The sequence below is a fragment of the Thermus islandicus DSM 21543 genome, from assembly GCF_000421625.1.
GTDB classification, from domain to species: Bacteria; Deinococcota; Deinococci; order Deinococcales; family Thermaceae; genus Thermus; species Thermus islandicus.
Map to the genome: position 1 here is coordinate 53,301 of NZ_ATXJ01000001.1, position 56,668 is coordinate 109,968.

The 56,668-nt window shown below is 68.9% G+C and carries 47 protein-coding genes, 1 tRNA gene and 1 pseudogene (2 of these 49 only partly in view); 30 read left to right on the top strand and 19 right to left on the bottom strand.

Translation table 11 applies throughout. The features are described 5' to 3' along the window. The 6 genes in view from H531_RS0100300 to H531_RS0100325 are tightly spaced (at most 50 nt apart) and all read left to right on the top strand, a layout consistent with a single transcriptional unit that may run on beyond the window. Positions 1 to 45, top strand: partial view of a cation:proton antiporter regulatory subunit gene (locus tag H531_RS0100300; protein WP_022797372.1) — the 3' end only. Its footprint begins 429 nt before the window's first position; only the last 45 of its 474 coding nucleotides appear in the window; its start codon lies beyond the left edge, outside the window; its stop codon occupies positions 43 to 45. Further along, entirely contained in the window at positions 45 to 1,184 is a 1,140-nt protein-coding gene (locus tag H531_RS0100305) for a cation:proton antiporter (RefSeq protein WP_022797373.1), read from the top strand. Before H531_RS0100300 ends, H531_RS0100305 begins: the two co-directional genes overlap by 1 nt. A 50-nt stretch (positions 1,185 to 1,234) precedes the next feature. After that, complete coding sequence (locus tag H531_RS0100310) at positions 1,235 to 2,065, top strand: SDH family Clp fold serine proteinase (RefSeq protein WP_022797374.1); 831 nt, start codon at positions 1,235 to 1,237, stop codon at positions 2,063 to 2,065. After that, entirely contained in the window at positions 2,066 to 2,698 is a 633-nt protein-coding gene (locus H531_RS0100315; protein WP_022797375.1) for a rhomboid family intramembrane serine protease, read from the top strand. A 10-nt stretch (positions 2,699 to 2,708) separates the two neighbouring features. Next, complete coding sequence (locus H531_RS0100320) at positions 2,709 to 3,158, top strand: CBS domain-containing protein (protein WP_022797376.1); 450 nt, start codon at positions 2,709 to 2,711, stop codon at positions 3,156 to 3,158. Beyond that, on the top strand, positions 3,158 to 4,321 hold the full coding sequence (locus tag H531_RS0100325; protein ID WP_022797377.1) for a cation:proton antiporter: 1,164 nt from the start codon (positions 3,158 to 3,160) through the stop codon (positions 4,319 to 4,321). Before H531_RS0100320 ends, H531_RS0100325 begins: the two co-directional genes overlap by 1 nt. Here the strand turns inward: H531_RS0100325 and H531_RS0100330 are convergent. After that, on the bottom strand, positions 4,302 to 5,921 hold the full coding sequence (locus H531_RS0100330; RefSeq protein ID WP_022797378.1) for a transglycosylase SLT domain-containing protein: 1,620 nt from the start codon (positions 5,919 to 5,921) through the stop codon (positions 4,302 to 4,304). The two genes, H531_RS0100325 and H531_RS0100330, sit on opposite strands and share 20 nt — an antisense overlap. A 101-nt stretch (positions 5,922 to 6,022) precedes the next feature. On the opposite strand from H531_RS0100330, the gene dnaB reads away from it, so the two are divergent. After that, positions 6,023 to 7,357, top strand: coding sequence for a replicative DNA helicase (dnaB, locus tag H531_RS0100335; protein ID WP_022797379.1), 1,335 nt, complete (start codon positions 6,023 to 6,025; stop codon positions 7,355 to 7,357). Here the strand turns inward: dnaB and H531_RS0100340 are convergent. The 3 genes from H531_RS0100340 to H531_RS0100350 form a co-directional block, all read right to left on the bottom strand. Continuing rightward, on the bottom strand, positions 7,354 to 7,905 hold the full coding sequence (locus tag H531_RS0100340; protein WP_022797380.1) for a protoglobin domain-containing protein: 552 nt from the start codon (positions 7,903 to 7,905) through the stop codon (positions 7,354 to 7,356). The two genes, dnaB and H531_RS0100340, sit on opposite strands and share 4 nt — an antisense overlap. Positions 7,906 to 7,961: 56 nt before the next feature. Then, positions 7,962 to 12,440: a glutamate synthase-related protein gene (locus tag H531_RS0100345; RefSeq protein WP_022797381.1), complete on the bottom strand. Its 4,479-nt coding sequence runs from the start codon at positions 12,438 to 12,440 to the stop codon at positions 7,962 to 7,964. A gap of 369 nt (positions 12,441 to 12,809) precedes the next feature. Beyond that, a tRNA-Lys gene (locus H531_RS0100350) sits at positions 12,810 to 12,885 on the bottom strand. Between the two features lie 229 nt (positions 12,886 to 13,114). Between H531_RS0100350 and H531_RS14635 the strand changes: the two are divergent. Beyond that, positions 13,115 to 13,159 (top strand): annotated as a pseudogene (locus tag H531_RS14635) (hypothetical protein); the annotation flags it as partial. Positions 13,160 to 13,215: 56 nt separating this feature from the next. Beyond that, positions 13,216 to 14,199 carry a zinc-binding alcohol dehydrogenase family protein gene (locus H531_RS0100355; RefSeq protein ID WP_022797382.1) on the top strand — a complete coding sequence of 328 codons (984 nt, stop codon included), beginning with the start codon at positions 13,216 to 13,218 and terminating at the stop codon, positions 14,197 to 14,199. On the opposite strand, the gene H531_RS0100360 is transcribed toward H531_RS0100355, so the two are convergent. The 6 genes from H531_RS0100360 to pgi form a co-directional block, all read right to left on the bottom strand. Continuing rightward, the gene (locus H531_RS0100360; protein WP_022797383.1) at positions 14,171 to 14,884 is read right to left on the bottom strand and encodes a hypothetical protein; all 714 of its coding nucleotides are present in this window, start codon (positions 14,882 to 14,884) and stop codon (positions 14,171 to 14,173) included. The two genes, H531_RS0100355 and H531_RS0100360, sit on opposite strands and share 29 nt — an antisense overlap. Positions 14,885 to 14,984: 100 nt before the next feature. Next, complete coding sequence (gene ctaD / locus H531_RS0100365) at positions 14,985 to 17,360, bottom strand: cytochrome c oxidase subunit I (protein WP_022797384.1); 2,376 nt, start codon at positions 17,358 to 17,360, stop codon at positions 14,985 to 14,987. Between the two features lie 14 nt (positions 17,361 to 17,374). Next, positions 17,375 to 18,385, bottom strand: a complete 1,011-nt coding sequence (coxB, locus tag H531_RS0100370) for a cytochrome c oxidase subunit II (protein WP_022797385.1) — start codon at positions 18,383 to 18,385, stop codon at positions 17,375 to 17,377. 11 nt (positions 18,386 to 18,396) lie between these two features. Beyond that, the gene (locus H531_RS0100375; RefSeq protein ID WP_022797386.1) at positions 18,397 to 20,214 is read right to left on the bottom strand and encodes a heme o synthase; all 1,818 of its coding nucleotides are present in this window, start codon (positions 20,212 to 20,214) and stop codon (positions 18,397 to 18,399) included. 117 nt (positions 20,215 to 20,331) lie between these two features. Beyond that, positions 20,332 to 21,918 carry a phosphoenolpyruvate carboxykinase (ATP) gene (pckA, locus tag H531_RS0100380; RefSeq protein ID WP_022797387.1) on the bottom strand — a complete coding sequence of 529 codons (1,587 nt, stop codon included), beginning with the start codon at positions 21,916 to 21,918 and terminating at the stop codon, positions 20,332 to 20,334. A gap of 51 nt (positions 21,919 to 21,969) precedes the next feature. Then, positions 21,970 to 23,223: a glucose-6-phosphate isomerase gene (gene pgi / locus H531_RS0100385; protein ID WP_022797388.1), complete on the bottom strand. Its 1,254-nt coding sequence runs from the start codon at positions 23,221 to 23,223 to the stop codon at positions 21,970 to 21,972. A 136-nt stretch (positions 23,224 to 23,359) separates the two neighbouring features. On the opposite strand from pgi, the gene H531_RS0100390 reads away from it, so the two are divergent. From H531_RS0100390 to groL, 4 genes are all read left to right on the top strand, one after another. Further along, positions 23,360 to 25,591 carry a GNAT family N-acetyltransferase gene (locus H531_RS0100390; protein ID WP_022797389.1) on the top strand — a complete coding sequence of 744 codons (2,232 nt, stop codon included), beginning with the start codon at positions 23,360 to 23,362 and terminating at the stop codon, positions 25,589 to 25,591. Next, positions 25,578 to 26,369 (top strand): TrmH family RNA methyltransferase, encoded by a 792-nt coding sequence (locus tag H531_RS0100395; RefSeq protein ID WP_028490560.1) that lies wholly within the window; start codon positions 25,578 to 25,580, stop codon positions 26,367 to 26,369. The genes H531_RS0100390 and H531_RS0100395 overlap by 14 nt, the downstream gene beginning before the upstream one ends. A 77-nt stretch (positions 26,370 to 26,446) precedes the next feature. After that, positions 26,447 to 26,752 carry a co-chaperone GroES gene (groES, locus tag H531_RS0100400; protein ID WP_022797391.1) on the top strand — a complete coding sequence of 102 codons (306 nt, stop codon included), beginning with the start codon at positions 26,447 to 26,449 and terminating at the stop codon, positions 26,750 to 26,752. 11 nt (positions 26,753 to 26,763) lie between these two features. Next, positions 26,764 to 28,395, top strand: coding sequence for a chaperonin GroEL (gene groL / locus H531_RS0100405; RefSeq protein WP_022797392.1), 1,632 nt, complete (start codon positions 26,764 to 26,766; stop codon positions 28,393 to 28,395). Positions 28,396 to 28,503: 108 nt separating this feature from the next. On the opposite strand, the gene dnaE is transcribed toward groL, so the two are convergent. Further along, positions 28,504 to 33,438, bottom strand: coding sequence for a DNA polymerase III subunit alpha (gene dnaE, locus H531_RS0100410; RefSeq protein WP_022797393.1), 4,935 nt, complete (start codon positions 33,436 to 33,438; stop codon positions 28,504 to 28,506). Between the two features lie 57 nt (positions 33,439 to 33,495). Here dnaE and H531_RS0100415 point away from each other — a divergent pair, with 57 nt between their 5' ends. The 3 genes from H531_RS0100415 to H531_RS0100425 are packed head-to-tail and all read left to right on the top strand — an operon-like array spanning position 33,496 to position 34,791. Beyond that, entirely contained in the window at positions 33,496 to 33,795 is a 300-nt protein-coding gene (locus H531_RS0100415; protein ID WP_245540642.1) for a type II toxin-antitoxin system prevent-host-death family antitoxin, read from the top strand. Next, entirely contained in the window at positions 33,770 to 34,216 is a 447-nt protein-coding gene (locus tag H531_RS0100420; protein ID WP_022797395.1) for a type II toxin-antitoxin system VapC family toxin, read from the top strand. The genes H531_RS0100415 and H531_RS0100420 overlap by 26 nt, the downstream gene beginning before the upstream one ends. Further along, the gene (locus H531_RS0100425) at positions 34,213 to 34,791 is read left to right on the top strand and encodes a 5-formyltetrahydrofolate cyclo-ligase (RefSeq protein ID WP_022797396.1); all 579 of its coding nucleotides are present in this window, start codon (positions 34,213 to 34,215) and stop codon (positions 34,789 to 34,791) included. The genes H531_RS0100420 and H531_RS0100425 overlap by 4 nt, the downstream gene beginning before the upstream one ends. Positions 34,792 to 34,864: 73 nt before the next feature. On the opposite strand, the gene H531_RS0100430 is transcribed toward H531_RS0100425, so the two are convergent. The 5 genes from H531_RS0100430 to dnaX form a co-directional block, all read right to left on the bottom strand. Then, complete coding sequence (locus H531_RS0100430) at positions 34,865 to 35,779, bottom strand: 2-oxoacid:ferredoxin oxidoreductase subunit beta (RefSeq protein ID WP_022797397.1); 915 nt, start codon at positions 35,777 to 35,779, stop codon at positions 34,865 to 34,867. A gap of 1 nt (position 35,780) precedes the next feature. Continuing rightward, on the bottom strand, positions 35,781 to 37,634 hold the full coding sequence (locus H531_RS0100435; protein ID WP_022797398.1) for a 2-oxoacid:acceptor oxidoreductase subunit alpha: 1,854 nt from the start codon (positions 37,632 to 37,634) through the stop codon (positions 35,781 to 35,783). Between the two features lie 156 nt (positions 37,635 to 37,790). Then, positions 37,791 to 38,255, bottom strand: a complete 465-nt coding sequence (locus H531_RS0100440) for a hypothetical protein (RefSeq protein ID WP_022797399.1) — start codon at positions 38,253 to 38,255, stop codon at positions 37,791 to 37,793. 4 nt (positions 38,256 to 38,259) lie between these two features. Next, a complete protein-coding gene (locus H531_RS0100445) occupies positions 38,260 to 38,541 on the bottom strand; it encodes a metal-sensitive transcriptional regulator (protein WP_022797400.1) in 282 nt (93 codons plus the stop codon). A 7-nt stretch (positions 38,542 to 38,548) separates the two neighbouring features. Beyond that, on the bottom strand, positions 38,549 to 40,141 hold the full coding sequence (gene dnaX, locus H531_RS0100450) for a DNA polymerase III subunit gamma/tau (protein ID WP_022797401.1): 1,593 nt from the start codon (positions 40,139 to 40,141) through the stop codon (positions 38,549 to 38,551). A 17-nt stretch (positions 40,142 to 40,158) separates the two neighbouring features. Between dnaX and H531_RS0100455 the strand changes: the two genes are divergently transcribed. Both H531_RS0100455 and argB read left to right on the top strand, forming a co-directional pair. Further along, positions 40,159 to 40,650, top strand: coding sequence for a hypothetical protein (locus H531_RS0100455; RefSeq protein WP_022797402.1), 492 nt, complete (start codon positions 40,159 to 40,161; stop codon positions 40,648 to 40,650). Beyond that, complete coding sequence (gene argB, locus H531_RS0100460; protein WP_022797403.1) at positions 40,643 to 41,389, top strand: acetylglutamate kinase; 747 nt, start codon at positions 40,643 to 40,645, stop codon at positions 41,387 to 41,389. Before H531_RS0100455 ends, argB begins: the two co-directional genes overlap by 8 nt. 17 nt (positions 41,390 to 41,406) lie before the next feature. Here argB and H531_RS0100465 read toward each other — a convergent pair whose 3' ends face one another. Further along, on the bottom strand, positions 41,407 to 41,886 hold the full coding sequence (locus tag H531_RS0100465) for a hypothetical protein (RefSeq protein ID WP_022797404.1): 480 nt from the start codon (positions 41,884 to 41,886) through the stop codon (positions 41,407 to 41,409). A 40-nt stretch (positions 41,887 to 41,926) separates the two neighbouring features. On the opposite strand from H531_RS0100465, the gene H531_RS0100470 reads away from it, so the two are divergent. After that, entirely contained in the window at positions 41,927 to 42,154 is a 228-nt protein-coding gene (locus H531_RS0100470; RefSeq protein WP_022797405.1) for a hypothetical protein, read from the top strand. On the opposite strand, the gene guaB is transcribed toward H531_RS0100470, so the two are convergent. Then, positions 42,151 to 43,632: an IMP dehydrogenase gene (guaB, locus tag H531_RS0100475; protein WP_022797406.1), complete on the bottom strand. Its 1,482-nt coding sequence runs from the start codon at positions 43,630 to 43,632 to the stop codon at positions 42,151 to 42,153. The two genes, H531_RS0100470 and guaB, sit on opposite strands and share 4 nt — an antisense overlap. Before the next feature lie 668 nt (positions 43,633 to 44,300). Here guaB and H531_RS0100485 point away from each other — a divergent pair. From H531_RS0100485 to H531_RS0100535, 11 genes are all read left to right on the top strand, one after another. Then, positions 44,301 to 45,707 carry an HD-GYP domain-containing protein gene (locus H531_RS0100485; RefSeq protein ID WP_022797408.1) on the top strand — a complete coding sequence of 469 codons (1,407 nt, stop codon included), beginning with the start codon at positions 44,301 to 44,303 and terminating at the stop codon, positions 45,705 to 45,707. 50 nt (positions 45,708 to 45,757) lie between these two features. Further along, positions 45,758 to 46,252: a DUF5317 family protein gene (locus H531_RS0100490; RefSeq protein ID WP_028490561.1), complete on the top strand. Its 495-nt coding sequence runs from the start codon at positions 45,758 to 45,760 to the stop codon at positions 46,250 to 46,252. A 55-nt stretch (positions 46,253 to 46,307) separates the two neighbouring features. Further along, positions 46,308 to 47,312, top strand: a complete 1,005-nt coding sequence (locus tag H531_RS0100495; protein WP_022797410.1) for a homoisocitrate dehydrogenase — start codon at positions 46,308 to 46,310, stop codon at positions 47,310 to 47,312. A 170-nt stretch (positions 47,313 to 47,482) separates the two neighbouring features. Further along, the gene (gene pilM / locus H531_RS0100500; protein ID WP_022797411.1) at positions 47,483 to 48,616 is read left to right on the top strand and encodes a type IV pilus assembly protein PilM; all 1,134 of its coding nucleotides are present in this window, start codon (positions 47,483 to 47,485) and stop codon (positions 48,614 to 48,616) included. Then, the gene (locus H531_RS0100505; RefSeq protein ID WP_022797412.1) at positions 48,609 to 49,232 is read left to right on the top strand and encodes a hypothetical protein; all 624 of its coding nucleotides are present in this window, start codon (positions 48,609 to 48,611) and stop codon (positions 49,230 to 49,232) included. The genes pilM and H531_RS0100505 overlap by 8 nt, the downstream gene beginning before the upstream one ends. Continuing rightward, positions 49,222 to 49,818, top strand: a complete 597-nt coding sequence (locus H531_RS0100510) for a type IV pilus inner membrane component PilO (RefSeq protein ID WP_028490562.1) — start codon at positions 49,222 to 49,224, stop codon at positions 49,816 to 49,818. The genes H531_RS0100505 and H531_RS0100510 overlap by 11 nt, the downstream gene beginning before the upstream one ends. Further along, positions 49,815 to 50,744 carry a hypothetical protein gene (locus H531_RS0100515; protein ID WP_022797414.1) on the top strand — a complete coding sequence of 310 codons (930 nt, stop codon included), beginning with the start codon at positions 49,815 to 49,817 and terminating at the stop codon, positions 50,742 to 50,744. The genes H531_RS0100510 and H531_RS0100515 overlap by 4 nt, the downstream gene beginning before the upstream one ends. Before the next feature lie 26 nt (positions 50,745 to 50,770). Continuing rightward, complete coding sequence (locus H531_RS0100520) at positions 50,771 to 53,005, top strand: secretin GspD/PilQ domain-containing protein (RefSeq protein WP_156860438.1); 2,235 nt, start codon at positions 50,771 to 50,773, stop codon at positions 53,003 to 53,005. 62 nt (positions 53,006 to 53,067) lie between these two features. Further along, on the top strand, positions 53,068 to 54,219 hold the full coding sequence (gene aroC / locus H531_RS0100525) for a chorismate synthase (RefSeq protein ID WP_022797416.1): 1,152 nt from the start codon (positions 53,068 to 53,070) through the stop codon (positions 54,217 to 54,219). 5 nt (positions 54,220 to 54,224) lie between these two features. Beyond that, entirely contained in the window at positions 54,225 to 54,779 is a 555-nt protein-coding gene (locus H531_RS0100530; RefSeq protein ID WP_022797417.1) for a shikimate kinase, read from the top strand. Further along, on the top strand, positions 54,757 to 55,806 hold the full coding sequence (locus H531_RS0100535; protein ID WP_022797418.1) for a 3-dehydroquinate synthase: 1,050 nt from the start codon (positions 54,757 to 54,759) through the stop codon (positions 55,804 to 55,806). Before H531_RS0100530 ends, H531_RS0100535 begins: the two co-directional genes overlap by 23 nt. Here the strand turns inward: H531_RS0100535 and rsmF are convergent. Then, a protein-coding gene (rsmF, locus tag H531_RS0100540; protein WP_022797419.1) for a 16S rRNA (cytosine(1407)-C(5))-methyltransferase RsmF crosses the window boundary here: on the bottom strand, positions 55,803 to 56,668 show its 3' portion. The gene runs 505 nt beyond the window's last position; 866 of the gene's 1,371 nt are visible here — the last part of the coding sequence; the start codon falls outside the window, past its right edge; it ends in the stop codon at positions 55,803 to 55,805. The genes H531_RS0100535 and rsmF overlap by 4 nt on opposite strands.

Sequence of the window (56,668 nt, forward strand, 5' to 3'; positions counted from 1 at the left end):
GCGGGAAGCCGGGAGGCGGTGGAGGCCCTGAAGCGGAGCCTGTGATGCACCCCTCCGTGGAGGCCTTCGCCCTGGCCGCGGGGCTTTTGGCCCTGGGGGCGGCCCTCGTGCACCGCTTCGGCTTCCCGCCCCTGCCCGTCTACCTGCTCACGGGCCTCCTGGTGGGGGATCGGCTTCCGGTGGAGGCGCTGGAGCCCCTCCCCTCCTTGGGGCTTTTGCTCCTCCTCTTCTCCGTGGGCCTGGAGTTCGGCCCGGACCGCCTTCGGGAGCTTTCGGCCAAGGCCCTTCGGGCCGGCTTCTACGACGCCTTGGCCCTGCCCCTGGGGTTCCTCCTGGGCCTCCTCGCGGGCCTAGACGCCCGGGGCGCCGCCCTTCTGGCCGGGGTAACCTACGTGAGCTCCAGCGCCGTCATCGCCAAGCTCATCGTGGACCTCCGCCGGGCCGCCAATCCTGAAAGCGAGGTGGTGCTGGGGGTCTCGGTGCTGGAGGACCTGGGGGTTGCCCTTCTCCTCGCCCTCCTCGGCGGCCAGGGCCCCGGGGGGATTCTGGCCGGGGGGATCCTGGCCCTGGCCTACTTCGCCTTCGCCCGCTACCTGGGCCCCCCTCTGGTGCGCTTCGTGGAGGGGATCTCTGACGAGCTGGTCCTCCTCATGGGCGCGGCCTTCACCGCCGGAACCGCCCTCCTCTTCCAGGCGGCGGGCACCTCGGAGGGGCTTGGCGCCTTCCTCTCCGGGGTCATCGCCGCCTCCTTGGGCTTGAGAGAGCGGCTGGAGCGCCTCTTTGGGCCGGTGCGGGACCTGGGGGTGGCCCTCTTCTTCCTGGTGGTGGGGGCAGAGTCCCTGGAGGTCCTGGGCAACCTCTCCCCCCTGGGGGTGGCCCTGGCCCTCCTGGGCCTTCTCCTCAAGCTCCCCCTGGACCATTTGGGCGGGGGGCGGGCCGGGCTTGGCCGGAAACGGCGGCTCTACGCCGCCCTATACCTCCTTCCCCGGGGAGAGTTCAACCTGGTCCTGGGTTCCCTCGCCCTGGCCCAGGGTTACCCCCTGGTGGCCCAGGTGGCGGTGCTCTCGGTGCTGGTTTCCGTCCCCCTGGGCGCCCTCGCCATTCGGTTTGCCCCGGAGCTGGGGCGCCTCCTCCTCGGCGAAGCTCCCCGGGGCCAAGGCCGCGCCGCCGCTAAACCCCGGTAGGCTGTAGGCAAGGGGCAGCGGGCGTGTATCCTGGTTTTCGGAGGACAGGTATGGAGATCTTCTTTCAGCTCTTCTGGCTCTTCTTCATCCTTTCCGCGCTTTCCCCCTACCTCCAGCAGCAGATGCTCCTGGGGGCCAGGGCCCGGAAGATCGCGGAACTGGAAAGAAGGCGGCAAAGCCGGGTCATCACCCTCATCCACCGCCAGGAGGCGGTGAGCCTCCTGGGCATCCCCATCAGCCGCTTCATCAACATTGACGACTCGGAGCAGGTCCTGAGGGCCATCCGCCTCACCGACAAGAACGTGCCCATTGACCTCATCCTTCACACCCCAGGAGGCCTTGTCCTGGCCGCGGAGCAGATCGCCGAGGCCCTCCTCCGCCACCCCGCCAAGGTCACGGTCTTCGTCCCCCACTACGCCATGTCCGGGGGCACCCTCATCGCCCTGGCCGCAGACGAGATCGTCATGGACGAAAACGCCGTCTTGGGGCCGGTGGACCCCCAGCTCGGCCAGTTCCCGGCGGCGAGCCTCCTCAAGGTCCTGGAGAAGAAGCCTCTCTCCGAGATAGACGACCAGACCCTGATCCTGGCGGACGTGGCCGAGAAGGCGCTAAGGCAGGTCAAGGCCACGGTGAAGAATCTCCTCCGGAAGCACATGCCCGAGGAAAGGGCGGAGGAGGTGGCCACCCTGCTTTCCCAGGGCACCTGGACCCACGACTACCCCATAGACGTGGAGCAGGCCCGGGCCATGGGGCTCAAGGTCTCCACCGAGATGCCCCTCGAGGTCTACGAGCTCATGGACCTCTACCCTCAAGCCCAAGGCCAGAGGCCCAGCGTGCAGTACGTGCCCCTCCCCTACCGCCAGGGACCGGGGAGGCACTAGGTGTTCCCCCTTTACGACCTCAACCGCACCCGCCGCCCCCCCCTGGTCGTAAGGGGCCTGGTCCTGGCCAACGCCTTGGCCTTCCTCTGGGAGCTTGCCGCGGGCCCCGAGGCCGTGGTCCAGGCCTTGGGCTTCGTCCCCGCCCTGTTCTTTCAGGACCCCGTGGGGCAGGCCCACCGCCTCCTCACCAGCATGTTCCTCCATGGGGGATTGTTTCACCTTCTTTCCAACATGTGGTTCCTCTGGGTCTTCGGGGACAACGTGGAGGACCGCATGGGCCCCGGGCGCTTCCTCCTCTTCTACCTCCTTGGGGGCGTGGCGGCGGCCCTGGCCCAGGGGCTCTTCATGCCCGGCTCCTTCGCCCCCATGATCGGGGCAAGCGGGGCGGTCTCCGCCGTCTTGGGCGCCTACTACGTCCTCTTCCCCCGGGCCTATGTGGTCTCGGTGGTCTTCCTCATCTTCCCCTTTTTCGTCACCTTCCCCGCGGGGTTCTACCTGGGGTACTGGGCCTTCCTCCAGCTCCTCCAGGGGGTTTTGGGCCTTCCGGGCGTGGCCTGGTGGGCCCACCTGGGGGGGTTCCTCTTCGGGGTCCTCTTCGCCCGCCGCTTCGCCCCTAGGTGGCGGCGCTGGTAGACTGGAGCCCATGAAGGTCCAGGACCTCATGACCCCGGACCCGGTGGTCCTACGCCCGGAGGCCACCCTCGAGGAGGCCGCCCGGAAGATCCTGGAGACCCGCTTTGGTAGCTTTCCCGTGGTGGAGGGGGGGCGCCTTGTGGGGCTTCTCCGGGCGGAGGACCTCCTCCCGAGGCCGGAGAACATTCCCTTCTCCGACGTGGAGGCCCTGCAGCTCTTCGGGGAGTGGGTGGACAAGAACGTCCTGGAGGAGATCTACCGCCGCTACCAGAAGACGCCCGTGAGGGCGGCCATGCGCACCGATATCCCCCGGGTCCACCCGGAGGATCCTTTGGGGAAGGCTCTAGAGATCCTCCTCACCGGCGAAATCCGCCATCTCCCCGTGGTGGATGGGGAGGAGAGGGTGGTGGGCATCCTCACCCGGAGCGACATCCTGAAGCTCATCCTCAGGAGGGGCTGATGCACGGGGCCGGACACATTTTGGAGGTGTTTTACCTCCTCCTTGCGGCCCAGGTGCTGGCCTACCTCTTCCAGCGTTTCCGCCAACCCGTGGTCATCGGGGAGGTGCTTTCGGGCATCCTGGTGGGGCCCGCCCTTTTGGGCCTGGTGCACGAGGGAGAGGTGCTGGAGTTTTTGGCGGAACTAGGGGCCATCTTTCTCCTCTTCATGGTGGGGCTGGAAACCCGGCTTAAGGACATCCTGGCCGTGGGCAAGGAGGCCTTTTTGGTGGCGGTCTTGGGCGTGGCCTTCCCCTTCGTGGGGGGGTACCTCTACGGCCTAGAGCTCGGCTTCCAAACTCTCCCCGCCCTCTTCCTGGGCACCTCCCTGGTGGCCACCAGCGTGGGCATCACCGCCAGGGTCCTCCAGGAGCTCGGGGTCCTCTCCCGCCCCTACGCCCGCATCATCCTGGGGGCGGCGGTGATTGACGACGTGCTGGGCCTGATCGTCCTAGCCGTGGTGAACGGGGTGGCGAAGACCGGCCAAGTGGAGGCGGGGGCGATCCTCGGGCTCATCCTCCTCTCCATCGTCTTCGTGGGCCTGGCGGTCCTCCTTTCCCCCCTCATGGCCCGCCTGCCCCTAGAAAGGCTTCCCGTGGGAAGCCCCCTGGGCTTCGCCCTGGCCTTGGGCGTGGGCATGGCGGCCCTGGCGGCCGCCATCGGGCTTGCCCCCATCGTGGGGGCCTTCCTTGGGGGGATGCTCCTTTCGGAGGTCCGGGAGAAGTACCGCCTCGAGGAGCCCGTCTTCGCCATCGAGGGCTTCCTCGCCCCCATCTTCTTCGCCATGGTGGGGGTGAGGCTGGAGCTTTCCGCCCTCCTAAGCCCCGCCGTGTGGGTGGCGGGGAGCGTGGTCACCCTCATCGCCATCCTGGGGAAGGTCCTCGGGGGGTTCCTGGGGGCCCTCACCCAGGGGGTGCGGAGCGCCTTCACCGTGGGGGTGGGCATGGCCCCCCGGGGGGAGGTGGGGCTCATCGTGGCCGCCTTGGGCCTGGCGGCGGGCGCGGTGAACGAGGAGGAGTACGCCATCGTCCTCTTCATGGTGGTCTTCACCACCCTCTTCGCCCCCTTTGCCTTGAAGCCCCTCATCGCCTGGACGGAACGGGGCCTCAAGGGGGCGAAGGAATAGCCTTGTAGGCGGCGTAAGCGGAGAGCACCTGGGCGAGGTACTCCCGGGGCTCGTCCCGCTCCTGGAAGCGGAGAAAGGCGAGGAGGCTCCCCTCCCGGGCCACGCCCCTTAGGGTGTAGCCGATCCCGCCGTTGTAGGCGGTGAGGGCGCAGGCCACCCGCTCCATGCCCGCGAAGGCCCCGCACCGCTCCAGGAGCCAGGCGAGGTAGCGGGCGGCGTAGCGGATGGCGCGCTCAGGGTCCAAGGGGTCGGCGGGGGCTTCCCCCAGCATTCTCGCCACGTCCGCCCAGGTGCTGCTCAGGAACTGGGCAAGGCCCAGGGCCCCCGTGGGGCTCACCGCCCTTGGGTCAAAGCGGCTTTCCACGTGGAGGAGGGCAAAGAGGAGGTCAGGGTCCAGGCCCTCCTGCCTTGCGTAGGCCTCCACCCACGCCCGGTAGGGCCGGGGATAGGCGAGGTCCGTGGGCCAGGCGGCCCGGATCCCCTCCCGGTAGGCCCCCAGGCGGTAGAGGAGGGGGACGAGGGCGGGCCAGTCCTCGGGCCTCCGCCAGAGGGCGTAGCGCACCTCCCCCCGGGCCCAGGCCCCCTTTCCCGCCCGGGCCAGGGCCTCCACCAGGGGAAGGACCTCGGGCGGCGGGGCCTCCTTGGCCTTGGGCGGCGGGTCCGGCGCCTTGCCCACGAGGAGGCCCAGGCCCCCCTCGAGGCGGGCGTAGGCCTCCTGCCGCGCCTCCTTGTTGCCGAGCTCTCCCGCGAGGAGGTAGGCGCGGAGGGCGGCGTCGTCGGCGTAGGGGCTTTTGCCCCGGGCCAGGGCGAGGTAGAGGGGAAGGGCCTCGGCCTTCCGCCCCAGGCGCTCCAGAAGCCCCGTAGCCCGCCAAAGCCCCTCCGGGGGGCCCTCCCGGTAGCGGAGAAGGGCCTCCTCGAGGCGGCCCATCTCCTCCAGCAGAAGGCCCTCCGCGTAGCGCGCCTCGGGGTAAGGGGAGCGGGCAAAGGCCTCTAGGGCCTCCTCCCTTCTCCCCAGGCGCCAGAGGGCGTACCCCAGGCCGAGGTAGCCCCTCGGGTCCTCCCGGGCCCAAGCCCGGTAGTGGGGGAGGGCTTCCTCGTAGCGGCCCAGGCGGTAAAGGGCCTGGGCGCGGAGGTCGGGCCTTTTGCCCTCGGGGAGGACCCGGAGAAAAGCCTCGTAGGCCCGGCCCCGGAAGAGGGCCTGGTAGAGCCCTTCCCCCTCCCCCAGGCGGAGGAGGGCTATAGCGGCCTCCTCCGCGGGAAGAAGCCTCGTCCAGGCGGAGAAGGCCCGGGGATCCTTCGCCGCCTCCAAAAGGGGAGCGGCCACCCGCCAGGCCGCCTCCGCCTCCCAACCCGGTTCAAAGGCCCGCACCTCCTCCAGGAAGAGGGCGTAGCGCCAGGCGTATTCGGCCTGCTCCGCCAGGGGCACCTCGGCCCGTCCCACGAGGGCCCAGCCGGCGAGGAGGCTGGCATACCCCCCTCCTCCCAGGGCCACCTGGCGGAGGGAGGCCGTGTCCCCCCTCTCCAAGGCGGCAAAGGGCTCGGGAAGGCTCTGGGCCCGGCAGGCGGCGAGGAAAAGGAGGAGAAGCCAGAGGCCGCGCACACCCTCACCCTAGCAGACCCCCTTGAGAAGAAGGGCAATGCTTCCTTCAGGGATAGCCCCCTGGCGGAAAAGGGGGAGGCGGGCTTAGCCTGGTAAGGCTTATGGAAGGCCGTATTCCCCCCCACAGCCTCGAGGCGGAGCAAAGCGTCCTCGGGTCCATTCTCCTGGATTCCGATGTCATGGACGAACTGGAAAGCTTCCTCCCCTCCCCCGAAGCCTTCTACCTGGAGGCCCACCGCAGGATCTATGCCGCCATGCAGGCCCTAAGGGCCAAGGGAAGCCCCGTGGACCTGGTGACGCTCTCCGAGGAGCTCTCCCGCCGGGGGGAGCTTGAGGGGGTGGGCGGGGTGAGCTACCTGGTCCAGCTCTCCGAGGCCACCCCCACCGCGGCCTACGCCGAGCACTACGCCCGCATCGTGGCGGAAAAGTGGACGCTGAGGCGGCTCATCCAGGCCGCAGGGGAGGCCATGCGCCTGGCCTACGAGGAGGCGGGCAGCCTGGACGAGATCCTGGACCAGGCGGGGAAGAGGATCCTCGAGGTGGCCCTCACCCAGCCGGACACCGAGGCCCGCCCTATGCGGGAGCTGGTCCACGAAACCTTTGAGCACATCGAGGCCCTCTTCCAGAACAAGGGGGAGGTGGCCGGGGTGCGCACGGGGTTCAAGGAGCTGGACGGACTCATCGGGACCCTGGCTCCGGGATCCCTCAACATCATCGCCGCCCGCCCCGCCATGGGCAAGACCGCCTTCGCCCTCACCATCGCCCAGCACGCCGCCCTGAAGGAAGGGGTGGGGGTGGGGATCTACTCCCTGGAGATGCCGGCCGCCCAGCTGACCTTACGCCTGATGTGCTCCGAGGCCCGCATAGACATGAACCGGGTGCGGCTTGGGCAGCTCTCCGACCGCGACTTTTCCCGGCTCGTGGACGTGGCGGGCCGCCTCTCCGAGGCCCCCATCTACATTGACGATACCCCCGACCTCACCCTCATGGAGCTCAGGGCCCGGGCGCGGCGCCTGAGAAGCCAGTACCGCGTGGGCCTCATTATTATAGACTATCTTCAGCTCATGTCGGGGCCCGGGAGCGGCAAAAACGGCGAAAACCGGCAGCAGGAGATCGCCGCCATCTCCCGGGGCCTGAAGGCCCTGGCCCGGGAGCTGGGCGTCCCCGTGATCGCCCTGAGCCAGCTCTCCCGGGCCGTGGAGGCGAGGCCCAACAAACGCCCCATGCTCTCGGACCTAAGGGAGTCGGGATCCATTGAGCAGGACGCGGATCTGGTGATGTTCATCTACCGGGACGAATACTACAACCCCCACTCGGAGAAGGCGGGCATCGCCGAGATCATCGTGGGGAAGCAAAGGAACGGGCCCACGGGCACCGTGGAGCTCCAGTTCCACGCCCAGCACGTGCGCTTCAACGACCTGGCCAAGGAGCCCTAGGCCCGGGAGAGTAGGGCCGAGGCCCCCTCCCTTAAGGCCTCCCCCAGGTCCCGGTAGCCCAGGGCGAGGCCCAGGGAGAGGGCCTCGAGGTAGCTCTCCTCTACCAGGGCGATTTCTATGGCGATGATCTTCTCAAAGGCCTCCACGGCGCTATAAACCTCGGGGCCCCTGAGGACGAGGCGCAGGTGCTCCAGGGAAAGCTCCTGGACGATGCCCATGGCGGGGATCATGGCCCGGGGGCCGACGCCGAGCCGGGCGTGCACCAGCCCCACCCGCCGCCTCCTTTCGGCGTAGGGCCGGTCGTAGACCCCGGAGAAGAGCTCGCTGTACCACTGGGCGAAGGTGCGGTAAAGCCGCTCCACCCGCCCCGGGACGGCGTAGAGGATCCCAGCAAGCTCCTCGTCCCGGCCCAGGTAGTCGTAGAAGGCCAGGGCCACCTCGGGGGCGATGGGGGTCATGACCTGGCCGAGGCCCTTGAGGAGAGCGGCGTGGGCCTCGGTGAAGCCCGTGCGGCGCTGAAGAAGGGCGAGAAGCTCCCCGGGGTCCACGGAAGCACTCTACCCCGTTGCCTCCTAAGGGTCTAGAGGCCCGCAAGCCCCGCCGGCTACTCCGTGCTCACCCCTTGCTCCACCTGCTGGTTCACCGGCTCCACCAGGCGGAAGTGGACCTGGGGGTCGTGGAGGAGGGCTTCCAGCCGCCTCGCCTTCTCCTCCCGCCTGGCCTCGCGGAGCACCCGGAGGTAGGCGGAAAGAAGCTCGCGCACGTCCTCCACCCCACGGGCGTCCAGGGGCTTCACCGCCACCTTAGCCCCCTTGGCCAGGCGCCGCTTCAGAGCCTCCTCGGTGAGGCCCATCTCCGGCCAGTGGCGCAGGTAGACCCGTCCCCCCGTCATCCCCGAGCAGATCCAGGGCCCGGGATCCCCCAGGACCAGGGCCCGCCCCCGGGTCATGTACTCAAAGGCGAAGCCCTTGGCCTGGGCCCGGGCGGCCAGGTTGCCGAGGTCGTCCCGCAAGGGGCGCTCGGGTTCGCCGCCCAGGATCACATCTGCCCCGGAGAGGCGGATGCAGAAGCGGCTGTCCGCCATCCCCTCCACGATGAGAAGGCCCCCGATGGCCCCGTAGGCGAAGCTCTTGCCCACGGAGCCGTCCACATAGGTTCCGTAGGGGTTCTTCCCCTTGAGGACGGCCACCAGCCCCCCAAAGGCCCCCTTGGCCACCCCGTCTTGGGCCCCGCCCTCCACCACCACCTTCACCCCCTCCACGTTGAAGGCGGCCAGGCCATTTCCGGCCACGCTCCCCCCGTCAAAGCGGAGCTCCACCTCGGCGTCAAAGCCCTTGCCGTAGAGGCGCCTCCGGGCGATCTCCCCGGAGAGGTGGGCCCCCAGGGCCCGGTCCGACGAGCCCACGGGGCCCTCTTGGAAGAGGAGGCGGCGGCTCCCCTCTGCGTAGGCGGCCATCACCACCTCGGTGATGGTGCGGGTGAGCTGGTTTAGGGGCTTCCGCAACACGTGGGCCGAGGTGTCCTTGAGCCAGTCGGGCTCCTCCACGGGGAGGAAGAGGTAGCTCAGGTCCAGCGCCTCGAGGTGGTCCCGCTGGTAGAGGAGGTCCGAGCGGCCCCTTAGCTCCCTTAAGGAGCGGACCCCAAGGGCGGCCACCAGCTCCCTAAGCGCCTCCCCCTTGGCCTCAAAGAAGCGGACGAGCTGCTCCACCGCCCGCTCCAGGTCCTGGGGCACGAAGCGCTTCAGCCCGTGGGCCAGGGCCTCCTCCACCGTCTGGATCTGGGTGGTGATGCCCACGTGGCAGGTGTCCAGCTGGCAGCCGCGGCAGATGGTGCAGCCGATGGCCACCATGGCCATGGTGGCCATGCCCACCCGGTCGGCCCCGAGGAGGACCATCCGGAGGACGTCGTAGGCGGTCTTGAGGCCGCCGTCGGCCCAGATCTCCACCTTGTCGCGAAGCCCCGCCCGCACCAGGGCCCGGTGGGCCCGGCGCACCCCGAGCTCCACGGGGAGGCCGGCGTACTTCAGGGCGTGGAGCCGCGCCGCCCCCGTCCCTCCCTCAAAGCCGGAGAGGGTGATGACGTCGGCCCCGGCCTTGGCGATGCCCACGGCGATGGTGCCGATGCCGGGGATCACGGGCACCTTCACCGAGACCAGGGCCTTGGGGTTTACCGTCTTCAGCTCCTCTATGAGCTGGGCCAGGTCCTCAATGGAGTAGAGGTCGTGGTTGTTGGAGGGGCTGATGAGGTCCACCCCCGGCACGGCGTTCCTCGCGGCCGCCACCTTGGGGGAGACCTTCTTGCCGGGAAGGTGTCCCCCCTCCCCGGGCTTCGCCCCCTGGCCGATCTTGATCTCAATGACGCTCGCCGAGTTCAGCATGTAGGCGTGGACCCCGAAGCGGCCCGAGGCCACCTGCTGCCCCCGCCAGTGGGTGTACTTGCCCAGCATGTCCGGGATCTCCCCGCCCTCGCCGTTGATGCAGAGCATGTTGAGCCGCCTGGCCGCCTCGGCGTAGGCCCTAAAGGAGGCCTCCCCTTGGGAGCCAAAGCTCATGGCGCTGATGACGAAGGGGAGGGAGTGGCCGCCCACGGAGAGGTCCACCTCCTCGGGGGCCACCCCGCTCCTCTCGGGGAAGCGCACCTCCAAGAGCTGCCTGGCGGCCACTGGGCTCTCCCGCTCCAGGGAGCGGACCTTCTCCTGGAAGTGGGCGTAGGGGGCCTGGCCCGAGGCCACCTCCTGCGCCGCCTTGTAGATCCGGGGGTTGAAGCGGAAGTCCTTGGCGGGGAGGACCTTCTCCGCGCGGAGGAACCCCTCCCGCTCCAGAAGGGTGCGCTCCAGCTCCAAGAAGCCGTAGCCCACCCCCTCCGAGCCCAGGAAGTTGCGGGTGCCGAAGTATTCGGCGAGTTCGGCCTTCAGGCCGAGGGCGCTGAAGATCCTCCCGTAGCCCCGGAGCTCGTGGATGCCCATGGTGGAGATGACCTTCTCCAGACCCTTCCGCAGGGCCTCGAGGGCCCCCGCCACCCCCTTCCTCCCCTCCAGGGCCCGGGCCTTCTCCTCCAGAAGCCAAGGGGCCACGGCCTCCGCCCCGAGGCCTAGGAGGAAGGCCAGGTCGTGGAGGTTCCGCACCCCGCCGGAGTGGACCAGGAGGGAGGTTTTCCGCCTCAGGGCTATCCCGTCCGGGCCCCGCCGCAGGAGGGCGCGGTTCACCGCGGCCACCGCCAGGCCGATGTCAATCCAGATCCCCCCCTGGAAGGCCTCCCGGTCGGAGAGGAGGAGGACCTCGGCCCCCTCCTCCACCGCCCGCACCGCCTCCTCCTCCAGGCGCCTAAGCCCCGCAAGGAGCCCCTCCTCCACGGCGAATTGGGGGACGAGGGTTTTCGTCTTGAAGCGGGCCCGCACCTCGGCGAGGGTCAGGGTGCCGAAGGCCTCGGCCAGGGCCTGGTCCTCCTCCAGCACGATGGGGAGGAGCAGCTCCTCCACCCTTCCCCCGTCCCGGCCGTCGGGAAGGGGCCTTCTGCCCAGGAGGGTGCGGGTGGAGAAGTGCTCTATCTCCCGCTCCCGGTCTATGGCCGGGTTGGTCACCACGGCCACCGTCTCCTTGAAGAACTCGGAGAGGTTGGGCTTCTCCGGGTTTAAGGCGGCCAGGGGGCCGTCATAGCCCAGGGAGCCGATGGGCTCGTTGCCCGTCTTGGCCAGGGCCTCGAGGTAGGCCTGGTCCCAGCGGTCCCAGCCGTAGGCCCGCTCCAGGCCCAAAGGGGGTGGGGCGGGCTTCTCCTCCACCTGGGCCTCGCTGCCTCCGGCGAGGGGCGGAGGGGCAGAGCGCAGGGGGCCCTGGAGGTGGAGCCGGTACCCGGCCACCGGGGTGCGGGCGGCCACCCGCTCCAGCACCAGGCGCTGGTGCCGGTCAAAGGGCAGCACCTTGGCCCCTTCCGGCGTCAGGCGCAGGTAGACCTTCTCCCCTGGGGCCAGGGGCTTGGGCTCGGAAACGAACTCCTCGGCGCTGAAGACCCCCCTTTCCGAGGAGAAGACGATCTCGTAAGGGGTCTCAAACTGCCAAAGCGGCCTAAGCCCCATGGCGTCAGTGGCAAAGACGGCCTCGTCCTGGTGGCGGCTCACGATGGCCGCAGGGCCCTGGGCCAGGGGGCCAAAGCGCTGCCTCAGGGCCAGGTAGAGGTCCTGCAGCTCCTCCGGCAGGCCCTTGATCTCCCCCAAAACGGGGGGAAAGACCAGGTCCATGGCCTCGGGCAGGGAGAGGCCGAAGCGGTAGAGAAGCCCCTCCAGCATGCGGTTGAGGTCCTGGGAGTCCGAGCCCCCGGTGCGGGGGATGCCCAGGAAGTCCATCTCCCGCCTCAGGCGCTCTATGGTGTTGATTTCGCCGTTGTGGCCGAGGAGGCCGAAGGGCTGGACCTGCTCAAAGGTGGAGAGGGTGTTGGTGGAGTAGCGGTTATGGCCGATGGCCATGGCGCTCTTGAACTCGGGGCGGGAAAGCTCGGGGTAGTAGCGCTTTAATAGTTCGGCCGAGCCCCGCACCTTGTAGACCACGGTGTGGGTGGATAGGGAGACCACGTGCACGGGGAACTGGGCCTCGAGCCTTAGGCCAAGCTCCCAAAGCGGGGCGTCCCCGTCGGGGGAAAGGCCCGCCACCTGGACAAAGAGGGGCTCGGTCCGCCGCCCCACCGGCCCCAGGACCTCAGAGTTCACCTCCCCCAGGCGGAAGAGGAGGGGGCGGACCGAAAGCCGCCCCCCCTCCTGGCGGAAGAGCGCCTCAAATTGCCCTAGCCGCTCCCCCTCCTTCTTGGGGAGGAAAAAGTGCCCTACGAAGAACCGGGGATTCTGGGCCAAGCCCGGGTCCAGCCCCGCCCGTTCCAAAAGGCCCGCCCAAAGCTCCCTGGGGATATCGGTCTGGATTCCCGTCCCGTCCCCCTCCCCCCGGATGGCCCCCGCGCGGTGGGCCATTCTGTAGAGACTTTCCAGGGTACGCCGCACGATGCGGTGAGAGGGCTTGCCGCTTTTCTCCGCCATGGCGATGATGCCGCAGGCGTCCTGGCCGAGGGGAATATCCGGATAGGCTTCCTTCCAGGTCATCTTTGGGCTCCTTCTTCGCCGTGGGATTGGGTTTAGGCAAAGAAATGCACGTTGTTCCTCGGATTATACAAGCCCCGGGGGAAAGGGTCAAGGATGACAGCCTGCCTTACGAGGCCCTCCAACGGGGGCTTCACCGGCCGGGTTTGCGGCGGCGGACGAGGTGGGAAAAGACCTAGGAGATCGTGGGGCAGAGCCTAGCCCAGTGGGATGGGAAGCGGCTCGGGCCCTCGGGCCTCGAGGGCTTGGGCTTCCCGGGCGGAAAGCCGAGGGCCTCTAGGCCCCGAACCCCCTCCCTGGAAGCCCTAGGACGAGCTCGAGGGAAACACCCCCGGCTACGCCACCGGGGGATAAAGCATTGCGCTTTAGGCGTGGTGGGCCGTGCAGGATTCGAACCTGCGACCTACCGATTAAAAGTCGGTTGCTCTGCCAGCTGAGCTAACGGCCCAAAGCCCTTGCGATTATAGGCGAAACCCCGGGGCTTGTCCAGCACGGGGAACCGGGGTCCTGGGCCAGCAGTGGCTTTGGAGCTACCGCTACCCCGGTCCGGACGGGAAGCTGGGCGTCACGGACACGGCCCGGGTCTCCCCCGCTAACCCCTTTGGCCTGGACCCGAAGGACCCTGCGGCCCGGGACGACGTGGTGGTGGTGGGGGGCCCCTCCGCCTTCCCCTAGGGGTGCCCGTCCGGCTTTTGCTCCGGGCTAACGACGTCATCCACGACTTCTACGTGCCCGAGTTCCGGATCAAGATGGACGCGGTCCCGGGGAAAATAGGGGCATGCGGGCCGTGGTCCTTAAGGAGGTGGGCAGGCCCCTGGCCCTCGAGGACCGCCCCCTCCCCACCCCGGGGCCCGGGGAGGTCCTCCTCCGGGTGGAGGCCTGCGGGGTCTGCCGCACCGACCAGCACATCGCCGACGGCGAGCTCCCCCCGCCCCGCCTGCCCCTCGTCCTCGGCCACCAGATCGTGGGCCGGGTGGCGGCCTTGGGAGAGGGGGTGGAAGGGATCCCCCTGGGGGCGAGGCTCGGCGTGGGGTGGCTCTCGGGGGCCTGCGGCCGGTGCAAGTACTGCCGGCGGGGCCAGGAAAACCTGTGCCGGGAAGCGGTCTTCACCGGGTACCACCGGGACGGGGGCTTCGCGGAGTACGCGGTGGTGCGGGCGGCCTACGCCTACCCCCTCCCCGAAGCGGCCCCTCCGGAGGGCCTGGCCCCGTGGCTCTGCGCCGGGCTCATCGGCTACCGGGCCTACCGCCTGGTGCGGGACCGGGAGGTCCTCGGCTTCTACGGCTTTGGGGCCGCGGCCCACCTCCTCCTCCAGGTGGCCCGGCACGAGGGCAAGAGGGTCTACGCCTTCGTGCGCCCGGGGGACGAGGCGGCCAAGGCCTTCGCCCTGGCGCTCGGGGCGGCCTGGGCGGGGGACTCCACGGAACCTCCCCCAGAGCCCCTCGAGGGGGCCATCCTCTTCGCCCCCGTGGGGGCCCTGGTGCCCAAGGCCCTCTCCGACCTGGAGCCCGGAGGGGTGGCGGTCCTGGCGGGGATCCACATGAGCCCCATCCCCGAAATGCCCTACCGCCTCCTCTGGGAGGAGCGGGTCCTGCGCTCGGTGGCCAACCTTACCCGGGAGGACGCCCGAGCCTTCCTAGAGATCGCGCCCAAGGTGCCGGTGAGGGCGGAGGTGGAGGCCCTTCCCCTGGAGGAGGCGGAGCGGGCCCTGGAGGCCTTGCGGCGGGGCCGGGCTAGGGGCGCCTTGGTCCTCGTCCCCTGAGGCCTTCCAGGATCCAAAGCCCGAAGGCCTCCTCCCGGGCCCGCCGCCTCAGGGCCTCGAGGTCCAGAGCCCTCCTCGGGGTGGGCTCCAGGGCCACCTTGGGAAGGGGAGAGGCCTCCAGAAGGGCGAGGAAGGCCTCATCGTTCCAGGGGGGGACGAAGGCCCCCGAACGGCAGAGGAAGGCCCGGTGGAAGGTCCCCTCCACCGGGCCTCCGGGGTCTACGGCCCTCAGGAGGGGCACCCGGGGCTCGGGTTCCCGGGAGGGGTCCCGCCAGGGGGGGTAGAGGACCCGGAGGCGGGCCCCCAGGCGGTGGTAGAAGGCCATCCAGTCGTCGCAGGCCGGCTCCTCCCCTAGGGGGCGGTACCCCGCGTCGTGGTGGGCGTCCAAAAGCACCACCTCCTCTACCCCTTGGCGCACCGCCTCGTGGAAGGCCAGGGCGTTGGAGTCGGCGTAGTAGAGGACGGCGCCCGGGGCGAAGGCGAAGCGCTCCCAAAACCCCTCCCACCCCAAGACCCCTGGGAGGGGAAGGCCCCGGAGGAGGAAGGCCAGGGCCCGCTCCTCCCAGGCCTCGAGGAGGTAGTAGGGGGTCTCAAAGTGGGCCCAGGCGAACAGGGGGACCAGGGGGTCCTCGGGGTCCTGGGGGACGGGGAAGAAGTAGTCAAAGTCCACCACTAAAAGCCGCATCCTTCTTGCTTAGCCAAAGCCCCGCGGGGACTTTCTACCGGGGCCCGCATGGCATAGCCAAGGCCCCCGCCTCCCGGCGGGGACCAGGGCGCCCTTCGGGCTACCAGATGTAGAAGAGGGTGACGATGAAGAGCCAGACCGCGTCCACCAGGTGCCAGTACATGCTGGCGGCCTCGAGGGTGCCGTGGTTGTGCAGGGTGATCTTGCCCCGGAGGGCTTGCAGGTAGGCGAGGATGAGGCCAAAGCCCCCGATGACCACGTGCAGACCGTGGAGGCCCACGATGGTGAAGAAGGCCGCCGTCCAGAGGTTCTCCTGCCAGGAAGAGTGGTGGTGGAACTGGTAGAACTCCCAGGCCTGGAAGAGGAAGAAGAGGACGCCGAGGAGGATGGTGACGAGGAGGCCAAAGCGGAAGGGGTTGAAGCGGCCCCGCCTAAGGTCGTGGTGGGCGAAGTGGACGGTGAAGGAGGAGCTCACCAGGAGAAAGGTGTTGAGGAGGGCGAGCCAAAGGGCGGGCCTTTCGGCCGGGGGCACCGCGTGGCCGGAGAGGCGGAGGTAGAGGTAGCCGGCAATGAGGATGGCGAAGAGGCCCACCTCGGAGACGATGAACCAGGCCATCCCCATCCAGGCGTTGGACTTGCCCGTGACGGTGTGGTGCTCCACCGGGTGGCTGTACTCGTCCTCCAGGGCCCACCGCACGAGGCCGTAGGCGAAGAGGGCGAGGAAGAGCCACATCCAGACGTTGGGCACGGGGAGGGCGGCCACACTCACGAAGAAGGCGAAGAGGGTGGCGGCGGAGTAGAAGGGCCAGAAGGAGCTGTTGGGCAGGTGGATGTGGCCCGGGTCCTCCGGCTTCAGCTCCACCCCCCGCCTAGGCCAGTCGTAAAGGGGCCGCTCCGAGTGGAACTCCTTGGGCAAGACCACGTCAAAGTTGTGGGCCTTGGGGGGAGAGTCCGTGAGCCACTCCAGGGTGTAGCCCCCCCAGGGGTTGGCCGGGGCCTTCTCGCCCGAGCGGAGGCTCTTCAGCATGGTGTAGACCCAGACCAGGCCGCCCAGGCCCAGGATGTAGGCCCCGAGGGTGGAGAGAAGGTTGAGCTCGGGCCAGCCGGCGATGTCGGCGTTGTAGGTGTAGTAGCGCCGGGGCATCCCCAGGTAGCCCAGGGCGTACTGGGGCAGGAAGGTGAGGAGGTAGCCCACCAGGAAGAGCCAGAAGTGGAGGCGGCCCAGCCTTTCGTCGTACATCCGGCCCGTCATCTTGGGCCACCAGTAGTAAAGCCCGGCGAAGGCCCCGAAGCCCGAGCCCGCCATGAGGACGTTGTGGAAGTGGGCCACCACGAAGTAGGAGTCCTGGAAGTGGTAGTCCAGGGGGACCATGGAGAGCATGACCCCGGTGATCCCCCCGAGGAGGAAGTTGAAGATGAAGCCCAGGACCCAAAGGAGGGGGGTCTTCATCTGGAGCTTCCCGCCCCAGAGGGTGCCGATGATGTTAAAGAGCTTAACCCCGGTGGGCACGGCGATGAGGGCGGTGAAGAAGGCGAAGGCGATCTGGAAGAGGGTGCTCTCCCCCACGGTGAACATGTGGTGGGCCCAGACCATGGTGCCCAGGACCACGATGCCCATCTGGGCCCAGACCATCTGCCGGTAGCCGAAGAGGGGCTTCCTGGCGAAGGTAGAGGCCACCTCGGCGAGGATCCCCAGGTAGGGCAGGAGCATCACGTAGACCGTGGGGTGGGAGTAGAACCAGAAGAACTGCTGGAAGAGGACGGGGTCCCCCCCGATCTCCGGGTTGAACCAGGAGAGGCCGATCTTCCTTTCCAAAAGGACAAGGAGGCTCGCCGAGGTGAGCCCGGCCAGGCTGAAGAGGTTGAGGACGCTGGCGGCGAAGACGCTCCAAACGTACATGGGCATCTTCCAGAGGCTCATCCCCTGGGCCCTTAGGTTATAGATGGTGGCGATGAAGTTGGCGTTGCCCAGGAGGCTGGAAAAGCCCAGGAGGAGGATGGCCGCCATGTAGAAGTTCACCCCGCTTCCCGACTGGGCGGAGAAGGGGTAGTAGAAGGTCCAGCCCACCGAGGGGGCCCCGCCGGGGAAGAAGTAGCTCATGAGGGCGAGAAGGATCGCCCCCAGGAAGGCCCAGTAGCTGAAGGCGTTCACCCGGGGCAGGGCCACGTCCCTCGCCCCCAGCATCAGGGGCACCACGAAGTTGCCGAAGCCGGTGAGCCCCGCCTGGATGATGAAGAAGAAGAGCATGGTGGCCCCGTGCAGGGTGAGGACCTGGTTGTACTGCTCCCCGGTGAGGAAGTGGTTGTTGGGCACCGCGAGCTGGGTGCGGATGAGGAGGGAGAAGACCCCCGCCAGGGCGAAGGCGAAGAAAGCGGTGGCCGTGTACAGGAGGCCGATCTTCTTGTGGTCTACGGTGGTGAGGAGGTCCCAGAGGGCCCCTAAGAAACCGGTTTTGGGCTTTGCCGCAATCGCCATGCCGATCCTCCCATTCAGAACCGGGGCAGGGCCTTGAGGTCCAGGCCCGCCACCCTAAGCCCCTCGAGGTAGCGCACGAGGGCGTCCAGATCCCCCTCCGAAAGCTGGGGGAAGCCGGGCATCTTGACCCCGGGCTTCATGCCGGCGGGGTTTTTGATCCAGGCCTTCAGGTTCTCCGGGGTGTGGTCCACGATCCCCGCCCCCAGGCTCGTGCGGTTGCCAAAAAGCCCGAGCTCAGGCCCGATGACTGCCGGCGGCACGGACCGCGCCACGCCGTGGCAGGCGGCGCAGTTCTGCTGGAACACCTGCCTTCCCCGGGCATCGGCCACGGGGGGCGGCGCCTTGGCCTCCTCCACGAAGCGGCCAAAGGCCTCCTTGGGCACCACAAGGACCCGGAAGAGCATCCGGGCGTGGCTGGGCCCGCAGAGCTCGGCGCAGAAGCCGTAGTAGTTCCCAGGCTCCTTGGGGGTGAAGCGGATCAGGGTCTTTTGTCCCGGGATGGCATCCCGCTTGCCCGCAAGACCCGGCACCCAGAAGGAGTGGATCACGTCCTTGGAGGTGATGGTGAACTCCACGGGCACGCCCAGGGGCAGGATGAGCTCGTTGGAGTTCCTGAGACCGAGCTCGGGATAGTGGAAGTCCCACCAGAACTGGTAGCCCGTCACCTCCACCTTGAGGGCCCCGGGAATGGGCCGGTTCACCTGGATGAGGGCCTTGGCCGTGAGCCCGAAAAGCACCAGGACGATGAAGATAGGGATCAGGGTCCAGAGCACCTCGAGGCGCTCGTTCCCGTGGATCTGGGGGGGCTCGGCCGTGTCGTCGGGCCGGGCCCGGAACTTCCAGGTGACATAGGCCAGGCTCCCCGCCACCACCAGGAAGATGACGAAGGAGAAGAAGTAGACCCAGGGCCAGAGGAAGGCCACCTCCTGGTTGTAGGAGCCCCCGGGATGGGTGATGGCCACCCGGTGCCCCTCCTGGGCCAGCGCCATACCCAGGAAAGCCAGTGCCAACGCAGCACGTCTCATCCGGTTCCTCCTTAAAGCGCCCTGTCCACCGCCATGGCCGCGAACAAGAGGGCCAGGTACAGCATAGAGTACTTATACAGCGAAACCGCCGTGCTCCGTTCGGGCTGGCGATAGAGGGCGAGGCTCTTAAGGATAAGCAAGAGATTAAGGACGAAGCTGAAGGCCAGGTAAAGGAGGCCAAGCTCGCCCAGCATCAGGGGCATGAGGGAGATGAGGGCAGTGAGGACCGCGTAGAGGGCGATCTGCATCACGGTGACCCTTTCCCCCAGCACCACGGGGAGCATGGGCACCCCCACGGCCCGGTAGTCGTCCTGGATCAGGAGGGCCAGGGCCCAGAAGTGCACGGGCGTCCAGAAGAAGATGAGGGCGAAGAGGTACCAGGCGAAGAGGCTGAGGTCCCCCGTGACCGCGGCCCAGCCCACGAGGGGCGGAAAGGCCCCCGCCGCCCCGCCGATGACGATGTTGTGCCAAGTGCGCCGTTTCAGGTAAAGGGTGTAGACCAGGACGTACCAGATGAGGCCCATGAGGGCCAGGGTGGCCGCGAGGAGGTTCGCCCCCCAGAAGAGGACCAAAAAGCCCAGGAGGGCCAGGGCCAGGGCGAAGAGGAGGGCGTCCCGGCTGGAGACCCTCTGGGTGACGGTGGGCCTCCTGGCGGTGCGCCGCATCCGGGCGTCAATGTCCCGGTCCACCACCATGTTGATGGCGTTGGCCGCCCCGGCCATCAGGTACCCTCCCAGGGCCACGGCGAGGAAGACGGGAAGCCCCGGCCAGCCCCGGGCGGCGATGAGCGTGGCCAGGAGGGCGGTGAAGAGGAGGAGGCTCACCACCTTGGGCTTGGTGAGGGCCAGGTAGTCCCGCCAGGTGGCCCCGCCCGTCCCCCGGTGGGCCTCGAGGCCCCCCTCCCCGAGCTCCACCCGCTGGGCGTCCCGGCCCAGGGCGGAGGCGGCCAGGAGGACGAAGGCGAGCCAGACGGCGTAGGCCAGGAGGAGGTGAAGGAGCTGCATCCAGACCGGGGCCTTGAGCCAGACGTTCACCAGCCCCAAAAGGAGCTGGACCCCGTAGAGGTAGGCGAGGGCGTGGGCCAGGAGGCGGGTCCTGGGGGAGGGGCGGAGGTGGGCGGCCAGGTACCCGGTGAAGACCACGTAGAGCCCCACGCTCACGGCGATCAGGGGGTGCAAGACCCTGAGGCGCACCAGGAAGTGCTCCCCCGGGCTCAAGGAGCGCTCCAGGGCCTCGAGGGTGCTCCGCACGGGAAAGAGGAGGTCGCCTAAGGCCGTGACCGCCCCGCTCATGCCCAGGAAGAGGAGGGCGAGCAGGCCGAGGAGGAGGGCGGGCCCCACCGCCCCCTGCCCCCGAAGGCGCAAGGGGGTACCCCCAGAGGCCCACCAGGCGGTGAGGACCAGGGCGGCGAGGAGAAAGTAGGTGTTGGCCAGGTGGACCATCTGGACCACGGCCCGGGCGGCGCTGGCGTTTTGGGCCGTCCAGCCGAAGAGGACCAGGGAGGCCCCCACCAGGCTCTCCGTGACCATGAAAAGGAGGGCAAGCCCCGCCCCGAAGCGGGCCGGGTGCCCCTTGGGAAAGGCGCGGAGTGCCCAGAGGAAGAGGGCGAGAACGGAGAGAAACGCGAGGCCCGAGGTGGCCCGGTGGGTGAACTCAATGAGGGTCTCCACCTGGGGCGCGCGGGGGATCACCTCCCCGTTGCAGGTGGGCCAGTGGGCCCCGCACCCGGCCCCCGAACCGGTGGCCCGCACAAAGGCCCCGAAGAGGGCCACGAGGAGGTTGGCCAGAAGGACGCCCCAGGCGTAACGGTTGAACCAGGCTTGGCGCATAGGAACCCCGTCCCCCAGACGGTACAGGCTACCATTTTGCCAAAGGGGCCCGCCAGGGGGTGAGGTACATTTGTCCCTGCCGCCCTCGAGGCCCCATACGCCCACCCCCTATCGCCCCTACTCCACCCGGGGGCCCGCCCGGCGCACCGCCTCCTCCACCCCCTGGGCATACTTCTGGAAGTTATCCTGGAAAAGCCGGGCAAGCCTCTCTGCCTGCCGGTCGTAGGCCTCCTTGTCCGCCCAAGTCTTTCGGGGATCCAGGAGGTCTTGGGGAACCCCGGGGACCTCGAGGGGCACCTCAAAGCCGAAGACGGGGTCCTTCCGGTAGGCCACCCGGTCCAAGGCCCCGGAAAGGGCAGCCTTGAGGAGGGCCCGGGTGAGGGGAAGGGGGAAGCGGCGCCCCACCCCGTAGGGCCCCCCGGTCCAGCCCGTGTTCACCAGGTAGACCTTGGGGCCGTGCTTCTTGATCTTTTCCCCCAGCATCCCGGCGTAGACCCCGGGGTGCATGGGAAGGAACGGGGCCCCGAAGCAGGCGGAGAAGGTGGCCTTGGGCTCGGTGACGCCCCGTTCCGTGCCCGCTACCCGGGCGGTGTAGCCCGAGAGGAAGTAGTACATGGCCTGTTCCGGGGAGAGGCGGGCGATGGGGGGAAGGACCCCGTAGGCGTCGGCGGAGAGGAAGAAGAGGGCCCGGGGGTGCCCCGCGGTCCCCGAGCGCACCACGTTCTCCAGGTGGGCGATGGGGTAGGAGGCGCGGGTGTTCTCCGTTTTGGAGTCGTCGTCCCACTCCACCCGGCGGCTTTCCGGGTTCAGCACCACGTTCTCCAGGATGGCCTCAAACTGGTTGGCCGCCTTGTAGATGAGGGGCTCGTGCTCGGGGGAGAGGCGGATGACCTTGGCGTAGCACCCGCCTTCAAAGTTGAAGACCCCCTCCTCGCTCCAGCCGTGCTCGTCGTCGCCGATCAGGGGGCGGTCCGGGTCGGTGGACAGGGTGGTCTTGCCCGTGCCGGAGAGGCCGAAGAAAAGGGCCACGTCCCCCTCCTTCCCCACGTTGGCGGAGGCGTGCATGGGAAAGACCCCCTGCTTGACCATAAGGTAGTTGAGGACGGTGAAGACGCTCTTCTTGATCTCCCCGGCGTACTTGGTGCCCACGATGAGAATGAGCCTCTTGGCGAAGCTGATGCCCACGAAGACCTCGCTCCTCGTGCCGTCCCTTTCCGGCACCGCCTGGAAGTAGGGGGCGTGGACCACGGTGAAGCCGGGGACGAAAGCCTCCACCTCGTCGTCCCCAAAGCGGCGGGGCAGGAGGAACATGTTGCGGGCGAAGAGGGCATGCCAGGGGCTTTCCGTCACCACCCGCACCGCCAGGCGGTAACGCCGGTCCGCCCCGGCATAGAGGTCCTGGACGTAGAGGTCCTGCTCGGAGAGGTACGCGGCTACCCGTTCGTAGAGGGCTTGAAAGGCCTCTTGGGGAAAGGGCTGGTTCACCTCCCCCCACCAGATCTCCCCCTCCACGGCGGGCTCTTGGACCACAAACTTGTCCCTGGGGCTTCGGCCCGTATAGGGGGTGGTGTCCACCACCAAGGCACCCCTATGGGCCAAAAGGCCCTCTCCCCGGGCCAGGGTGTGCTCCACCAAGACGGGGGAAACGGTGTTCCAGAAGACCTGTTTCCTGGGATGGATGCCTATAGCGCCTAAGCGGTCCATAGGGGCCTCCTCACGTCCAAGGTATCACAAAGGGGTTTCCACGCCCCTCCCCTATCCCCCTTGCGTCAGGAGGGCGCGGGTGAGCCGCTTGCCCAGCTCCACCCCCGGCTGGTCAAAGGCGTTCACCTCCCAGAGCTCCCCCAGGAAGGCCGTCTGCCACATGAGGTGCTGGAGGAGCCAGCCCGCAGCGTAAGGAGAGACCTCGGAGAGGTAGAGGGCGTAGACCCTCTGGCCCGCCTCGGCCAGGGCCCGGTAGGTAGCCTCGGCCTCGGCCTTGAGGAGCTGGAAGAGGGTTTTGCCGAAGAGGTAGGAGGCGGCCTCGAGGCCCTCCACCTCTGGGATCTCCAGGTCCTCCACGGGGGCTTCGGGGATGACCAGGGCGAGGAGCTTGTCCAGGGGGCCCTCGCGGAAGAGCTGGACCTGGGCGTGCTGGTCCTGGGGCCCTTGGGCGGGGAGGGCGGTGGTCCCCACCCTCCTGCCCTCCCGGTCCACCTTGCCCAGGGACTCGTCGTGGAGCTGGACGAACCAGGCGGGGAGGTGGCGTAGCCTCTCCGAGTAGACCATGAAGACGTGGACGGGGAGGTGGCGGTGGAGGTGGAGGAGGAGGGCGGTCTTCAGGGGGAGGCTGGCCTCCAAGGGGGCCAAGGCGGTCTCGTTGGCCTTGCGGGCCCCCATGAGGAGGGCGTCCAGGTCGGCGCCGGCGAAGGCCAAGGGGAGAAGCCCCACGGGGGAAAAGACCGAGAAGCGCCCGCCCACCTCTTTAGGAATGGCGAAGGCCTTAAGCCCCTCCCGCTCGGCGAAGGCCCTTAGAGGCCCCCTCTCGGGGTCGGTGGTCACCACCAGGTGCCGCCGCCAGGCCTCCCCCAGGTGCGCCTTAAGCCACTTCAGGAAGACGGCGAGGCCCGCCAGGGTCTCCGCCGTGGACCCCGACTTGGAAACGGCGTTCACCAGGGTCTTCCCTGGGTCCAGAGCGCGGAGGAGCTCCCTTATAGGCTCGGGCTCTACGTGGTCCAGGTAGTGGAAGCGCACCCCGCTCTGGTTGAAGGCGGCCTCGAGGGCCTTAGGCCCCAAGGCGCTTCCCCCGATGCCGATGAGGACGAAGTCTTCCACCCAGGGGTTCGCCTCGCGGTAGCGGCGGACCTCCCTTAGGGTCTCCGTGTCCTCGGGGAGGTCCATCCAGCCGAGCATGCTCCCCGGGGCTTTGCGCTTGGCGAGGAGGCGCTCCCGGGCTTCCTTTAGGAGAGGGGCGTGCCGGCTTAGGGCCTCGGGAAAGTCTTTGAGGAAGCGGGTGTCCAGCCGGAGCATGGAGTGCAGTTTACACCCTTGCGGAGCTTCCTCTACCGGAGCTAGGCCCTAGCCCACGCCCCTTTGGGCGCTCAGGCGGAAGGGAGGGCACCCAAGGTGGTGCGGGGGCACGAGCCCTTTGGGGGAAAATGAGGGCATGGGCTACGTCCCGCCCCCCACCCCCCAGCACGGCCTCGAGGAGGGCCCCGTGCTCCTCAAGGACGGGCGCACCGCCCTCCTCCGCCGGGCGGGCCCCAGGGACCTCCCCCTCTTTGTGGAGTTCCTGAGGCGGCTTTCCCCGGCCTCCCTGCGCATGCGCTTCTTCTCCCCCATCGCCCCGGAGAAGGCGGCCAAGCTCCTCCTCTCCGCCAAGCCCGAGGAGGAAAAGGTGGTCCTCGTGGTCCTCCTGGGGGAGCCCCCCCGGATCGTGGCCACGGGGGAGTACGTCCGGCTCAAGGGGGAGGAGACCGCCGAGGTGGCCTTTTTGGTGGAGGACGCCTACCAGGGCAAGGGCCTCGGCACCCTGCTTCTGGAGAGGCTCGCCCTCCTCGCCGCCAAGCGCGGGGTGCGCCGCTTCCAGGCCTTCGTCCTCCCGGAGAACCAGAGGATGCTCTCGGTCTTCATGGAAAGCGGCTTCCAGGTCAAGGCCCACCGGGAGGGGGGGGAGGTGGAGGTGGAGTTTGAGATCGTCCTGACGGAGAAGGCGGCGGAGCGCTTTGAGTGGCGGGAGAAGGTCTCCACCTTGGCGAGCCTCCACCCCTTCTTCTTTCCCAAGGGGGTGGCGGTGGTGGGGGCGAGCCGCGACCCCGAGAGCATCGGCTACCGGGTCCTGGAGAACCTCATCTTCGGCCGCTTCCAGGGGCCGGTCTACCCGGTGAACGAGGCCATCGGCAAGGAGGGGGGCACCGTGGGCCCCCTCCTCGCCTACCCGGGCCTGGAGGCGGTGCCGGGGCCCGTGGACCTCGTGGTGGTGGCGGTGCCCAAGGAGCGGGTCCTGGAGGCCCTCGAGGCCGCGGGGCGCCGGGGGGTGCGGGGGGCCATCCTCCTCACCACGGGCTTCACCCCCAAGGAGGCCCAGGCCCTGGCGGAAAAGGCGAGGCGGCTAGGGATGCGCCTCTTGGGACCGGGCTCCTTGGGGCTCGTGCACACCGCCTCCCGCCTGGCGGCAGGCCTCGTCCCCTTGCCCCGGGAGGGGCCCCTGGCCATCTCCAGCCAGTCCGGCACCCTGGGGCGGGCGGTTCTGGCCTACGCCGAGGCCATGGGGCTAGGGGTCGCAAGCTTCGTCTCCTTAGGGGCCAAGGCGGACCTCTCCTCTAACGACCTCCTCCAGTTCTGGGAGGAGGACGAGAGGACCCGGGTCATCCTCCTCTACCTGGAGGGCTTCGGCAACCCCAGGCGCTTCTCCCGCCTGGCCCGGAGGGTGGGCAAGCGGAAGCCGATCCTGGCCGTCCACCCCTCCCGCGACCCCCTGGTGCGCACCCTCTTCGCCCAGGCGGGGGTGGTGCGGGCCAACAGCCTGGAGGAGGCCTTTGACGTGGCCGCCCTCCTCGCCTCGGGCCGCCTCCCGGAAAACGGGCGGGTGCGCCTCGTCTCCAACGCCTCGGGCCCCTCCAACCTGGCCCTCGAGGCCTTAAGGGAAGGGAACCTGGAGGTGGAGCACGTGGACCTGGGCTCCGAGGCCCGGGAAGAGGACTTCAGGAAGGCCCTGGAGGAGGCCCTAAAGGGGGAGGCGGGAAGCGTCTTTCTCCTCTATGTGCCCATGGGCTTTGCCCGGGAAGAGGCGGTGGTGCGCCTGGTCCAGGAGGCCAGGACGGAAAAGCTCTTCCTGGCCTGCCTCATGGGCCAAGACGGGCCCCGGGCCAGGCTCCTTGGCCCCGCGGTCCTCTACCGCTTTCCCGAGTCTGCGGCCATCGCCTTGGTCCGGGCCTGGGCCTACCGCCGCTTCCGGGAGGAGCCCCTCGTCTTCCCCGACTTCCCGGACCTCAGGCTCGCCGAGGCCAGGAGGCTCCTGGAAGGCAGGAAGACCCTTTCCCCCGAGGAGGCCCGGGACCTCCTCCAGGCCTTCGGCCTGCCCCTGGGCGAGGGGGAGGGCCTTACGCTCCGGCTCCACGCCGCCCCCCATCCCCTGTTCGGCCCCGTCCTCACCCTCCTCCTCCCCACCCCCCTGGGGGACCAGGTCCTCGGCCTCCGCCTCACCCCCCTCACGGAAGGGGATGCCCGGGAGCTCCTCAAGCCCCTGGAGGGCCATGCGGACCCGGAGCCCTACCGGGAAATCGTCCTCCGGGTCTCGAGGCTCCTGGAGGAGTTTCCCCAGGTGGAGCGCCTAGAGCTGGCCCTTTCGGGCCCGCGGGTGGCCCGGTACGAGGTGGCCCTTGGTGGAGATCGCTAGCCCCAAAAACCCCCGGGTCAAGGCCCTGGCCGCCCTGAAGGAGCGGAAGGAGCGGGAGCGGAGGGGACTTTTCCTCGTGGAGGGGCGGAGGGAGGTGGCCCGGGCCCTGGAGGCGGGGCTCCAGCTGGAGGTCCTCCTCCTCGGCCCCAAGGCCAGGCCCGAAGATCCCCTCCTGGCTGGGGACAAGGAGGTCCTTTTCCTCTCCCAGGCGGCTCTGGAGCGGATCTCCAGCCGGGAGAACCCCGCCCAGGTCCTGGGGGTCTTCCGCATCCCCAAGAGGGACCTCTCCCAAGCCCGCCTTCCCCCAAAGCCCCTGGCCCTGGTCCTCCTGGGCCTGGAGAAACCCGGCAACCTGGGGGCCATCCTCCGGGCGGCGGACGGGGCGGGGGCGGACCTCGTTCTCTTGGCCGAGGGGGTGGACCTCTTTAGCCCCCAGGTGGTCCGGAACTCCACGGGGGCCCTCTTCTCCCTCCCCGTCTACCCCGTCTCCGAGGAAGAGGCCTGGCGCTTCCTCGAGGCGAAGGGCCTCCTCCTGGTGGCCGCCACCCCCGAGGGGGAGCGCCTGTACTGGGAGGAGGACTACCGGGAGGGGGTGGCCTTCCTCCTGGGGACGGAGGACGAGGGACTCCCCGAGGCCTGGAAGCGCCGGGCCCAGGTGCGGGTGCGGATCCCCATGCGGGGACGGGCGGACAGCCTCAACGTGGCGGTGAGCGCCGCCCTCCTCCTCTACGAGGCCCTGCGCCAGCGCTCCTTACAAGACCCCCCTCAACCCCCTTGACAGAAGCCTGGCGGGGCCGGAATAATAAGCCTTGGTTTGACACTCTCGCCTTTTGAGCGTCAAAGGAGGGAGTGGGTATGGCTGCGGAGGTGAAAACGGTGATCAGGCCCCTAGGCGACCGGGTGGTGGTGAAGCGGATTGAGGAAGAGCCCAAGACCAAAGGGGGCATCGTGCTCCCCGACACCGCGAAGGAGAAGCCCCAGAAGGGGAAGGTGATCGCGGTGGGCACGGGCCGCGTCCTGGAGAACGGCCAGAAGGTGCCCCTCGAGGTCAAGGAGGGGGACATCGTGGTCTTCGCCAAGTACGGCGGCACCGAGATTGAGATTGACGGGGAGGAGTACGTGATCCTCTCCGAGCGCGACCTCTTGGCGGTCCTGCAGTAAGGAGGTGAACCATGGCGAAGATCCTGGTGTTTGACGAGGCAGCCCGCCGGGCCTTGGAGCGCGGCGTGAACGCGGTGGCGGATGCGGTGAAGGTCACCTTGGGCCCCCGGGGCCGGAACGTGGTCCTGGAGAAAAAGTTCGGCTCCCCCACCATCACCAAGGACGGGGTGACGGTGGCCAAGGAGATTGAGCTGGAGAACCACCTGGAGAACATCGGGGCCCAGCTCCTCAAGGAGGTGGCCTCCAAGACCAACGACGTGGCCGGCGACGGCACCACCACGGCCACCGTCTTGGCCCAGGCCATCGTCCGGGAGGGCCTGAAGAACGTGGCCGCCGGGGCCAACCCCCTCGCCCTCAAGCGGGGCATTGAGAAGGCGGTGGAGGCCGCGGTGGAGAAGATCCGCTCCCTGGCCATCCCCGTGGAGGACCGCAAGGCCATTGAGGAGGTGGCCACCATCTCCGCCAACGACCCCGACGTCGGCAAGCTCATCGCCGACGCCATGGAGAAGGTGGGGAAGGAGGGGATCATCACCGTTGAGGAGTCCAAGAGCCTGGAGACCGAGCTGAAGTTCGTGGAGGGGTACCAGTTTGACAAGGGGTACATCTCCCCCTACTTCGTCACCAACCCCGAGGCCATGGAGGCGGTCCTCGAGGACGCCTTCATCCTCATCGTGGAGAAGAAGGTCTCCAACGTCCGCGAGCTCCTCCCCATCCTGGAGCAGGTGGCCCAGACCGGCAAGCCCCTCCTCCTCATCGCCGAGGATGTGGAGGGCGAGGCCCTCGCCACCCTGGTGGTGAACAAGCTCCGGGGCACCCTGAGCGTGGCCGCGGTGAAGGCCCCCGGCTTCGGCGACCGCAGGAAGGAGATGCTTAAGGACATCGCCGCGGTCACGGGCGGCACCGTGATCTCCGAGGAGCTCGGCTTCAAGCTGGAGAACGCCACCCTCTCCATGCTGGGCCGGGCCGAGCGGGTGCGGATCACCAAGGACGAGACCACCATCGTGGGCGGCAAGGGCAAGAAGGAGGACATCGAGGCCCGGATCAACGGCATCAAGAAGGAGCTGGAGACCACTGACAGCGAGTACGCCAAGGAGAAGCTCCAGGAGCGGCTGGCCAAGCTCGCGGGCGGGGTGGCCGTGATCCGGGTGGGCGCCGCCACCGAGACCGAGCTCAAGGAGAAGAAGCACCGCTTTGAGGACGCCCTGAACGCCACCCGGGCCGCGGTGGAGGAGGGGATCGTCCCGGGCGGCGGCGTGGCCCTCCTCCGGGCCATCGGCGCGGTGGAGGAGCTCCTCAAGAAGCTGGAGGGGGACGAGGCCACCGGGGCCAAGATCGTGCGCCGGGCCCTGGAGGAGCCCGCCCGCCAGATCGCGGAGAACGCCGGCTACGAGGGCTCCGTCATCGTGCAGAAGATCCTGGCGGAGAGCAAGAACCCCCGCTTCGGCTTTGACGCCGCCACCGGGGAGTTCCGCGACCTGGTGGAGGCGGGCATCGTGGACCCCGCCAAGGTGACCCGCTCCGCCCTGCAGAACGCCGCCTCCATCGGCTCCCTCATCCTCACCACCGAGGCGGTGGTGGCCGAGAAGCCCGAGAAGAAGGAGTCCACCCCCGCCCCCGCGGGCGCCGGGGACATGGACTTCTAATCCCACCCCATGGGGTCCCGGTAGAAGGTCGCTGCAAGGCCGCTTGAGCGAAGGGGCTGGTCAAACCCAGCCCCTTTTTCCTTTCCCTCCCAAGGTTTTCCGGGGGGTTTAGAAGGGAACCACCTCTTCCTTCTGGCCGCCCCCATTTCCCTGGAGGAAGACCTCGCGGTCCGGTACCAGGTAGGCGCGGAAGCCCTCGGCCTCGAGGGGCGCCAGCACCTCCTCCCCCACCCGGACCCCCCGGAGGGCGAAGAGGGCCTCGCCGAAGGGGCCCTGGACCCTAAGGTACAGGGGAAGGGTCCCCGGGTGCTCGTCCAGAAGGCTCCTGAGGAGGGCCACTCCCCGCTCGTCCAGGAGGGCGTGGTCCACCTCCACCTCCAGGGCCCTAGGGGCCTCCGCCACCTCCTCGTGGGTCCAGACCGCCTGGGCCACCACCCGGAGCCCCTCCTCGTTCCGCTCCACCTCGGCGAGGACCAAGAGGGGGACATCCTCCTTGAGCTTGGGGGAAACCCCCTCGTAGGCCCGGCCGAAGGCCACCACCTCCAAGGCCCCCGTCTCGTCCGAGAGGGTGAAGCGGGCCATCATCCCCCCCGAGCGGGTGGGCTTGCGCACCACCTCCTCCACCATGCCCGCAAGGAGCACCCTCGGGCGGCCGGGAAGCCCGCGCACGAACTCCGAAAGCTCCTCCAGCGCACAGCTCGCCACCTCCCTCAGGCCCGGGTAGCGGAGCACGGGATGGCCGGAAACGTAGATGCCCAGGGCCTCCTTCTCATAGCGCAGGCGGGTGATCTCGTCCAAGGGGGGGGCCTCCACCAGGGGGGGCTCCTCCACCTCCGCGAAGAGGCCCACGAGCCCAGACCGGCCCCTTTCGCGGCTCTCCGCCGCCCACCGGAGGAGGGGGTCCAGGGAGGCAAGGAGCCTCGCCCGGTCCCCAAAGGCGTCCAAGGCCCCGGCCTTGACCAAGGACTCCAGGGCCCGCCGGTTCACCACCTGCTCGGGCAGGCGCTTCAGGAAGTCCCCGAGGCTCCGATAAGGCCCCCCCCGCTCCCTCTCCCTAAGGATGGCCTCGGCGGCCGCCTCCCCCACGTTCTTCACCGCCGAGAGGCCGAAGAGGATCTCCTTCCCCACCACCTTGAAGTCAAAACCCGAGCGGTTGAGGTCCGGGGGCAGGACCTCTATGCCCATGGCCCGGGCGTCCCGGATGTACTCCGCCACCTTGTCGGAGTCGTGCCGCTCCACGCTGAGGAGGGCGGCCATGAACTCCACAGGGTAGTGGGCCTTCACGTAGGCGGTCTGGTAGGAGAGGAGGCTGTAGGCGGCGGCGTGGGAGTTGTGGACGACGAGGTCCTCGGCCACGAAGGTGTGGGTGCCCTCCACGGTGAGGTCAAAGACCTCCTCCTCGCCCAAGGGCTCCACCGCCTCCACCCGGTCCCAGTAGACCTCGGCCTGGGCCAGGCGGAGGAGGGCCAGGCTTCCCGTGAGGGCGGCAAGCCGCTCTAGGGTAGCCCGGGAAAGCCCGCGCCTCCCCCGGCCTGGGCGGAGAAGCCCCTCGGCCAGGCTCGCCTCCCTCAGGAAGGCCGCCACCTGGCCCTGGGCCGCCCGGGCCACCTCCTCCTTCACCTCTTCCAGGAAGGCCAGGGGCAGGACGTCCTTGGTGCTCCGGCCCGCCGCCCCCCAGGAGGCGAGGAGGGTCTCCAGGTCCTGCCGCCTCTTCCCCAGGAGGTAAGGGCCTAGGGCCTCAGCGAAGCGGTGGGCCGCCTCAAAGCCCCCCAGGAGGTAGACCCCATACCCCTTGCGCCCCCCGGCGAAGCGCTTCTCCACCAAGCGGGACTGAAGCCCGAGGCGGAGGAGGAGGTGCTGCACGCCCCGGGCCAGGTCCAAGGAGGCGGTGGCGTAGTGGATGAGCCGGCCCTTGGGGTGCACCCCGCCGCCCCCGGTCCAAAGCCGTCCCAGGAAGCGGGCCACCTCCTCGGGCGGCAGGCGGTAGACCTCCTCCGGAAGGCGCTTGGTCCTGGCGCCAAGCCCCAGAAGCCCCATCCGCTTGAGAAAGGCCACCGCCCCCGACTCCACCCTCCGGTCCTCGCGGCCCACGTAAAGGTGGGCTACGCCCCGACGCCAGGCCACCCGGGTGCGGGTGTTGGGAAAGCGCTTCAGGGCCTCCTCCATGGCGGCGAGCTCCTCCTCCGAGGAGGTGTAGAGGTAGAAGCCGGAGGAATGGCGGAGGTTCCCCTCGGCCAGGGCGAAGCCCAGGAGGTCCAGCTCGTGGTCCTCGAGGTGGGCCGAAGGCCGGTAGGGCAGGTGGCGGGGCAGGGCCACGTAGTCCCCCGGGGCCAAGGCCCCCAGGGGCCGCCACCCTCGAGGGGTGTAGACGGGGTGGTTGGCCGTGGCCTCCAGGACCCTACCCGTGGCGGTGCGGAGGGCGTAGACCTGAGCCCTCCCGCTTGGGAAGGCCGCCACCACGGGCCTCGGCACCAGGCGGAGGCGGGCCTCGTCCAAGGAGACCACCCAGACCCCCTGCGCCTCGCCCCGGACGATCTCCCCCACGCTCACGACCCTCCCGGTGCGCCAGTCCACCACCTTGGCCCTCGCGGGCAGGCACTTGTTGAAGCCATAGTTGGCGAAGGCCTCCAGCATGTCAAAGAGGCGATTGGCCTCCTCCTCGGGCACGCCCCGCTCCTTGGCCCCTCGGACGAAGCGCTCCCGGTGTTTCTGCATTTCTTCCACCCGCTTCTTCCCCATGGCCCTCCTGAGCAGGTCTGCCTCCCCCAGGGAGTACCCCGCCACCTGGGAGGCGATCTGCATGATCTGCTCCTGGTAGACGGGGATGCCGTAGGTCTCGTCCAGGATGGGCCTGAGGTACTTTTCGGCGTGGGGGAACTCGCTGTAGCTCACGGGCTCCAGCCCGTGGTGGCGGCGAATGTAGGTGGGGATGTGCTCCATGGGCCCCGGACGGTAGAGGGAAACCAGGGCGATGATGTCCTCCACCCGCCTGGGCTTCAATCCCCGCACCGTGGCCGTCATCCCCCCGGACTCCAGCTGGAAGACCCCCTTGGTCTCGCCGCGGGAGAGGAGGGCGAAGGTCTTGGGGTCGTCCAAGGGGAGGCGGTCGTAGTCCAACTCCACCCCCCGCGACTCCTTGACGATGCGCTTGACCTCGTCCAGGAAGGTGAGGGTACGAAGCCCCAGGAAGTCCATCTTCAAAAGCCCCAAGGCCTCCACCGCCCCCATGTCGTACTGGGTCACGGGCCGGCCCTCCTGGTCCCGCATGAGGGGGACGAGGTCCGTTAAAGGCTCGGCGGCGATCACCACCCCGGCGGCGTGGACGGAGGCGTGGCGGTTCAGGCCCTCGAGGCGCATGGCCACCTCAATCACCTGGCGGACCCTCTCGTCCCTCTCCATCTCCGCCTTAAGCTCCGGCACCACCTGGACCGCCTCTTGGAGGGGCTTGGGCTTGCCGAACTGCACCGGGATGAGCTTGGCCAGCTCCTCCGCCTTCTTGTGGGGGATGCCGTAGACCCGGGCCACGTCCTTCAGGGCCGCCTTGGAGGCGAGGCTGCCAAAGGTGCCGATCTGGGCCACCTTGTCCTCGCCGTAGCGCTCCCGCACGTACTGGATCACCCGGTCCCTCTCCCGGTCGGAGAAGTCCGTGTCAATGTCGGGCATGGAGACCCTTTCGGGGTTCAGGAAGCGCTCAAAGAGGAGGCCAAAGCGTAAGGGGTCAATGTTGGTGATCCCCACGGCGTAGGCCACCAGGCTCCCAGCGGCGCTCCCCCGCCCGGGGCCCACGGAGATCCCGCGGCCCCTCGCCCAGTTGATGTAGTCCTGAACGATGAGGAAGTAGCCGGGGAAACCCATGCGCTCAATGACGGAAAGCTCGTAAAGGGCCCGGTGCAGGATGGCCTCGGCCGTCCACTCCCGGACCGCCTCGAGGGGGGGAAGCCTCCCCATGAGCCCCTCCCAGGCCTCCCGCTCCACCTGGGCCAGGCCCTCGGCCAGGGCCTCCCCGTCCCCGTGGGGGGGGATCCTCCCCATGAGGCGGTAGACCTCCCGGTAAAACCCCTCGGTGATCCGGTCGGGGTAGCGCTTGAGGAGGCCCTTCAGGGTGAGCTCCATGAGGTACTGGGCCTCGGTGCGCCCCTCGGGAAGGGGGAAGCGGGGGATGCGGTAGACCATCCGGTCCCCGATGGGGAGGTCCACGTTGCAGAGTCGGGCGATCTCCACCGTGTTGTCAAAGGGCTCGTCCCCCCACTCCGCCTCGGGGAGCATGGCCCGCATCTCCTCGGGGGTCTTCACGTAGAACTCGTCGCAGGGAAAGCGCCAGCGCTCGGGGTCGTCCAGGGTGGTCTTGGACTGGATGGCGAGGAGGACCTCGTGGGCCCGGGCGTCCTCCCTTTTTACGTAGTGGCCGTCGTTGGTGGCCACCAGGCCCAGGCCGTACCTCCGGGCGAACTCCCTGAGGACCTCGTTGACCTTCCGCTGCTCGGGGAGGCCGTGGTTTTGGATCTCTATGAAGAAGCGGTCGCCGAAGATGGAAAGGTACTCCTGAAGCCGGGCCTCGGCCAGGTCCAGGCGGTCCTGGAGGATGAACTGGGGGATCTCGGCCCCCAGGCACCCGGAGAGGGCGATGAGGCCCTCGGCGTGCTCCTTTAGGATCTCCCGGTCAATGCGGGGCTTCTCGTAAAAGCCTTCCAGATAGGCCCGGCTCGCCAGGCGGACCAGGTTCTGGTAGCCCCGGAAGTCCTTGGCGAGGAGGGTGAGGTGGAAGTAGCCGCCGTCTAAGCCCTTCCCCCGCTTGCGGTCAAAGCGGCTCTCCGCCGCCACGTAGGCCTCGTAGCCCAGGATGGGCTTGATGCCCATTTCGGTGGCCTTCTTGTAGAACTCCACCGCCCCGAAAAGGTTCCCGTGGTCGGTGATGGCCAGGGCGGGGTCCTCGGGGGTGGTCTCCTTCACCCACTGGAGGAGGTCGGAGAGCTTCGCCGCCCCGTCCAGGAGGGAGTACTGGGTGTGCTGGTGCAGGTGGGCGAAGCGGGGTTTACGGCCCATGGTCCCCAGTTTACCTTGCGGGAAGGGACCGGGGCGGGTAAACTAATGCATGAAATGATGCATCGCAAACGCACCCTCAGCGCCACCGAAGCCCGGGTCCACTTCGGCGAGGTGCTGAGGCGGGTGGAGGAAGGGGAGGTGATCGTGGTGGAGGGGCGGGGCAGGCCGCAGGCGGTCATCCTCTCTGTGAAGGCCTACGCCCACCTCACCGCGGGGAAGGAGGACCCCTTGGAAGCCGTTCTCTCCCTTAACCGGGCCGTCCGCGCCCGCTTGGGCAGACCCCTGACACCCCCTGAGGAGGTGCTTTCCGCCCTGAGGGAGGAGCAGAACCGTGAGCTGGGTGGTGCTGGACGCTAGCTTCCTTCTCCGCCTGCTCTTGGCGGCCGACCCCAAGGCCGAAGCCGTGCGCCTCTACCGGAACTGGAGGCAGAAAGACCACCTCCTCGCCGCCCCCACCCTGGCCCTTTATGAAGCAGCCAAGGCCCTTTACCGCTACGCCCTCGCCGGGGAGATGACCCTGGCCGAGGCCGAGACCCTCCTGGGGCACCTCCAGAGGCTTGGGGTCCGGTTTTTCGCCGAGCCCTGGACCTATACCCGGGCCTTAGAACTGGCCTGGGCCCTGGGCCTAAGGGCCACCTACGACGCCCACTACCTGGCCCTGGCCGAGGGGTTTCAGGGGGCCTTCTGGACCGCCGACAAAAGGCTGTACCGAAGCGCCCTCGAGGGCCAGGCCCAAGGCCTCCTCCCCGGCGTTTCCCTTCACTTTTTGGAAGCATGACCCTAGGGGAGCTTCGCGAGGAGGTCTGGAACTTCCTGGCCCGCCACGACCTGGCCCTCCACCCCACGCCCCCCCACGGCCACCACCCCAACTTCCTGGGGGCGAGGCGGGCGGCGGAGAGGCTGATGCAGGCCCCGGAGTTCCAGGGGGCGAGGCTCCTCTTGGTGGGGATGGACGCGGTGCTGAAGCCCCTGCGGGAGGAGGCGCTGAGGCAGGGCAAGGCCCTCCTCCTCCCCCACCCCGACCGCCCGGGGGAGTTCCTCCTCCTTAAGGACCTGGACCCAAAGCGCCTTAAGCGGGTGCGGGAGGCCTACCGCTACGGGGTGCGGGCGGGGCTCGAGGGCCAGCCCATAGACCTCGTCCTCATCGGGGCCGTGGCCGTGGACGAGGAGGGAGGGTGGGTGGGGAAGGGCTACGGCTTCCCCCAAAGCTGGCTTAGGGTGGAGGCCCCCTTCGCCACCCTGGCCCACCCGGTCATGGTCTACCCCAGGCTCCCCGTGGCCCCGGAGCGGCGGGTCCAGCTCATCGCCACCCCCCAGAGGCTTATCCGGGCCCCTCACACCCTTTGCCTTTGATTCCTGCGCTCCTATCCTCGCAGGGACTTTCTACCGGGGCCCCCATGCGGGCCCAAGCCCGCATGGGGTGGGATTAGAGGGCGAACTCCTGGAGGAGGCCCTCGAGGTCCAGGGGCTCCTCCGGACCCCGGGCCGGGTAGACCTCGGGGTAGCGGGGCAGGTAGGCCCTAAGGCGCTCCTCAAAGGTGGGCGCCTCCGCCTTCCAGAAGACCCCTACGGGGATGCGCTCCCCCCACTCCAGGGCCTTCTCCTGGAAAAGCGCCATCCTCCGGTCCAGCGCCTCCGGGGGAAGGCCCGGGGGCACCTGGGGGTCGTAACCCTCCTCCTGGAGGTTGTAGAGGCGGGGGGCGAACCACTCCTTGGTGTGGAGGTCGTTGTAGGTGGGGCAGGGCTGGAGGACGTGGAGGAAGGCGAGGCCCCTGTGCCCCATCCCCGCCTTGATGAGCTCCTTCAAGCCCTTCACGTCGTAGGCGTAGCCCCGGCCGATCCACGTGTACCCGGCGGCGAAGGCGAGCAGGAGGGGGTTGATCCGCCCCTGAGGGTTGGGCTTGGGGAGGCTCTTCGTCTTCTCCCCGAAGCCCAAGGTGGGGCCCGCCTGGCCCTTGGTGAGGCCGTAGACCTCGTTGTCGTAGAGGATGTAGAGCAGGTCCACGTTCCGGCGCCCCGCGGCCACGAAGTGCCCGGCCCCGATCCCCAGGCCGTCCCCGTCCCCCCCCACGGCCACCACGGTGAGGTGGGGGTTGGCGAGCTTGGCCCCCTGGGCGATGGGGAGGACCCGGCCGTGGAGGGTATGGACCCCGTAGGTGTTCAGGTAGTGCGGGGTCTTGGCCGAGCAGCCGATCCCCGAAAAGACCACCGTCCGGCTCGGGTCCAGCCTGAGCTCAAAGAGGGCCATCTGCAGGGCCGAGAGGATGCCGAAGTCCCCGCAGCCTGGGCACCAGTCCGGATGCTTGTCCGCCTTGTAGTCGGTAAGCTTGAGCTCTACCACGCTACACCCCCTTCCTGAGCACGATCCTCCCCGGGGCCTGGCCCTTCTTCACGGCCTTCAGGGCCTCCACGGCCTCCTCCAGGGTGATGGGCCGGCCGTTGTACTTCACCACCCGGTGGTGGACCTTCTTCAGGGTCTCCTGCTGGACCAGGTCGGCGAGCTGCCCCGAGTAGTTGTGCTCCACGGTAACGAGCCTTTTCCCCTCCAGGAGGTGGGCGATCTCCGGAAAGGGCCAGAGGAGCCTTAGGTGCAGGTACCCCACCCCCTCGAGGTGCTCTAAGGCCTCGAGGAGGGTGCCCTTCACCGAGCCGAAGCCCAGGACCAGGACCTCCCCGTCCCGGAAAAGGGTGTACTGGTCGGCGAGGGGGATCTCCTTCCGGGCGGTGAGGAGCTTCTGCATGCGCTTTTCCATCTGGGCCTCCCGGAGGACGGGGTCCTCGGTGATGTGCCCCAGGGGGTCGTGCTCGTCCGAGGTCATCCAGTAGAAGACCCCGGGCGTGCCCAGGGGGGCGAAGGGGGAGATGCCGTCCTCCGTGGGGGCGTAGCGGGCGTAGGGGGTGGGCTTCCCCTCCCTGGGGGCAAGGCGCCTTTCCCCGTCCAGGGCCAGGGGCTTCAGGGCCTCCTTGGGGAGGATCTGTCCGGTGCTGGCCAAGAACTTGTCCAGGAGGTGGACCACCACCGTCTGGTACCGCCAGGCCCAGGCCAGGGCCTTCTGGGCATCCAAGAAGGCGTCCAGGAGGTCCCCCGAGGCCAGGACGAGCCTGGGGTACTCCCCGTGCCCGCCCCTCAGGGCGAACCCGAGGTCCCCCTGCTCCGTCCGGGTGGGCATGCCCGTGGAGGGCCCGCCCCGCTGGTAGAGGGTCACCACCAGGGGGGCCTCCACCATCCCGGCGAAGCCCATCCCCTCGGCCATGAGGCTGAAGCCGGGGCCGCTCGTGGCGGTGGCCGCCTTGGCCCCGGCGAGGGCCGCCCCGATGGCCATGGTCACGGCGGCGATCTCGTCCTCGGTCTGGACCACGGCCACGTCCGCTCCGGGAAGGTGGGCGTGGGCCTCGAGGAAGACGGACTCGTCCGTGGCCGGGCTGATGGGGTAGTAGGTCTGGAAGCGGAGGCCCCCGGCAAGCTTCCCCAAGGCGGCGGCCTGGGCCCCGGTGAGGTAGATCCGGCCCGCCTCGTAGCCGTTCAGGGAGAGGCCAAAGGGAAGCCGCGGGGCCTCCCCCCGGTAGACGGCCTCGGCCACCCTCTGGTTGAGCTCCAGGACCTTTCCCTTGAACTGGAGGGCCAGGGCCTCGAGGAGGGGCTCTAAGGGGTAGCCCAAGAAGCGGAGGCTCGCGGCCACGGCGATGGTGTTCAGGGCACGCCGGGCCTGGAGGGGCGGCACCCCGAGCTCGGCCCCGATCCGGTCCGCCACCTCCTCATAGGGGTAGGGCAGGGGCTGGACCCCGGCCCCCACGTACGCCTGGAGGACCTCCCTAAGGCTCGGGTCCTCCCGGCCTAGGCGCTCCGAGAGGTCCTCGGCCACCCGGTGGTCCAGCATGGGGAGCTTGTGGACCGTGAGGTCCAAGACCTTGGGGTCGTAGAGGAGCACCCCCCCTTCCCGCACCTCGCCCAGGTGGCGGGCCAGGGTCTCCCCGTCCAGGGCCACCAGGAAGTCCACCCGGTCCCGGAAGGAGGCCACGGGTTTTCGCGAAAGCCGCACGTCCAGGTAGGAGTGCCGCCCCATGATGTTGGAGTGGTACTCCCGCTTGGTGGCCACCCACCACCCCCCTTTGCCCGCGGCCCGGGCGAAGAGGGTGGCCGCGGTCTCTATCCCGCCCCCCTGGGGGCCGCCCACGCGCCAAGTGAAGTCGTCCATAAGCCCTCCCTTGCTCTCCGATACCCTACTCCTTCTGGGTCGGGCTTGGCTAGGGGTGGGGCCACAAGGCGGAGGGCCTCTTACCCTTTGCCCTTGGTTCCTGCGCTCCTAGGCTCCCAAAAGAGGACTTTCTACCAGGGCCCCCACGGGGTGGTTTCACTCCTCCTGGTCCGCCTGGTGAAGCCGCCTCCCCCACAGGCTCCGCGGGGCGTGGTGCTCCAGGACCAAGGCCCGCACCCGGGGGTCCTGGAGGCGCAGGGCGGCGTAGAGGGGGTGGTGGCGGCGCACCTGGAAGGCTCCGAAAAGCCCCCCGCGCAAGGGGTAGGGGGGCACGGGGGGGGCGTAGATCCCGGTGAGGACCCTTTCCAGGGGGCAGTAGGGCCTTAGGGCCTTGCCGGCGTCGTGCAAAAGGGCGGCCCGCACCACGAAGTCCGGAGCCTCGGGGTAAAGGGAGATTAGCCTCCTCGCCACCCGCACCCCGTGGGCCCGGTCCCGGGGGTCCATGGAGAGGTAAAGCTCCCGCTCCTCCCCCACCAGGAAACCCAGGGCAAAGGCGTCGTCCGGAGCCTCACGGACAAGGAGAGCCCAGAGGAGGCGCCGAAGCCGCCCCAGAAAAGGCATCCCTTTAGATGAACTTTTTCAGCATCGTGGCGATCTCCTCGGGCTTCTTGGGGTCCACCTTGCCCTCGGAGACCTCCGCGGCGCAGACGTTCAGAAACTCGTGCAGGATCAGGGTGGCCGCCGCCTCCATGGCCTTCTTGGTGGCCGTCATCTGGGTGAGGACCTCATCGCAGGGCCGACCCTCGGCCACCATCTTCTGCAGGCCCCGCACCTGCCCCTCTATACGCTTAAGGCGCTTGAGGATGTTCTCCACCGTGTCTTGCCCCAGCTCGGTGGTCCTGGTCATGGGAGCATTATATACCATTACCCCCTATGGCATCCTCGCTCGGGGGTTGGGCGGCCTCCGGGGCCTTGGGCCTTCGCACCCAGAGGAGGCTGGCCCCAAGGAGCCGGGTGAGGCGGGCCAGAGCCCGCTCCGGGTCCTCCTCCAGGGCCTCCGTCCCCTCCCCTTCCTCCAAGGGAGCGGGGGGGTCGGGTAGGGCGGGTTCGGTGGCCTCCGGCCGCGCAGGGGCGGCCCGGGGCGGGGGGCTAGGGGGGTTCAGGCTTTTTTTTTCTAGGAGGAAGGCCACCTCCTCCACCCCCAGGTGGGTCCGGGCCAGGGGCAGGAGGGCGGCCTTTTGCTCCTCCGCCCGCTTGTGGTGGAAGGCCTTGCCCTCGGGGAAGCGGAGGACCAGGGTGGCCCCTTCCAGGTGGGGCCTGGCCTCCCGGACAAAGGCCCGCAGGGTGGGCTTCAAAGCCTCCAGGAAGGCCCGCCACCTTTCGGAAAGGTCCTGGTCTAGGCCCGTTTCGGGAGGAGGTTCGCGAGGGGGGACCTGGGGAGGCTCGGGGAGCTCGCGCTTGGGGAGAGGCAAGGAGGCTTCGGCCCCGGCGAAGGCGTGGAGGAGGGCGGCCTCGAGGGCCAAGAGGTCCGAGCGCCTGCTCAAGCGCTCCAGGGACTCGTCCAGCCGGGTAAGGGCCTGGAGAAGGGCCTCAGGGCCTATGGGGAGGCGCGCCCCCCCGAGGCCGTAGGCGGCGTAGAGCCCCTCCCGCAGCACCTCCATGAGCCCGCCCACCAGGCTCCTCGGGGCGAAGCCCTGCTCGTAAAGCCCCCGGGCCTCCTCCAGGGCCTCCCGCACCCGCCCCTGGGCCAGGTCCTCCGCGAGGCGGGCGAGGGCCTCCCGCGGCGGGAGGCCCAAGGCCTCCTCCACCCGGGCCCGGGTGAGGGGGCCTTCCAGGAGGAGGAGGCGGTCCAGGAGGCTCTCCGCATCCCGCATGGCCCCATCGGCCAACCGGGCCACCAGGAGGAGGGCCTCCTCCTCCACCCCCTCCCGGCCCATCTCCTCCAGGATCCGCCTCAGCTTGGAGGCGATTTCCTCCTCCTTTAGGCGGCGGAAGCGGTAGTGCTGGGTGCGGGAGAGGATGGTGGGGGGCATCCTCTCCGGCTCGGTGGTGGCGAAGACGAAGAGGACGTGGGGTGGGGGTTCCTCCAGGGTCTTCAGAAGGGCGTTGAAGGCGCTCTTGGAGAGCATGTGGGCCTCGTCCAGGATGAAGACCTTCCTGGGGGCGGAAAGGGGAGCGAGGAGGATCCTTTCCTTGAGCTCGCGGATGTCCTCCACGGAGTTGTTGCTGGCGGCGTCAATCTCCACCACGTCGGGGTGGACGCCCTTCTGCACCGCCTGGCAGTGGGGGCAGACCCCGCAGGGGCGCTCCCCTTCCCCCTGGCACCCCACGGCCATGGCGAGGAGCCTGGCCGTGGTGGTCTTGCCCACCCCCCGGGGCCCGGAGAAGAGGTAGGCGTGGCCCAAGCGCCCCTCACGGATGGCCCGCTCCAGGGGCTCCTTCACGTGCTCCTGGCCCACCACCTCCCGGAAGGTGAGGGGTCGGAAGGCGCGGTAAAGGGCGCTCACAGAGGCTAGTATAGGGGTTGGTGCGGAGCTTCCTTTCCTTTCACGTGCGGGCCCCCCTCGAGGAGGCGGCGGCCTTCGCCCGGGGACGGACGGGGGGGGCCGGGGTCTACCTGGTGCCCGACCCCCCATGGGTGAGCCTCTACCACGAGGCCCTCGAGGCCCAGGAGGAGCCGGAGGAGGTGCGGGCCTTCGTGAAGGCGCTCTCCCACCTGGGACCGGCCCTGGCCTTCCTGGTCCGGGCGGAGGAGGACCTCCTCTTCCTCCTGGCGGAAGGAGGGGAGGTGCGGGCAGAGCTTAGGCAGGGCCCTGAGCTGGGGGAGGCCCTCTCCGGCCCCGAGGAGCTCCTTCCCCTTCTGGAGGCCGCCCGGGCCCTCCCCCCCCTGGGCGCGGTCCAGGCCCTGGCGGCCCCCTTCGGCCTCCACCCGGACCACGCCGCCCTGGGGTTTTTGGACCTCCTCGAGGCCGAGGAGGAGGAGGGCCTGCCCGAGGAGGTGGTCTACCTTGAGTGAGCCCCTTCTCGTGAAGGTGGGGGGAAGCCTCGGTGCCCCCGAAACCCTCCTGGAGGCCCTGGCCCGGTACCCGGGCCCCCTGGTCCTGGTCCACGGAGGGGGGCCCGAGATCGGGGCCTGGCTCGCCCGGCTGGGCATGGAAACCCGCTTCGTGGGAGGGCTCAGGGTCACCCCCCCGGAGCAGGTGGAGGTGGTGGAAATGGTCCTCACCCAGATCGGGAAGCGCCTGGCCTCCGGGCTTTCCCGAAGGGGCAGGCGGGCCCTCGCCCTCTCAGGCCGGGATGCCCTCTGCCTAAAGGGCCAGCCCCTCCCCGGGCTCGGCCGGGTGGGGGAGGTGGTGGGGGTGGAGGCGGGCCTCCTCCAGGACCTCCTGGAGAAGGGCTACACCCCCGTCCTTGCCCCCATCGCCCTGGACGAGGAGGGCCCCTTGAACGTGAACGCGGACACCGCCGCAGGGGCCGTGGCGGGGGCTTTGGGCTGGCCTGCGGTCTTCCTCACCGACGTGGAGGGGGTCTACCGGGACCCCAAGGACCCTAGGACCCGTATCCCCCGCCTCACGGCCGAAGAGGTGGAGGCCCTAAAGGGGGCGGGGGTGATCCAGGGGGGCATGATCCCCAAGGTGGAGGCGGCCCTTGCCGCCCTCCGGGCCGGGGCCCCTTGGGCGGCCATCGCCAAGGGAGGGCCGGGTGTCCTGGAAGGGGTGCTGCGGGGGGAGGAGGGAAGCCGCTTCCTGCCCTAAGGCCCGGACCCCGGCGCTCAGCCGGGTACCCGGTGAAAGGCGTTGAGGAAGAGGGGCAGGGCCTCGCCCCGGGACTCCTGCTCCCTCAGAGCCTCCTCAAAGGCCCAGGGGTCCATGAGGAGGTGCGGGAGGCGGAGGAAGCCCAGGTAGTACTCCCCCGCCTGGCCGGGGTAGCGGAGCCTGGCCCTCTCCTCCGGAAAGAGGAGGGCCTCAAAGGCCTCGGGGGAGGCCAAATAGGGGGCATCGGGAGCCCTCCTCAGGAACTCCCTAAGCCGTAGGGGGTTGGTCCAGAACCCGTAGCGCAGGCGCTCGTCCAGCCCCTCCAAGGCCGACCACCGCCCCTCAAGGTGCGCTTCCGCGTGACCGCGGGCAAGCCGGAGGCGCCGCAGGCGGAGCCGGGCGTACTGGGAGAGGGGCAGGATCTCCCGAGAAAGCCCCAGGGCCACGAGGAGCCTCGAGGCCATGACGTAGTCCTGGTACTCCCGGTAGGGGTCCACCCCCTCAGCATGCCCCAAGCCCCCGGGGTAGGATGGTGGCATGGACCGCAAGGCCTGGGTCATGCGCGCCCTCGAGGCCCTCCGCTTCGCCACCTTCCAGGAGATCCAGCGCTACCTGGACGAGGAAGGGGAACCCTTCTCCAAAAAGGAGCTTCTGGACACCCTGAAGGCCCTGGCCGAGGAGGGGCGGCTGGAGGAGAAGGAGGGCACCTACCGCCTGGTCCCCAAGAAGGGGAGCCGGGAGGCTTTTGACAAGCTCTTCGGCTAGCGGGAGTAGTTGGGGGCCTCCTTGACCACCACCACGTCGTGGGGGTGGCTCTCAATGAGCCCGGCCATGGTCATGCGCACGAAGCGGGCCTTCTGGCGGAAGGTTTCAATGTCGGGGGCCCCCACGTAGCCCATGGCGCTCCGCAGGCCCCCCACGATCTGGTAGAGGACGTCGGCCACCGGGCCCTTGTAGGGTACCATGCCCTCAATCCCCTCGGGCACGAGCTTCTTGGCTTCGGTCTCCCCCCTTCCGGGGTCCTGGAAGTAGCGGTCGGCGGAGCCCTGCCGCATGGCCCCCAAGGAGCCCATGCCCCGGTAGAGCTTGTACCGCCTCCCGTCCTTTAAGACCTCCTCCCCCGGGGCCTCGTCCGTGCCCGCCAGCATGCTCCCCAGCATCACCGTGTGGGCCCCGGCGGCAAGGGCCTTGGCCACGTCCCCCGTGTACTTGATGCCCCCATCGGCGATGACCGGTACGTCTAGGCCTTCCACCCCGGCCACGGCCTCGAGGATGGCGGAGATCTGGGGCACCCCCACCCCCGTGACCACCCGGGTGGTGCAGATGGAGCCGGGGCCGATGCCCACCTTCACCGCGTCCGCCCCCCGCTCGGCCAAGGCCCTAGCCCCTTCCCGGGTGGCCACGTTCCCGGCGACGACCTCCACCTTCTCGCCGAAGGTCTCCTTGAGGTAAAGGAGGGCCTCCAGAACCCCCCTGGAGTGGCCGTGGGCCGAGTCCAGCACCAAAACGTCCACCCCCGCCTCCACCAGGGCCTGGGCCCTTTCGGGGAGGTCTTTGGAGGCCCCCACCGCCGCCCCCACCAGAAGGCGGCCCAGGGCGTCCTTGGCCGCGTTGGGGTACTGCTTGCGCTTCACGATGTCCTTCAGGGTGAGGAGGCCCTTTAGCCTCCCCGACTCGTCCACCAGGGGAAGCTTCTCCACCTTGTGCCGCCTGAGGATTTCCTCGGCCTCCTCGAGGGTGGTCCCGGGGGCCGCGGTGATGAGGCGCTCCAGGGGGGTCATGACCTCGGTGACGGGGCGCTTCAGGTCCCGCTCAAAGCGGATGTCCCGGTTGGTGACGAGGCCTAAGAGCTTCCCGTAGAGGTCCACCACGGGAAGCCCCCCGATGCGGTACTCCCGCATGAGGCGCTCGGCGTCCTCGAGGGTGGCCGTGGGGGGGAGGGTCACGGGGTCTTGGATCATGCCCGCCTCGGAGCGCTTTACCTTGCGCACCATGGCCGCCTGGGCCTCAATGGAGAGGTTTTTGTGGATCACCCCAAGCCCCCCCTCCCGGGCCATGGCGATGGCCATCTCCGCCTCGGTCACCGTGTCCATGGCCGCGGAGAGGATGGGGATGTTCAGGGAAAGCCGCTTGGTGAGCCGGGTCTTGACGGAGACCTCCTTGGGCAGCACTTCCGAGTAGCCGGGCAAAAGGAGGACGTCGTCAAAGGTGAGCCCCTCGTAGAGGATCTTCCCCTCGTACATGTTCCTCAGGGTAAAGGCTCCCCGGGGAAAGGTCCAGGGCCGTCTTCCGGGCCCAGGTGCTACAATGTCCCCAAGGGGGTGAGAAGCGAGGGCATCAGGTGCTTCCTCTCGGGCTATTCCGGGGCGGCATTGGGGGCAAGGATTTTTTGGGCATTTGTGGGTATTTTTTGGTATTGCCCGTGCATTCCAGGGGTGGGTTAAAGCGGGTGCATTCTTGGGTCCGCGGGGGGAGTCTTTCCCCCTCGGGCCCGTGTATTTTGTAAGCCATTCCCCCCAAGCCCCCCGAGGCTTCCCCCCGCCCAACAAGGCCACTACCCAGCCGGCACCGGGTGTGCTAAGCTGGGTAGTGAAAATCTGACCGGTTCCAATTAGTTGTGAGGATAGAAGCAGTTTTTGCCGTGCCCATACTTATTCTTCCCCCCTTGACAGCATTGACCCGACCCCCTAGAGTGGAAGACAAGCAAACGGGGCCGATCCCCCGGAAGCGGAGGAAAAGGAGGGATGAAGATGAAGAAGCTGATCGCTCGCGTGTTGGTGCTTCTCAGCAGCTTGATCGCGCTCGGGCTTGCGGCTGGGGCTTCTGCGAACTGGGAGTAAAGGGGAGGCCAGCTTAGCTGGCCTTTTTTTCTCTTGCCCTGGGGAGGGGGATTTGCTACACTCAGGCCACCATGGCCCTTAAACGCCTGGAGCTTCCCCCGCCGCGGGTGCTCCTTTTGGTCCTCTCAGCCTTCCTGGGCTTCCTGGCCCTGGAGAGCTTTCTGCTTTGGGCCTACGGGGGCATGCCCCTTCGCTTGGGCCTTCTGGACCTGCTTTTCTGGGGCGCGCTCATGCTTTGGAGCGTGTCTGTGCGGGTCCCCCTCCCTTTAAGCGCCAGCATGAGCCAGTTCTTCATCTTCGCCCTGGCTTTAGCTGTGTTCACGCCCCCTTGGGTTTCGCCCATCTTGAGCTTTGCTCTCCAGTGGAGTGGAAAAGTCTGGTACAAGAGCCTCTTCAATCGCTCCCAGAACGGCCTGGCCACCGCCCTGGCGGCCCTGGCCTGGCAGTTCTTTCAGCAGAACCCCGTTTACATGGGTTCCTGGAATCTTTCCGCAGGGGTGGGCATCGCCGCGGCCTCCCTGGCCTTTTTTCTCGCCAACACCACCCTGGTGACCACCGCCATTTCCCTCGCCAACAAGATTAGCTGGCGTGAGGCGTGGCGAAAAAACTTCAGCTGGCTCGCCCTGAGCTACCTCCTCCTCTCCCCCCTCGCCCTCCTCCTGGCCCGGGCCTACGAGACGCCCCTTCTCGCAGGGTGGGGCGGGTGGACGGTGCTCTTCTTCCTCATCCCCCTCTACTACAGCCGCTTCTACTGGGACGAGAAGGTGCGCCTGGAGCAGGCCTTTGACACCACCCTGGAGCTTCTCATGAACGCCCTCGAGGCCAAGGACCCCATGACCCGCCTGCACTCGGAGCGCGTGGCGGACATCGCCCGCGACCTGGCCAGGAAGGTGAAGGGAGGGGACGAGGCCTACGCCCAGGCCGTCTACCGGGCCTCGAGGCTCCACGACATCGGCAAGATCGCCATCCCCGAGCACCTTCTCCTCAAGTCGGGAACCTTGACCCCAGAGGAGTACGGCCTCATCCAAAGCCACACCACCCGGGGCGCCGAGCTCCTCTCCCCGGCCCGGAAGGTGGCCTTTGACCTGCTCGTCTACAACGTCATCCTCTACCACCACGAGCGCTGGGACGGCCGGGGCTACCCAAAGCGGCTCGCCGGGCAGGAGATCCCCGAGGAGGCCCGCATCGTAGGCCTGGCCGACGCCTACGAGGCCATGACCGCAGGCCGCCCCTACCGTAAGGCCAAGACCCCCGAGGAAGCCCTAAGGGAGGTCCAGGAGCTCTCCGGGCACCAGTTTGACCCCAGGCTGGTGGAGGCCTTCACCGAACTCTGGGAGCAGAACCCCATCTGGCGCGACCGCCAGGCCTACCTGGAAGCAAAGGAGGGATCGGTATCACACTCTACCTCTACGCCGCGCTCTTCGGATTCGGCCTCGCCCTCGCCCTCGGAGCCCGGCTCAAGGACCTCGGAGGGATAGAGCTAAGAGCGGCCTGGGCCTTCCTCCTCGCCGCCCTCCTGGAGGGGGGGCTGGCCTACGGCACGTATCGGGGGCTTTTCCGGCCCGAGTGGGCGGGTCCCCTCGCCAAGGCCCTGGTCCTCCTCCTGGTGGGGTACGGCCTCTCCCAGAACCGCCACCTCAAAAGCCTCTATGCGGTCCTTCTGGGCCTCCTCCTCAACACCCTCGTCATCTTCGCCAATGGAGGGCACATGCCGGTGAGCCTCGAGGCCCTCCACCGGGCGGGGATCGCGGATTTTGAGCCCATTCTAAAAAGCAAGGGGGACGCGGTCCACGCCCTTCTGGACGAGCACACCCGCCTCCCCTTCCTGGGGGACGTGATCCTCCTGCCCCCCTTGCGCAAGGTGGTGAGCCCCGGGGACGCCCTCATCCTCCTGGGGATCGCCGGGGTGGTGGTGGAGGGCGCGCTGAAGGCCGGGCGCTTCCGCCTGTCCCCGCGCCAGGCGGCCCTGAGGGTCCTGGCCTTTTTCCTTTTGGTCCTCGGCCTCCTCGCCCTCCGGAGTTGAGCGCCTCCCTGTGTAGTGTATATTCCCTAAGGGGGAAGCCCCCCGAGGAGGAACCATGGCGTACCGCATCTGCTTGATTGAGGGGGACGGGATCGGCCACGAGGTGGTCCCGGCGGCGAGGAGGGTGCTGGAGGCCACGGGCCTCCCCCTGGAGTTCGTGGAGGCCGAGGCGGGCTGGGAGACCTTTGAGCGAAGAGGCACCTCCGTGCCCGAGGAAACCGTGGAAAAAATCCTTTCCTGCCACGCCACCCTCTTCGGGGCAGCCACGAGCCCCACGCGCAAGGTGCCGGGCTTCTTCGGGGCCATCCGCTACCTGAGGCGCAGGCTGGACCTCTACGCCAACATCCGCCCCGCCAAGAGCCGGCCCATTCCCCAAAGCCGCCCCGGCGTGGACCTCGTCATCGTCCGGGAGAACACCGAGGGGCTTTATGTGGAGCAGGAAAGGCGCTACCTGGACGTGGCCATCGCCGATGCCGTGATCTCCAAGAAGGCGAGCGAAAGGATCGCGCGGGCCGCCTTGAGGATCGCCGAGGGCCGCCCCCGGAAGACCCTCCACATCGCCCACAAGGCCAACGTCCTCCCCCTCACCCAGGGGCTTTTCCTGGACACGGTCAAGGAGGTGGCCAGGGACTTCCCCCTGGTCAACGTCCAGGACATCATCGTGGACAACTGCGCCATGCAGCTCGTGATGCGCCCCGAGCGCTTTGACGTCATCGTCACCACCAACCTCCTGGGAGACATCCTCTCCGACCTCACCGCCGGGCTCGTGGGCGGCCTGGGCCTTGCCCCCTCGGGGAACCTCGGGGACACCACCGCGGTCTTTGAGCCGGTGCACGGCTCCGCCCCCGACATCGCCGGGAAAGGCATCGCCAACCCCACGGCCGCCATCCTCTCCGCGGCCATGATGCTGGACTACCTGGGGGAGAAGGAGGCGGCGAGGAAGGTGGAGAAGGCGGTGGACCTGGTGCTGGAGAGGGGCCCCCGCACCCCAGACCTCGGGGGCAACGCCACCACGGAAGCCTTCACCCAGAAGGTGGTGGAGGCGCTGCAAACCCTTTAGGCCTTCCCTGCCCCCTGCCCCCCGGAGCCATCCGGGGGGTTTTCTTGGGCCGAAAGCGGAGTAAGATGGAGGCGAGGGAAGGGCATTCCCATTTTGGCCTGGACAGGATACACTATGGGCAGGTTCGGCTATGACTCCAGCCCAGGTGGGCCAAGCTAAAGGGAGGTGCTGTGTTCTCAGGTTTTAGCAAGCTATTCAAACCTCGGGTAGAGGCCCTGGGGCTCGAGGTGGGGGCGTCCAGCCTGAAGCTGGTGGAGCTCTCGGGCCAACCCCCCACCTTGCGGGCCCTGGCCTCCCGCCCCCTGCCTCCGGGCACCGTGGTGGAGGGGATGGTCACGGAGCCCCAGGCCCTGGCCCAGGAGATCCGCGAGCTCCTGGCCGAGGCCCGCACCCGGAAGCGGTACGTGGTGAGCGCCGTGCCCAACTCCAGCGTGATCCTGCGCACCCTCCAGGTGCCCAAGATGCCCCCCAAGGAGATGGAGGAGGCGGTGCGCTGGGAGGCGGAGCGGTACATTCCCTTCCCCATAGACGAGGTGATCCTGGACTTCGCCCCCCTGGACCCGCTTGCCGAGGTGCCCGAGGGGGAGCAGGTGGAGGTCATGGTGGCCGCGGCCCGACAGGAGGCGGTGGCCTCCCTCATTGAGGCGCTGAGGGGGGCGGGCCTCATCCCGGTGGTGCTGGACGTGAAGCCCTTCGCCGGGCTCTACCCTCTGGAAGCGGAGCTCACCCAGGACCCCGAGCGGGTCACGGTGGCCGTGGAGATCGGCGCCGAGAGCACCAGCCTCGTCCTGGCCAAGGGGGACCGTCCCCTGGCCGTGCGCGTCCTGACCCTGTCCGGCAAGGACTTCACCGAGGCCATAGGAAAGAGCTTCGGCCTGGACTTCCTCACCGCCGAGGAGGTGAAGCGCACCTACGGCCTCGCCACCCTTCCCACCGAGGACGAGGAGCTCCTCCTGGACTTTGACGCCGAAAGGGAGCGGTACAGCCCCGCCAAAATCTACGACGCCATCCGCCCTGTCCTGGTGGACCTCACCCAGGAAATCCGGAGGAGCCTGGAGTTTTTCCGGGTGCAGCTCGGGGACGTTCAGCCCGAGGCGGGCTACCTCTACGGGGGCGGAAGCCGCCTGAGGGGCCTCGCCACCCTCCTCACGGACATCCTGGGGGTGAGCTTCACCACACCGGACCCTTGGCAGGGGATCCAGGCGGACCCCCGGCGCTTTGACCCCGAGAAGCTCAAGGAGATGGGGCCCGAACTCATCGTGCCCGTGGGCCTCGCCCTGAGGGGGGTGAGCCCCCTTGATTAGGCTCAACCTCCTGCCCAAAACCCTCCGGCGCCGCGTGGAGCCGGGTTGGTGGCGTCTTGTGGCGAGCCTTTTGGCCCTGGTGGTCTTCCTCACCCTGGGCTTCCTCCACTACACCGCCTACACGGAGCTCTCCCTGGCCAAGGAGGAGCGGGACGCCCTGAGGGCCGAGGTGGAGGCCTTGAAGCCCTTTATAGCGGAGCAGAACCGGCTTGTGCGGGAAAGGAAGGCCCTCGAGGCCCTCCTCGCCATCCGGGAAGGCCTGCGCAAGGGGTTCGTGCCCTGGTCCGACTACCTGGCCGCCTTCATCGGGCAGATCCCCCGGGAGGGCGGGCGCTTCCCCGTGGCCCTCCGCTCCGTAGGCACCCGGGCCCTTTCCGAAGAGGAGGCGGCCAGGCAGGCGGAAAGCGGGGCCTTTGACGGCAAGCGGGTGCGGGTGGAGTTCTCCATCCAGGGGGAGGCCCTAAACCAGGCCGCCCTGGTGCGCTTCGTCCAGGCTTTTGAGGCCTCGCCCCGTTTCGGCATAGAGTTCCAGGGGGCTTCCCTGGATCCGAACCGGGGAACCTACACCTTTAGCGCCCGCGTGGGTGCCCTGGGAGGTGAGGAAGGTGCTCGCTAGGTTGGGACAGCGGGAGTGGGCCCTCATCGCCATGGCCCTGACCCTAGTGGTGGCCCTCCTCTGGTACTTTCTCCTCATCGCCCCCTTGCGGCAGGAGACCGAGGCGGTGCGGCAGGAGATCGCGACCCTCATCCCCGAGCGGGACCGGGGCCGCCAGGCCCAGCGGGCCCTCCCCGAGCTCCGGGCGGCCATCGCCACCCTCCAGGCGGAAAGGCAGGCCTTCCTCCGGGCCCTGCCCAAGGAGGAGCGCCTCGCCCAGGTGCTCTCGGAGATCCTGGGGGAGGCCCAAAGGAGCGGGGTGGTGGTGCGCTCCTTCACCCGCTCCCCCACCTCGGCCCCGGTCCCGGAGGTGCGGGCGGTGAACCTGGCCCTTTCCCTCGAGGCCCCCTTCCCGGAGACCTTCGCCTACCTGCGGCGGCTGGAGGGCCTTTCCCGGTTCAGCTCCCTCTCCGGGCTCAACCTGAGCGTCCAAGGCCAAAGCCCCAACCCTCCCCTGGCCACCAGCCTCACCCTCACCCTCTACATGCTGGCCAAGGACCTCGAGGCCCAGGCCCCCCCCAAGACCGGGCAAGGAGGTGGACGGTGAGAGAGGTCCTGGAGCGCCTTAACGCCGCTTGGAAGAACCTTCCCCAGTCCACCAAGCTCCTCCTGGCGGGGCTCCTTTTGGTCTCCGCCGTAAGCCTCTGGTACGTGGCCTTCTACCTCCCCTCCCAGGTCCCGGCGGCCACCCAAGCCCCCGCCCTCGAGCCCAGGGCCCCGGAGGCTCCCAAGGCCCTCGAGGCGCCCCCCATCCCCCCGCTGGCCGAGGGGACCGAAGCGCCCAAACCCTCCCCTTCCTCGCCCCAGACCCCGGCCCCCACCGCCCAAGAGGTCAAGCCCGCTCCCCTTCCCGTGCCCCAGGCCCGGCCGGAGAGCCCGCCCCCGAACCCCTTCGTTCCCCTTCTGGTGGAGGCCCCGCCCCCCGCTCCCCTGCCTGCCCCAAGCCCTACCCTCCGGCCCACCCCCGTGCCCCGGGGCGCCCCCGTGCGCGTAAGCCAGGGCACCCCCCTGCCCACCCCGAGCCTCTCCTCGGGGCCTACGCCCCTTCCAGGGAGCGCCGGGGCCCTCCCGCCCCCCAAGGTGGTGCGGCCCGCCCTCCCAGGGACACCGGGGCTCGGCCAAGGGAGCTATCCCGAGTCCCCCGTGGCCCCGGAAGCCCCTGCCTCCCTGGTGGAGGCGCCCCTGCCCCAGGAAGCGGGCGGGGCTAGGGAGGCCCCTAAGCAGGCCCCGGCCAAGACCCCCCTCGAGGCCCTGGTGGAGGCCAAGGGCCTGAAGCTCTCGGGCACCCTTCTAGGCCCGGTGAGCGTGGCCATCCTGGAGAGCAGGGAAGGGTACCTGGTCCTCCCGGTGGGAAGCCCCATTCCCGGGAGCGAGGCGGTGGTCCGCCGCATAGAGGGCGACCGGGTGGTCCTCGCCCTCAAGGACGAAACCTTGGAGATTCCCCTGGTAGCGCAAACCGGAGGTGAACGGTGAAAGGAACCCTTATCAAGCCCTGGGCCATGGCCCTCGTCGCCTTAGGCCTTTACGCCCTGGCGGGAAGCCTCCCGAACGAGCCCCGCTTTGAAGCCAAGGTCAACCTTCAGGTATCGGAAAGCCAGCTCAAGGCCGGGCTCACCCTGCCCCTGGACGTGGTCCTGGAGGCCCTGGCCAAGAGCGTGGGCCTCCAGCCCCTCATCTACCGGGCCTTTGACCCCACGGGGGACCCGGCCAAGGCCCAGCCCCCCCTGCCCAACGTCAAGCTGGACTTCCAGGGCAGGCCCTTCCGGGAGGTGTGGGACCTCCTCTTCGCCACCTACGGCACCCAGTACAACCTGGACTACCTCCTCCTGCCCCCGGACGTGGTGGTGGTGGCCCCCACCCAGGTGATCACCGCCTTGGTGGACGCCCCGAGCCGCGCCGGGGCCATGGAGCGTAAGCCCTACCTCGTGGGCATTCCCGAGATCGCCTACAAGCGCACCGAAACCGATGCCCAGGGGCAGACCCGCACCGTGGTCAACCTTGAGGGCGCCAAGGCTTGGGTCCAGAACGACCTCCTCCCCTTCCTTTCCCGCGAGGCCGCCGGGCTCAACGTGAACTGGATCGTGGTGGAGGAAGGGGGAAGGCTCAAGGCCATCCTCTCGGTCCTCGCCACCCCCGAACAGCACGCCCGCTTCTCCGACATCCTAAGGCGGGCCGGGATTGACTTCCGTCCCCTCCCGGCCCTGGCCCAGCCCAAGCCGCGGGTGGAAAGGACCTATGCCCTCAACTACGCCACCTTCCCCGAGCTCCTCGCCTTCCTCCAGAGCCAGGTGCCCGGGGCCCAGGTGAGCGTGGTGCCCACCGATCCTAAAAAGGCGGTGGTGCTGGCCACCGAGGAGGACCATGCCCGCCTTGCCGAGCTCCTCAAGGCCGCCGACGCCCCCAAGACCGTGCGCCGGGTCTACGCCCTCCAGAACCTCACCTTTGAGGAGGCCCAGGCCCGCCTCAAGCCCTTCCTGGAGAAGGAGCTTAAGGCAGCCCGCCTGGAGAGCGTCCCCGGCAACCCCAAGGCCCTCCTCCTCGAGGCCACAGAGGCCGACCAGGCCTTCTTCGCCGAGGTCCTGAAGGCCGCCGACGTGGTGAGCCAGGCGGCCCCGCCCAAGGAAACCACCGTGCGGCGCCTCTACCCCTTGCGCTTCGCCGACGCCGAGAAGGTGGCCCCCTTCCTCGCCCGGGAGGTGCCGGGGATCGTGGTGCAGACCGTCCCGGGCCAGCCCGTCCTCTCGGTGCGGGGCACGGAGAAGCAGCTGGCCGAGGTGGAAAGCCTCCTCGCCCAGATTGACCGCGCCCCCGAGCAGGGGCCGCCCGTCTTCCAGCGGGCCTACCAGCTCTCCAACGCTAAGGCCAGCGAGCTCGCCAAGGTCCTCCAGGAGGCCCTGCAGGCACAGAAGGCCCAGGCCCCCCAAGGGGAAAAGCCCCAGGCGCCGCCCCGCCAGGCCACGGTGGTGGCGGATGAGCGCACCAACACCCTGATCGTGACGGGCACCCAGGAGGAGCTCGCCCTGGTGGAGGGCCTCATCCCCAAGCTGGACCAGGCGGTGCCCCAGGTGGCCTTGAGGGTGCGCATCCAGGAGGTGCAGTCCAACCTCACCCGCAGCCTCGGCATTAAGTGGAACACCATCGCCGGGGGAAACGTGGTGGCCAGCATCCTGGACTCGGGCCTCTCCCTCATCTTTGACGCCACCCGAAGCCTCGCCGCCCTCAACATCGTGGCCACCCTGGATGCCCTCCAGCGCCAGGGGCTTTCCCGGGCCCTGCGGGACGTGAACCAGACCGTGCTCAACAACCAGACCGCCCGGCTCCAGTCCGGCGAGACCTTCCTCATCCGCCGGGTGGTGGGCAACCAGGTGGAGCGGGTGCCCTTTGACATCGGCATCATCGTGGAGGTGACCCCGCAGATCACCGCCGACGGCCAGATCCTCCTCAACCTCAAGGCCGAGGTCTCGGGGAACGTCCAAAGGAACCCCGTGGACGGGGACGTGGACCGCTTCACCAAACAGGTGGTGACCACCACCCTAAGGGTCAAGGACGGCCAGACCGTGGTCCTGGGCGGCCTCACCTCCCAGGAGAACAACCAGACCGTCCAGGGGGTGCCCCTCCTCATGGACATCCCCTTGATCGGGGAGCTTTTCAAGCAGCGCACGGGGGAGACCACGGACCGGGAGCTCCTCGTGGTCATCACCGCCGACATCCTCAAGGAGGCGCAGAGGCCCTGAGCCCCCAAGGGGTCCTGGGGCCGGGGGTGGTTTTACCCCGGCCCCTTCCCTACAATGGGCCCATGAGGTTCCTCACCGCAGGCGAGTCCCACGGGCCCGAGCTCCTCGCCATCATTGAGGGGCTTCCCTCCGGGCTTCCCCTCACGGAGGAGGACATCAACCCCTGGCTGGAGAAGCGGCAGCAGGGCTACGGGCGGGGCCGACGCATGGCCATTGAGCGGGATCGGGTGGAGTTCCGCGCTGGCGTAAGGGCCGGGCGCACCACGGGGGCCCCCGTGGCCCTGGCCATCCGGAACGCCGACTTCAAAAACTGGGTGGAGATCATGGACCCGGCCCCGGGGAACGAGCCCCGCAAAAGGGCCCTCACCGCCCCGAGGCCGGGCCACGCCGACCTCCCTGGGGGCCTCAAGTACGGGCACAAGGACCTGAGGGACGTCCTGGAAAGGGCGAGCGCCCGGGAGACCGCCATGCGGGTAGCGGTGGGGGCGGTGGCCCTCAAGCTCCTCGCCCTCCTTGGGGTGGAGGGGGTGGGGTACGTGGCCGGGATGGCCGGGGTGTGGAGCCGCATCCCCTTCTCCTGGGAGCTTCTGCCCCGCATAGAGGCGAGCCCGGTGCGCATGACCGACCCCGAGGCCGAGGCCGAGGTGATCCGGCGCGTGGACCAGGCCAAGGCGGAGGGGGACACCCTAGGGGGCGTCATTGAGGCCCGCTTCCGGGGGCTCGTGCCGGGCCTTGGAAGCCACGTCCACTGGGACCGGAAGCTGGACGGCCGCCTGGCCCAGATGGCCCTCTCCATCCCCGCGGTCAAGGGGGTGGAGATCGGCCCCGCCTTTGAGAACGCCATGAAGCGGGGCTCGGAGGTCCACGACCCCATCTACTGGAGCCCGGAAAGGGGCTTTCACCGCGAGACCAACCGGGCCGGGGGGCTGGAAGGGGGCATGACCACGGGGGAAGAGCTCGTCCTCCGCGCTGCCCTCAAGCCCATCGCCACCCTGATGCGGCCCCTTCCCACCGTGGACGTGGTGACCCACGAGCCCAAGGAAGCCGCCAGGGAGAGAAGCGACACCACCGCGGTCCCGGCGGCAAGCGTCATCCTCTGCGCCCTCTCGGCCATCGTCCTGGCCCAGGCCTACCTGGAGAAGTTCGGGGGGGACACCCTCGAGGAGGTCCAGGAGCGGGTGGCCCGCTACCGGGAGCGGGTGCGCGCCTACTGAGCCCCATGGCCCGCCTCGAGGTGCCCCGCCCCGCCACCTTCGTGAGCCTCACCGGCTTCATGGGGGTGGGCAAAAGCCGCATCGGTAGGGAGCTTTCCCGGGCCCTCCTCCTGCACTTCGTTGACCTGGACCGCTACATAGAGCGCCACACGGGGATCTCCATCCCCGACATCTTCCGCCACCTGGGGGAGGAGGCCTTCCGGCGCATGGAAAAGGAGGCGGTGAAGGCCCTTCTGGCCAAGGACTTTCTCGTCCTCTCCCTGGGGGGGGGCACCTTCCTGGACCCCGAGAACCGCCACGCCCTTCTCTCCCGGGGGCCGGTGGTGGCCCTCTGGGCGCGCCCCGAGACCATCCTGGAGCGGGCCACCCGCAAACCGGGGGAGAGGCCCCTCCTCCAGGTGGAAAACCCCTTGGAGCGCATCCGGTCCCTCCTGGAGGTGCGGACCCCCATCTACCGGGAGGCCCACATCCACGTCTCCACCGACGGCAGGCGGGTGGAGGAGGTGGTGGAGGAGATCGTAGCTAAGCTCTGGGCCTATGCGAAGGCTGGACGTCCATAGCCCCGTGCCCTACCCCATCGTGATCGGGGAAGGGATCCTGAAGGAGGTCCCTGCGCCGGAGGGCCCCGCCGCCCTTCTCTTTGACCGGAAGGTGGCGGGGTGGGCGGAGGAGGTGGCCGAGGCCCTGGGGGTGCGGCACCTCCTGGGCCTTCGGGGGGGAGAGGGGGCGAAACGCCTGCAGGTGTACGGCAAGGTCCTCTCCTGGCTTGCGGAACGGGGGCTTCCCCGGAACGCCACCCTCCTCGTGGTGGGGGGCGGCACCCTCACGGACCTCGGAGGCTTCGTGGCCGCCACCTACCTGAGGGGCATCCCCTACCTCGCCTTCCCCACCACCACCCTCGCCGTGGTGGACGCGAGCGTGGGGGGAAAGACCGGGATCAACCTCCCCGAGGGGAAGAACCTGGTGGGGGCTTTCCACTTCCCGAAGGGGGTCTACGCCGAGCTCCGGGCCCTTAAGACCCTTCCCCCCTTTGCCTTCAAGGAGGGGCTGGTGGAGGCCTTCAAGCACGGGCTCATCGCCGGGGACGAGGCCCTCCTGGAGGTGGAGGGGCTTTCCCCGGAGCACCCGGGCCTCGAGGCCTACCTGGCGAGGGCGGTGGCGGTGAAGGTGGGGATCACCGAGAAAGACCCTCTGGAGCAGGGGGAAAGGCGCCTGCTCAACCTCGGCCACACCCTGGGGCACGCCCTAGAGGCCAAAACCCGCCACGCCCTCCCCCACGGGGCGGCGGTGGCCTACGGCCTCCTCTTCGCCGCCCTTCTGGGAAAGGCCCTCGGGGGGGAAGACCTCCTGCCCCCCATCCGGCGCCTCCTCGGGTGGCTTGCCCCCCCTCCCCTGCCCCGCCTCGCCTTTAGGGACCTCCTTCCCTACCTCCTCCGGGACAAGAAGAAGGTCACGGAAAGCCTCCACTGGGTGGTCCCCTTGGCCCCGGGGAGGCTCGTGGTAAAGCCCCTCCCCGAAGGGCTCCTTTGGGAGGCCTTCGGCCTGTGGCAGGAGGAGCTTGCCCGCCTTGCGCTCCTAAAGGGCTAAAGTCCCATCCCCAAGGGCCTCAAGACCCCCCGCTTGGCCTTGCCGAAGTCCAGGGGGAACTCCCCCACCGCCGTCCTCAGCACCACCAGGGCCAGGGGGAGGTCCTCCCCCTCCCACGCCACCCCCTCCCCGGTGGCGAAGGCCAGGGCCCTAGGGTCCTCGGGGAGGAGGGCGAGGCGGGGAAGCCCCTCGGGCCAAGGGAGGGTGGCCCCAAAGGCGAGGGCGAGGGCCCTGGAGGGGAGGAAGCGGCCCTTCTGCACCTTCCCCAGGTAGAGGCCGGGGGCGGGGGCTTTGAGGCCAAAGAGGGCGGGAAGCTCCTCGGGAAGGAGGTAGAGGTGGCCCGCCCGCTCCAGGATGGGCCCCTCCAGGGAAAGCCCCGCCTCCTCCAAGAAGGCCTTGAGGACCCGCCTCGCCTCTTGGGAGAGGGGGGAAGGGCGCTCCTTGGGGGGCGTGCCCCAGGTCCCGCCCTCCCTGCGGAAGCGGGCCAGGAAGTGTCCCTCCCCCTCGAGGCGGTGGGGCCAGAGCCTTGCGGTCTGCCTAAGCTCCGGGTTCCCGTCCCCCCACTCGGGCACCCCGGGGGCGAAGAGGGGATGGAGGCGGGCGTCCTCGAGGCGGAACTCCGGGTGCGCCCGGAGGAAGCGGGCCACCACCCCCTCGTTCTCCTCGGGGGCAAAGGTGCAGGTGGAGTAGACCAGAACCCCCCCAGGCCCCACCAGCCTCGCCGCTTGGGCGAGGAGGCTCTCCTGCACCTCAGCCATCCGCCTGGGGGCCGAGGGGCCCCAGTGCCGCACCGCTTCCCGGTCCTTGCGGAACATCCCCTCTCCCGAGCAGGGGGCGTCCAGAAGCACCCGGTGGAAGTAGG

Coding starts and splice junctions, on each gene's coding strand:
- H531_RS0100305 (WP_022797373.1), top strand. CDS start 45: ATGCACCCCTCCGTGGAGGCCTTCGCCCTGGCCGCGGGGCTTTTGGCC.
- H531_RS0100310 (WP_022797374.1), top strand. CDS start 1,235: ATGGAGATCTTCTTTCAGCTCTTCTGGCTCTTCTTCATCCTTTCCGCG.
- H531_RS0100320 (WP_022797376.1), top strand. CDS start 2,709: ATGAAGGTCCAGGACCTCATGACCCCGGACCCGGTGGTCCTACGCCCG.
- H531_RS0100325 (WP_022797377.1), top strand. CDS start 3,158: ATGCACGGGGCCGGACACATTTTGGAGGTGTTTTACCTCCTCCTTGCG.
- dnaB (WP_022797379.1), top strand. CDS start 6,023: ATGGAAGGCCGTATTCCCCCCCACAGCCTCGAGGCGGAGCAAAGCGTC.
- H531_RS0100345 (WP_022797381.1), bottom strand. CDS start 12,440: ATGACCTGGAAGGAAGCCTATCCGGATATTCCCCTCGGCCAGGACGCC.
- H531_RS0100355 (WP_022797382.1), top strand. CDS start 13,216: ATGCGGGCCGTGGTCCTTAAGGAGGTGGGCAGGCCCCTGGCCCTCGAG.
- H531_RS0100360 (WP_022797383.1), bottom strand. CDS start 14,884: ATGCGGCTTTTAGTGGTGGACTTTGACTACTTCTTCCCCGTCCCCCAG.
- ctaD (WP_022797384.1), bottom strand. CDS start 17,360: ATGGCGATTGCGGCAAAGCCCAAAACCGGTTTCTTAGGGGCCCTCTGG.
- coxB (WP_022797385.1), bottom strand. CDS start 18,385: ATGAGACGTGCTGCGTTGGCACTGGCTTTCCTGGGTATGGCGCTGGCC.
- H531_RS0100375 (WP_022797386.1), bottom strand. CDS start 20,214: ATGCGCCAAGCCTGGTTCAACCGTTACGCCTGGGGCGTCCTTCTGGCC.
- pckA (WP_022797387.1), bottom strand. CDS start 21,918: ATGGACCGCTTAGGCGCTATAGGCATCCATCCCAGGAAACAGGTCTTC.
- pgi (WP_022797388.1), bottom strand. CDS start 23,223: ATGCTCCGGCTGGACACCCGCTTCCTCAAAGACTTTCCCGAGGCCCTA.
- H531_RS0100390 (WP_022797389.1), top strand. CDS start 23,360: ATGGGCTACGTCCCGCCCCCCACCCCCCAGCACGGCCTCGAGGAGGGC.
- groES (WP_022797391.1), top strand. CDS start 26,447: ATGGCTGCGGAGGTGAAAACGGTGATCAGGCCCCTAGGCGACCGGGTG.
- groL (WP_022797392.1), top strand. CDS start 26,764: ATGGCGAAGATCCTGGTGTTTGACGAGGCAGCCCGCCGGGCCTTGGAG.
- dnaE (WP_022797393.1), bottom strand. CDS start 33,438: ATGGGCCGTAAACCCCGCTTCGCCCACCTGCACCAGCACACCCAGTAC.
- H531_RS0100415 (WP_245540642.1), top strand. CDS start 33,496: ATGCATCGCAAACGCACCCTCAGCGCCACCGAAGCCCGGGTCCACTTC.
- H531_RS0100425 (WP_022797396.1), top strand. CDS start 34,213: ATGACCCTAGGGGAGCTTCGCGAGGAGGTCTGGAACTTCCTGGCCCGC.
- H531_RS0100435 (WP_022797398.1), bottom strand. CDS start 37,634: ATGGACGACTTCACTTGGCGCGTGGGCGGCCCCCAGGGGGGCGGGATA.
- H531_RS0100440 (WP_022797399.1), bottom strand. CDS start 38,255: ATGCCTTTTCTGGGGCGGCTTCGGCGCCTCCTCTGGGCTCTCCTTGTC.
- H531_RS0100445 (WP_022797400.1), bottom strand. CDS start 38,541: ATGACCAGGACCACCGAGCTGGGGCAAGACACGGTGGAGAACATCCTC.
- H531_RS0100470 (WP_022797405.1), top strand. CDS start 41,927: ATGGACCGCAAGGCCTGGGTCATGCGCGCCCTCGAGGCCCTCCGCTTC.
- guaB (WP_022797406.1), bottom strand. CDS start 43,632: ATGTACGAGGGGAAGATCCTCTACGAGGGGCTCACCTTTGACGACGTC.
- H531_RS0100485 (WP_022797408.1), top strand. CDS start 44,301: ATGGCCCTTAAACGCCTGGAGCTTCCCCCGCCGCGGGTGCTCCTTTTG.
- H531_RS0100495 (WP_022797410.1), top strand. CDS start 46,308: ATGGCGTACCGCATCTGCTTGATTGAGGGGGACGGGATCGGCCACGAG.
- H531_RS0100520 (WP_156860438.1), top strand. CDS start 50,771: ATGGCCCTCGTCGCCTTAGGCCTTTACGCCCTGGCGGGAAGCCTCCCG.
- aroC (WP_022797416.1), top strand. CDS start 53,068: ATGAGGTTCCTCACCGCAGGCGAGTCCCACGGGCCCGAGCTCCTCGCC.
- H531_RS0100530 (WP_022797417.1), top strand. CDS start 54,225: ATGGCCCGCCTCGAGGTGCCCCGCCCCGCCACCTTCGTGAGCCTCACC.
- H531_RS0100535 (WP_022797418.1), top strand. CDS start 54,757: ATGCGAAGGCTGGACGTCCATAGCCCCGTGCCCTACCCCATCGTGATC.